This window comes from Kosakonia sacchari SP1 (genome assembly GCF_000300455.3).
Taxonomy (GTDB): Bacteria; Pseudomonadota; Gammaproteobacteria; order Enterobacterales; family Enterobacteriaceae; genus Kosakonia; species Kosakonia sacchari.
The window spans coordinates 3,793,922-3,849,726 of the sequence record NZ_CP007215.2 but is presented as its reverse complement, the minus strand read 5'-3'; the positions used below and the strand labels follow the sequence as shown (position 1 = coordinate 3,849,726).

Annotated in this window: 58 protein-coding genes, 1 tRNA gene and 1 riboswitch (2 of these 60 running past the window's edge); of the genes, 36 read left to right on the top strand and 23 right to left on the bottom strand. The window is 54.3% G+C overall.

Going from position 1 to position 55,805, the window contains the following annotated elements; all coding sequences use genetic code 11:
* A protein-coding gene (gene fadE / locus C813_RS41260) for an acyl-CoA dehydrogenase FadE (protein ID WP_017458773.1) crosses the window boundary here: on the bottom strand, positions 1 to 2,248 show its 5' portion. 200 nt of this gene lie to the left of the window's left edge; only the first 2,248 of its 2,448 coding nucleotides appear in the window; the start codon lies at positions 2,246 to 2,248; its stop codon lies off the left edge, out of view.
* Between the two features lie 236 nt (positions 2,249 to 2,484).
* On the opposite strand from fadE, the gene lpcA reads away from it, so the two are divergent.
* The gene (lpcA, locus tag C813_RS41255) at positions 2,485 to 3,066 is read left to right on the top strand and encodes a D-sedoheptulose 7-phosphate isomerase (protein WP_017458774.1); all 582 of its coding nucleotides are present in this window, start codon (positions 2,485 to 2,487) and stop codon (positions 3,064 to 3,066) included.
* A gap of 135 nt (positions 3,067 to 3,201) precedes the next feature.
* Positions 3,202 to 3,969, top strand: coding sequence for a class II glutamine amidotransferase (locus C813_RS41250; RefSeq protein WP_017458775.1), 768 nt, complete (start codon positions 3,202 to 3,204; stop codon positions 3,967 to 3,969).
* Here the strand turns inward: C813_RS41250 and dpaA are convergent.
* Positions 3,940 to 4,677, bottom strand: a complete 738-nt coding sequence (gene dpaA, locus C813_RS41245; RefSeq protein WP_017458776.1) for a peptidoglycan meso-diaminopimelic acid protein amidase — start codon at positions 4,675 to 4,677, stop codon at positions 3,940 to 3,942. The genes C813_RS41250 and dpaA overlap by 30 nt on opposite strands.
* Before the next feature lie 349 nt (positions 4,678 to 5,026).
* Between dpaA and dinB the strand changes: the two genes are divergently transcribed.
* The gene (dinB, locus tag C813_RS41240) at positions 5,027 to 6,082 is read left to right on the top strand and encodes a DNA polymerase IV (RefSeq protein WP_017458777.1); all 1,056 of its coding nucleotides are present in this window, start codon (positions 5,027 to 5,029) and stop codon (positions 6,080 to 6,082) included.
* 396 nt (positions 6,083 to 6,478) lie between these two features.
* Here the strand turns inward: dinB and pepD are convergent, their stop codons facing one another.
* Complete coding sequence (gene pepD, locus C813_RS41235; protein WP_017458778.1) at positions 6,479 to 7,936, bottom strand: cytosol nonspecific dipeptidase; 1,458 nt, start codon at positions 7,934 to 7,936, stop codon at positions 6,479 to 6,481.
* Positions 7,937 to 8,197: 261 nt separating this feature from the next.
* On the opposite strand from pepD, the gene gpt reads away from it, so the two are divergent.
* The 3 genes from gpt to crl all read left to right on the top strand — a co-directional run bounded on the left by gpt (position 8,198) and on the right by crl (position 10,465).
* On the top strand, positions 8,198 to 8,656 hold the full coding sequence (gpt, locus tag C813_RS41230; protein ID WP_010427903.1) for a xanthine phosphoribosyltransferase: 459 nt from the start codon (positions 8,198 to 8,200) through the stop codon (positions 8,654 to 8,656).
* 108 nt (positions 8,657 to 8,764) lie between these two features.
* Positions 8,765 to 10,009: an esterase FrsA gene (frsA, locus tag C813_RS41225; RefSeq protein ID WP_017458779.1), complete on the top strand. Its 1,245-nt coding sequence runs from the start codon at positions 8,765 to 8,767 to the stop codon at positions 10,007 to 10,009.
* Between the two features lie 57 nt (positions 10,010 to 10,066).
* Positions 10,067 to 10,465: a sigma factor-binding protein Crl gene (crl, locus tag C813_RS41220; RefSeq protein WP_017458780.1), complete on the top strand. Its 399-nt coding sequence runs from the start codon at positions 10,067 to 10,069 to the stop codon at positions 10,463 to 10,465.
* Positions 10,466 to 10,605: 140 nt separating this feature from the next.
* On the opposite strand, the gene phoE is transcribed toward crl, so the two are convergent.
* On the bottom strand, positions 10,606 to 11,706 hold the full coding sequence (gene phoE / locus C813_RS41215) for a phosphoporin PhoE (RefSeq protein ID WP_017458781.1): 1,101 nt from the start codon (positions 11,704 to 11,706) through the stop codon (positions 10,606 to 10,608).
* A gap of 296 nt (positions 11,707 to 12,002) precedes the next feature.
* On the opposite strand from phoE, the gene proB reads away from it, so the two are divergent.
* The 4 genes from proB to C813_RS41195 all read left to right on the top strand — a co-directional run bounded on the left by proB (position 12,003) and on the right by C813_RS41195 (position 15,629).
* On the top strand, positions 12,003 to 13,106 hold the full coding sequence (gene proB / locus C813_RS41210; protein WP_017458782.1) for a glutamate 5-kinase: 1,104 nt from the start codon (positions 12,003 to 12,005) through the stop codon (positions 13,104 to 13,106).
* Between the two features lie 11 nt (positions 13,107 to 13,117).
* Complete coding sequence (proA, locus tag C813_RS41205; protein ID WP_017458783.1) at positions 13,118 to 14,371, top strand: glutamate-5-semialdehyde dehydrogenase; 1,254 nt, start codon at positions 13,118 to 13,120, stop codon at positions 14,369 to 14,371.
* Positions 14,372 to 14,482: 111 nt separating this feature from the next.
* Positions 14,483 to 14,558 (top strand) — tRNA-Thr (locus tag C813_RS41200).
* A 303-nt stretch (positions 14,559 to 14,861) separates the two neighbouring features.
* Positions 14,862 to 15,629: a hypothetical protein gene (locus tag C813_RS41195; RefSeq protein WP_017458784.1), complete on the top strand. Its 768-nt coding sequence runs from the start codon at positions 14,862 to 14,864 to the stop codon at positions 15,627 to 15,629.
* Between the two features lie 185 nt (positions 15,630 to 15,814).
* On the opposite strand, the gene C813_RS41190 is transcribed toward C813_RS41195, so the two are convergent.
* Both C813_RS41190 and bhsA read right to left on the bottom strand, forming a co-directional pair.
* A complete protein-coding gene (locus C813_RS41190) occupies positions 15,815 to 16,024 on the bottom strand; it encodes a YdgH/BhsA/McbA family protein (protein ID WP_017458785.1) in 210 nt (69 codons plus the stop codon).
* An 88-nt stretch (positions 16,025 to 16,112) separates the two neighbouring features.
* Positions 16,113 to 16,370: a multiple stress resistance protein BhsA gene (gene bhsA / locus C813_RS41185; RefSeq protein WP_017458786.1), complete on the bottom strand. Its 258-nt coding sequence runs from the start codon at positions 16,368 to 16,370 to the stop codon at positions 16,113 to 16,115.
* Between the two features lie 250 nt (positions 16,371 to 16,620).
* Here bhsA and C813_RS41180 point away from each other — a divergent pair, with 250 nt between their 5' ends.
* Complete coding sequence (locus tag C813_RS41180) at positions 16,621 to 17,262, top strand: TetR/AcrR family transcriptional regulator (RefSeq protein ID WP_017458787.1); 642 nt, start codon at positions 16,621 to 16,623, stop codon at positions 17,260 to 17,262.
* An 84-nt stretch (positions 17,263 to 17,346) separates the two neighbouring features.
* On the opposite strand, the gene zinT is transcribed toward C813_RS41180, so the two are convergent.
* Entirely contained in the window at positions 17,347 to 17,991 is a 645-nt protein-coding gene (zinT, locus tag C813_RS41175; protein ID WP_017458788.1) for a metal-binding protein ZinT, read from the bottom strand.
* Positions 17,992 to 18,249: 258 nt separating this feature from the next.
* On the opposite strand from zinT, the gene mntP reads away from it, so the two are divergent.
* Both mntP and crcB read left to right on the top strand, forming a co-directional pair.
* A complete protein-coding gene (gene mntP, locus C813_RS41170; protein WP_017458789.1) occupies positions 18,250 to 18,819 on the top strand; it encodes a manganese efflux pump MntP in 570 nt (189 codons plus the stop codon).
* Positions 18,820 to 18,849: 30 nt separating this feature from the next.
* Positions 18,850 to 18,919, top strand: a riboswitch (Fluoride riboswitch).
* 73 nt (positions 18,920 to 18,992) lie between these two features.
* A complete protein-coding gene (gene crcB / locus C813_RS41165) occupies positions 18,993 to 19,370 on the top strand; it encodes a fluoride efflux transporter CrcB (RefSeq protein WP_017458790.1) in 378 nt (125 codons plus the stop codon).
* A 47-nt stretch (positions 19,371 to 19,417) separates the two neighbouring features.
* Here crcB and C813_RS46555 read toward each other — a convergent pair whose 3' ends face one another.
* The gene (locus C813_RS46555) at positions 19,418 to 19,744 is read right to left on the bottom strand and encodes a four-helix bundle copper-binding protein (protein ID WP_071908181.1); all 327 of its coding nucleotides are present in this window, start codon (positions 19,742 to 19,744) and stop codon (positions 19,418 to 19,420) included.
* 324 nt (positions 19,745 to 20,068) lie between these two features.
* On the opposite strand from C813_RS46555, the gene C813_RS41160 reads away from it, so the two are divergent.
* Both C813_RS41160 and C813_RS47220 read left to right on the top strand, forming a co-directional pair.
* Entirely contained in the window at positions 20,069 to 20,242 is a 174-nt protein-coding gene (locus C813_RS41160; RefSeq protein WP_017458791.1) for a con-10 family general stress protein, read from the top strand.
* A 100-nt stretch (positions 20,243 to 20,342) separates the two neighbouring features.
* Positions 20,343 to 20,600, top strand: a complete 258-nt coding sequence (locus C813_RS47220) for a hypothetical protein (protein WP_148661080.1) — start codon at positions 20,343 to 20,345, stop codon at positions 20,598 to 20,600.
* A gap of 736 nt (positions 20,601 to 21,336) precedes the next feature.
* On the opposite strand, the gene C813_RS41155 is transcribed toward C813_RS47220, so the two are convergent.
* Complete coding sequence (locus C813_RS41155) at positions 21,337 to 21,621, bottom strand: SelT/SelW/SelH family protein (protein ID WP_017458792.1); 285 nt, start codon at positions 21,619 to 21,621, stop codon at positions 21,337 to 21,339.
* Positions 21,622 to 21,846: 225 nt separating this feature from the next.
* On the opposite strand from C813_RS41155, the gene C813_RS41145 reads away from it, so the two are divergent.
* The 6 genes from C813_RS41145 (at position 21,847) to C813_RS41120 (ending at position 28,668) form a co-directional block, all read left to right on the top strand.
* Positions 21,847 to 24,219, top strand: a complete 2,373-nt coding sequence (locus C813_RS41145; RefSeq protein WP_017458794.1) for a TonB-dependent receptor domain-containing protein — start codon at positions 21,847 to 21,849, stop codon at positions 24,217 to 24,219.
* Between the two features lie 144 nt (positions 24,220 to 24,363).
* A complete protein-coding gene (locus C813_RS41140; protein ID WP_017458795.1) occupies positions 24,364 to 25,416 on the top strand; it encodes a hemin-degrading factor in 1,053 nt (350 codons plus the stop codon).
* Positions 25,413 to 26,231 (top strand): heme/hemin ABC transporter substrate-binding protein, encoded by an 819-nt coding sequence (locus C813_RS41135; RefSeq protein ID WP_017458796.1) that lies wholly within the window; start codon positions 25,413 to 25,415, stop codon positions 26,229 to 26,231. Before C813_RS41140 ends, C813_RS41135 begins: the two co-directional genes overlap by 4 nt.
* Positions 26,231 to 27,223 (top strand): FecCD family ABC transporter permease, encoded by a 993-nt coding sequence (locus C813_RS41130; protein ID WP_017458797.1) that lies wholly within the window; start codon positions 26,231 to 26,233, stop codon positions 27,221 to 27,223. Before C813_RS41135 ends, C813_RS41130 begins: the two co-directional genes overlap by 1 nt.
* Complete coding sequence (locus C813_RS41125; RefSeq protein ID WP_017458798.1) at positions 27,220 to 27,999, top strand: heme ABC transporter ATP-binding protein; 780 nt, start codon at positions 27,220 to 27,222, stop codon at positions 27,997 to 27,999. Before C813_RS41130 ends, C813_RS41125 begins: the two co-directional genes overlap by 4 nt.
* A 75-nt stretch (positions 28,000 to 28,074) precedes the next feature.
* Positions 28,075 to 28,668 (top strand): LysR family transcriptional regulator, encoded by a 594-nt coding sequence (locus C813_RS41120; RefSeq protein ID WP_017458799.1) that lies wholly within the window; start codon positions 28,075 to 28,077, stop codon positions 28,666 to 28,668.
* Positions 28,669 to 28,720: 52 nt separating this feature from the next.
* On the opposite strand, the gene C813_RS41115 is transcribed toward C813_RS41120, so the two are convergent.
* From C813_RS41115 to eat, 8 genes are all read right to left on the bottom strand, one after another.
* Complete coding sequence (locus C813_RS41115; protein ID WP_017458800.1) at positions 28,721 to 29,548, bottom strand: glycosyltransferase family 8 protein; 828 nt, start codon at positions 29,546 to 29,548, stop codon at positions 28,721 to 28,723.
* A complete protein-coding gene (locus tag C813_RS41110) occupies positions 29,545 to 30,927 on the bottom strand; it encodes a D-arabinono-1,4-lactone oxidase (protein WP_017458801.1) in 1,383 nt (460 codons plus the stop codon). The genes C813_RS41115 and C813_RS41110 overlap by 4 nt, the downstream gene beginning before the upstream one ends.
* A gap of 295 nt (positions 30,928 to 31,222) precedes the next feature.
* Positions 31,223 to 31,753 carry a 2-oxo-tetronate isomerase gene (locus C813_RS41105; RefSeq protein ID WP_017458802.1) on the bottom strand — a complete coding sequence of 177 codons (531 nt, stop codon included), beginning with the start codon at positions 31,751 to 31,753 and terminating at the stop codon, positions 31,223 to 31,225.
* A 58-nt stretch (positions 31,754 to 31,811) separates the two neighbouring features.
* Entirely contained in the window at positions 31,812 to 32,261 is a 450-nt protein-coding gene (locus tag C813_RS41100; RefSeq protein ID WP_017458803.1) for a DUF421 domain-containing protein, read from the bottom strand.
* 10 nt (positions 32,262 to 32,271) lie between these two features.
* Positions 32,272 to 32,787 (bottom strand): hypothetical protein, encoded by a 516-nt coding sequence (locus tag C813_RS41095; protein ID WP_017458804.1) that lies wholly within the window; start codon positions 32,785 to 32,787, stop codon positions 32,272 to 32,274.
* Between the two features lie 92 nt (positions 32,788 to 32,879).
* Positions 32,880 to 33,653: an ethanolamine ammonia-lyase subunit EutC gene (eutC, locus tag C813_RS41090; protein WP_017458805.1), complete on the bottom strand. Its 774-nt coding sequence runs from the start codon at positions 33,651 to 33,653 to the stop codon at positions 32,880 to 32,882.
* Positions 33,650 to 35,038 carry an ethanolamine ammonia-lyase subunit EutB gene (locus C813_RS41085; RefSeq protein WP_017458806.1) on the bottom strand — a complete coding sequence of 463 codons (1,389 nt, stop codon included), beginning with the start codon at positions 35,036 to 35,038 and terminating at the stop codon, positions 33,650 to 33,652. Before C813_RS41085 ends, eutC begins: the two co-directional genes overlap by 4 nt.
* 9 nt (positions 35,039 to 35,047) lie before the next feature.
* A complete protein-coding gene (eat, locus tag C813_RS41080; protein WP_017458807.1) occupies positions 35,048 to 36,424 on the bottom strand; it encodes an ethanolamine permease in 1,377 nt (458 codons plus the stop codon).
* 37 nt (positions 36,425 to 36,461) lie between these two features.
* On the opposite strand from eat, the gene C813_RS47215 reads away from it, so the two are divergent.
* Entirely contained in the window at positions 36,462 to 36,740 is a 279-nt protein-coding gene (locus tag C813_RS47215) for a hypothetical protein (protein WP_040016493.1), read from the top strand.
* Between the two features lie 382 nt (positions 36,741 to 37,122).
* Here the strand turns inward: C813_RS47215 and C813_RS41075 are convergent, their stop codons facing one another.
* The 3 genes from C813_RS41075 to ampH all read right to left on the bottom strand — a co-directional run bounded on the left by C813_RS41075 (position 37,123) and on the right by ampH (position 41,239).
* Positions 37,123 to 38,847, bottom strand: a complete 1,725-nt coding sequence (locus C813_RS41075; RefSeq protein ID WP_017458809.1) for a lysophospholipid acyltransferase family protein — start codon at positions 38,845 to 38,847, stop codon at positions 37,123 to 37,125.
* A gap of 142 nt (positions 38,848 to 38,989) precedes the next feature.
* Complete coding sequence (gene hemB / locus C813_RS41070; protein ID WP_017458810.1) at positions 38,990 to 39,961, bottom strand: porphobilinogen synthase; 972 nt, start codon at positions 39,959 to 39,961, stop codon at positions 38,990 to 38,992.
* Between the two features lie 120 nt (positions 39,962 to 40,081).
* Positions 40,082 to 41,239, bottom strand: coding sequence for a D-alanyl-D-alanine-carboxypeptidase/endopeptidase AmpH (ampH, locus tag C813_RS41065; RefSeq protein ID WP_017458811.1), 1,158 nt, complete (start codon positions 41,237 to 41,239; stop codon positions 40,082 to 40,084).
* A gap of 192 nt (positions 41,240 to 41,431) precedes the next feature.
* Here ampH and C813_RS41060 point away from each other — a divergent pair, with 192 nt between their 5' ends.
* The 3 genes from C813_RS41060 (at position 41,432) to C813_RS41050 (ending at position 44,464) form a co-directional block, all read left to right on the top strand.
* The gene (locus C813_RS41060) at positions 41,432 to 41,965 is read left to right on the top strand and encodes an isochorismatase family protein (protein ID WP_017458812.1); all 534 of its coding nucleotides are present in this window, start codon (positions 41,432 to 41,434) and stop codon (positions 41,963 to 41,965) included.
* A 137-nt stretch (positions 41,966 to 42,102) separates the two neighbouring features.
* Positions 42,103 to 43,323 carry a peptide antibiotic transporter SbmA gene (sbmA, locus tag C813_RS41055; RefSeq protein WP_017458813.1) on the top strand — a complete coding sequence of 407 codons (1,221 nt, stop codon included), beginning with the start codon at positions 42,103 to 42,105 and terminating at the stop codon, positions 43,321 to 43,323.
* Positions 43,324 to 43,336: 13 nt separating this feature from the next.
* Positions 43,337 to 44,464, top strand: coding sequence for a DUF1615 domain-containing protein (locus C813_RS41050; protein WP_017458814.1), 1,128 nt, complete (start codon positions 43,337 to 43,339; stop codon positions 44,462 to 44,464).
* Here C813_RS41050 and C813_RS41045 read toward each other — a convergent pair.
* Entirely contained in the window at positions 44,461 to 44,769 is a 309-nt protein-coding gene (locus C813_RS41045; RefSeq protein WP_017458815.1) for a DUF2755 family protein, read from the bottom strand. The two genes, C813_RS41050 and C813_RS41045, sit on opposite strands and share 4 nt — an antisense overlap.
* Before the next feature lie 266 nt (positions 44,770 to 45,035).
* On the opposite strand from C813_RS41045, the gene C813_RS41040 reads away from it, so the two are divergent.
* Complete coding sequence (locus tag C813_RS41040) at positions 45,036 to 45,257, top strand: DUF2754 domain-containing protein (RefSeq protein ID WP_017458816.1); 222 nt, start codon at positions 45,036 to 45,038, stop codon at positions 45,255 to 45,257.
* Here the strand turns inward: C813_RS41040 and ddlA are convergent, their stop codons facing one another.
* Complete coding sequence (gene ddlA / locus C813_RS41035; RefSeq protein ID WP_017458817.1) at positions 45,258 to 46,358, bottom strand: D-alanine--D-alanine ligase; 1,101 nt, start codon at positions 46,356 to 46,358, stop codon at positions 45,258 to 45,260. It lies immediately after the preceding gene.
* Positions 46,359 to 46,466: 108 nt separating this feature from the next.
* Here ddlA and C813_RS41030 point away from each other — a divergent pair, with 108 nt between their 5' ends.
* The 6 genes from C813_RS41030 (at position 46,467) to C813_RS41005 (ending at position 52,665) form a co-directional block, all read left to right on the top strand.
* Positions 46,467 to 47,150, top strand: a complete 684-nt coding sequence (locus C813_RS41030; protein WP_017458818.1) for an extensin-like domain-containing protein — start codon at positions 46,467 to 46,469, stop codon at positions 47,148 to 47,150.
* A gap of 169 nt (positions 47,151 to 47,319) precedes the next feature.
* Complete coding sequence (locus C813_RS41025; protein WP_017458819.1) at positions 47,320 to 48,510, top strand: multidrug efflux MFS transporter; 1,191 nt, start codon at positions 47,320 to 47,322, stop codon at positions 48,508 to 48,510.
* Between the two features lie 261 nt (positions 48,511 to 48,771).
* Positions 48,772 to 49,032 carry an anti-adapter protein IraP gene (gene iraP, locus C813_RS41020; RefSeq protein WP_017458820.1) on the top strand — a complete coding sequence of 87 codons (261 nt, stop codon included), beginning with the start codon at positions 48,772 to 48,774 and terminating at the stop codon, positions 49,030 to 49,032.
* 87 nt (positions 49,033 to 49,119) lie between these two features.
* Positions 49,120 to 50,550 carry an alkaline phosphatase gene (gene phoA, locus C813_RS41015; protein ID WP_017458821.1) on the top strand — a complete coding sequence of 477 codons (1,431 nt, stop codon included), beginning with the start codon at positions 49,120 to 49,122 and terminating at the stop codon, positions 50,548 to 50,550.
* Positions 50,551 to 50,640: 90 nt separating this feature from the next.
* A complete protein-coding gene (gene psiF / locus C813_RS41010; protein ID WP_017458822.1) occupies positions 50,641 to 50,961 on the top strand; it encodes a phosphate starvation-inducible protein PsiF in 321 nt (106 codons plus the stop codon).
* Between the two features lie 180 nt (positions 50,962 to 51,141).
* Complete coding sequence (locus C813_RS41005) at positions 51,142 to 52,665, top strand: FAD-dependent oxidoreductase (RefSeq protein WP_017458823.1); 1,524 nt, start codon at positions 51,142 to 51,144, stop codon at positions 52,663 to 52,665.
* Positions 52,666 to 52,701: 36 nt separating this feature from the next.
* Here the strand turns inward: C813_RS41005 and proC are convergent, their stop codons facing one another.
* Positions 52,702 to 53,508, bottom strand: coding sequence for a pyrroline-5-carboxylate reductase (proC, locus tag C813_RS41000; protein WP_017458824.1), 807 nt, complete (start codon positions 53,506 to 53,508; stop codon positions 52,702 to 52,704).
* Between the two features lie 133 nt (positions 53,509 to 53,641).
* Here proC and C813_RS40995 point away from each other — a divergent pair, with 133 nt between their 5' ends.
* The 4 genes from C813_RS40995 to C813_RS40980 all read left to right on the top strand — a co-directional run.
* A complete protein-coding gene (locus C813_RS40995) occupies positions 53,642 to 54,103 on the top strand; it encodes a YaiI/YqxD family protein (RefSeq protein WP_017458825.1) in 462 nt (153 codons plus the stop codon).
* A 271-nt stretch (positions 54,104 to 54,374) separates the two neighbouring features.
* On the top strand, positions 54,375 to 54,899 hold the full coding sequence (gene aroL / locus C813_RS40990) for a shikimate kinase AroL (RefSeq protein WP_017458826.1): 525 nt from the start codon (positions 54,375 to 54,377) through the stop codon (positions 54,897 to 54,899).
* 50 nt (positions 54,900 to 54,949) lie between these two features.
* Positions 54,950 to 55,141 carry a protein YaiA gene (gene yaiA / locus C813_RS40985; RefSeq protein WP_017458827.1) on the top strand — a complete coding sequence of 64 codons (192 nt, stop codon included), beginning with the start codon at positions 54,950 to 54,952 and terminating at the stop codon, positions 55,139 to 55,141.
* 216 nt (positions 55,142 to 55,357) lie between these two features.
* A protein-coding gene (locus C813_RS40980; protein WP_017458828.1) for an AroM family protein crosses the window boundary here: on the top strand, positions 55,358 to 55,805 show its 5' portion. The gene runs 230 nt beyond the window's last position; the window shows 448 of its 678 coding nt (coding positions 1-448); the start codon lies at positions 55,358 to 55,360; its stop codon lies off the right edge, out of view.

Here is a 55,805-nt window from a genome sequence, read left to right as displayed (position 1 = left end):
GGTTTTTGCCTAACTCTTTGCAGATGCGCTGATGAATCGGATCCGCTGCCATCACATCAACCAGCGCCTCTTCCAGCAGACCGACCGGATTATGCTCGCTCGGCGTCAGGTACTGACCGCGACCAATACGTGAACGGGTAGCGCTCGGGGTTTGCAGGATCTTCGCGACTTTGTGATCCAGTTTGTCGGACGGGGCGCGGTAGTGACGACCGGTCGGGAAAATCACCAGGCTCAGGGCGCCCGCCACAAAGCGGTTCGGGAAGTTCTCCAGTAAATCATGCATTGCCTGTTCTGCCTGGTAGAGCGCATCCTGCACGCCCCAGTGTACCAGCGGCAGATCCGCTTCCTGACGGCCTTCGTCGTCATAGCGTTTCAGCACCGCCGAGGCGAGATAGAGCTGGCTTAACACATCGCCGAGACGTGCCGAGATGCGTTCGCGGCGTTTCAGGCTGCCGCCAAGTACCGCCATGGACACATCCGAGAGCAGCGCCAGGTTGGCACTCACACGGTTCAGATGCTGGTAGTAACGTTTCGTGGCATCACGGGTCGGCGTGGCGCTGGTTAAACCGCGTGTCAGGCCGAGCCAGAGGCTGCGCATTTTATTGCTGCCGACGTGGCCGATATGTTTGAAAAGCAGTTTGTCGAAGGCGTCCACGTCGTTATTCTGCGCAGCGGCCATCTCTTCCAGCACATACGGATGACAGCGGATAGCGCCCTGGCCGAAGATCATCATGGTACGGGTGAGGATATTCGCGCCTTCTACGGTAATAGCGATCGGCGCTCCCTGATAACTACGCGCCAGGAAGTTGCCCTCGCCGAGCATGATGCCTTTACCGCCGGCAATATCCATTGCATCAATGATTGACTGCTGACCACGGTGGGTACAGTGATACTTAACGATTGCCGAAAGCACCGCCGGTTTTTCACCGAGCATAATGCCGTAGGTCACCAGCGATGCGGCTGCATCCATGGCGTAGGCGTTACCGCCAATGCGCGCCAGCGGCTCTTCGATGCCTTCCATTTTACCAATCGACACTTTGAACTGGCGGCGGATATGAGCGTACGCACCAATCCCCATCGCGACGGATTTGACGCCGCCAGTGGAGTTGGACGGCAGCGTAATACCGCGACCAACCGACAGACATTCCACCAGCATACGCCAGCCCTGACCGGCCATTTTCGGCCCGCCAATAATGTAATCGATCGGCACAAAGATATCGTCGCCGCGGGTCGGGCCGTTCTGGAACGGCACGTTCAGCGGGAAGTGACGGCGGCCAATTTCCACGCCCGGTGTAGAGGTGGGGATCAGCGCACAGGTAATGCCTAATTCTTCGTCGCCACCCAGCAGCTTATCGGGGTCAGAGAGTTTGAACGCCAGGCCCAGCACCGTCGCGATTGGCGCGAGCGTAATGTAGCGTTTGTTCCAGGTCAGGCGCATACCGAGCACCTGCTCGCCCTGCCAGTCCCCCATGCAGACGATGCCGGTGTCCGGAATGGCACCTGCATCGGAGCCCGCTTCCGGGCTGGTCAGCGCGAAGCAGGGGATTTCCACCCCACGCGCCAGGCGTGGCAGGTAGTGATCTTTTTGTTCCTGGGTGCCGTAGTGTTGCAGCAGTTCGCCAGGGCCTAAAGAGTTTGGTACGCCGACGGTGATCGCCAGAATACCGGAGACACCCGCGAGTTTTTGCAGCACGCGGGATTGGGCATAAGCCGAGAATTCCAGCCCGCCGTACTCTTTTTTGATGATCATCGCAAAGAAGCGGTGCTCTTTTAAGAACGCCCACAGTTCCGGCGGCAGATCGGCCATTTCATGGGTGATCTGGAAGTCATTCGCCATGCGACAGGCTTCTTCCACCGGGCCGTCGAGGAACGCCTGCTCTTCGGCAGTCAGACGCGGCTGCGGATAGTTGTGCAGTTTTTTCCAGTCCGGGTTACCGCGAAACAGATCGCCTTCCCACCAGGTTGTCCCGGCGTCGATGGCCTCTTTTTCGGTACGCGACATCGGCGGCATCACTTTACGGAAACCACGGAAGGCTGGTGCGGAAATCAACGCTTTACGCATCGGCGGCAGGTTAAACGGCACCAGAATAATCGCGAGCGGCACCAGCAGCCAGATAGACCACAGGCCCGCAACGCCCAGCGCGGCGGTCCACGCCAGCAGGATCACGCTGCTGAGCAGCAGGTTAACGCGGTGGTAAAACAGCGCGCCGAGCAGAACAACCGTTGCGATAATGCTCAAAATCATCATAAAGAAAAGCTCCCTTGCTTGTAGGAGGTCTGACCACTTGTGATGTATTGGTTGTAGTGGATGTGATTTCTTTTAGCAATGTGTTTACAAAATAATTACAACCTGGTTCACATTGTTGAGGGCTTTTTACGCACGGAAAATGAAAACGACGGGGCGCTACGGCTTTAACTTCTCGCCTGGAATAGTATCCGGTACACTGCGCAGTGTTATTTACATTTATGCTGAAGGATATCCTCATGTACCAGGATCTTATTCGTAACGAACTGAACGAAGCGGCCGAAACGCTGGCGAACTTCTTGAAAGATGATGCCAATATTCACGCTATTCAGCGCGCGGCGGTATTGCTGGCCGACAGCTTTAAAGCCGGCGGCAAAGTGTTGTCCTGTGGTAACGGCGGCTCGCATTGTGATGCGATGCATTTCGCAGAAGAGTTAACCGGGCGCTACCGTGAAAACCGTCCGGGTTACCCGGCGATTGCCATCTCTGACGTGAGCCATCTCTCCTGCGTCAGCAACGACTTCGGTTACGACTATGTTTTCTCCCGTTATGTGGAAGCCGTTGGCCGCGAAGGCGACGTGCTGCTGGGGATCTCCACTTCCGGTAACTCCGGCAACGTGATCAAAGCGGTTGCGGCAGCGCGTGAGAAGGGGATGAAAGTGATCACCCTGACCGGTAAAGACGGCGGCAAGATGGCGGGCAGCGCAGACGTTGAAATTCGCGTGCCGCATTTTGGTTATGCTGACCGTATTCAGGAAATTCACATTAAGGTGATTCATATCCTGATTCAGTTGATTGAAAAAGAGATGGTTAAGGCTTAAGGAAGGCTTTTTGCCTTTTTGACTCCGGCAGTGCGCGAAATTCTGTTTAGGTACAGTTAATCGACGCACTGTCCGTATGCCAACTGGCTGCACCAATTACGCCTTCTCTGATAAGGGCGCTGTGTGGGGGTGTGTATGTGCGAACTGCTCGGTATGAGCGCAAATGTGCCAACCGATATCTGCTTTAGTTTTACCGGTCTCGTCCAGCGTGGCGGCGGAACCGGGCCGCATAAAGATGGCTGGGGCATTACCTTTTACGAGGGCAAGGGCTGTCGCACGTTCAAAGATCCGCAACCGAGTTTTAATTCCCCTATTGCGAAATTAGTGCAGGACTACCCGATTAAATCCCGTTCAGTGATTGCCCATATTCGCCAGGCGAACCGTGGCGAAGTGGCGCTGGAAAATACCCATCCGTTTACCCGCGAACTATGGGGGCGCAACTGGACCTATGCGCACAACGGGCAGCTTACGGGTTATAAATCGCTGGAGACCGGTAATTTCCGCCCGATTGGCGAAACCGATAGCGAAAAAGGTTTTTGCTGGTTGCTGCACAAGCTGACCGAACGCTACCCGCGCACACCGGGCAATATGGCGGCGGTGTTTAAATACATTGCGGCATTGGCCACGGAGCTGCGCGAGAAGGGCGTTTTTAATATGCTGCTGTCGGACGGGCGTTATGTGATGGCGTTTTGTTCGACCAATCTGTTCTGGATCACCCGTCGTGCGCCGTTTGGCGTGGCGAAGTTGCTGGATCAGGATGTGGAAATTGATTTTCAGCGGGAAACCACACCAAATGATGTGGTTACCGTGATTGCCACCCAGCCGTTAACCGGCAATGAAACCTGGCAAAAGATTATGCCAGGTGAGTGGGCATTATTTTGCCTGGGGGAGCGTGTAGTTTGACGCCAGCTGCGGCTGAACAGCGGTGTTCAGCGGCTTGCTAACCACATAGCGACCATCCACGACCGAGACAACCGGCGGCTGGTGGGTGGTGGCGAAGTAGTCATAACCCGGCTTCAATTGCTTCCAGAAATCCGCATAGGTTGAGTATTTATGGCGCTGCATATTGGCGTCGGTCATGCGGAACGGATAGATACTTACCTGCACGTTCGGCTGCCCGAAGATCAGCGCGGCGGTAACAAACTGGAAGATCTCATCAATACCGGAATCCGTCATCGCGTAGCAGCCAATAGATACGCAAGCGCCGTGGATCATCAGGTATTTGCCTTCATAGCCGTGGGCGCGATCGTAGTTATTCGGAAACCCAATATTAATGGCTTTATAGAAGCGGCTATCCGGCTTCAACTGGCTGCGCTGCACGGAGTAGAAACCCTCCGGGCTTTTAAAATCACCCTGGCGCTGCTTGGGGCCCAACCCGCCGGAGTAATTACAAATCTTGTAGCTGTCGAGCAACTGATATTGCTCGCCCATCTTGACGTAAAGATCAAGGGTGCGCTCTTCTTTGAAGATCTGGATATAAACCGGCGACCCCATCAACTGCTGCTTATATTCTTTGCTGACCGGCGTTACTGAACCGTTGCTGCTCACCAGGCCAGCAAAAGAGACGCACGGAAGCAGAAGCATCGCAATAAATAATGCGATTTTGCGCATACTACTTGTTTCCTTGATAAAGCTAATACCACATTGCCAGGACGGCAAAAGAAGCCCAAAATTCAGACTATTCTGTTTTGGAGCGCCCACATTAGCATTACGGCATTTTTTCGCAAGCCCCAATCTACATCGTCTTTCACGCTGCCTTTTCATTGGCTTCGCTTTTGTCTCGCGCAAAGAAGATTGAGGATTACGTATCAAACGCTTGGCCGAAAGCTGGCGACTATTATGCGAGTAAAAAGCCTGAATTGCCGCTTATATTCCCCTCTTTTCGCCGAATTTACATGCTGGCTTCTCAATTGCTGTAAATGTGCTGTATGCTTATCCAGTGTTCTGTGAGGGCGTACGCATGCGCAAAATCATACATGTTGATATGGACTGCTTTTTCGCGGCGGTAGAGATGCGCGATAACCCAGCCCTGCGCGATATTCCCATCGCTATCGGCGGTAGCCGGGTACAACGCGGCGTGATCAGCACGGCGAACTATCCGGCGCGCAAGTTTGGCGTACGCAGCGCGATGCCAACAGCGATGGCGCTTAAACTTTGTCCGCACCTTACGTTGTTGTCCGGCCGTTTTGACGCTTATAAAGAAGCATCTAACCAGATCCGCGATATCTTCTCCCGCTACACCTCGCTTATTGAACCGCTCTCGCTGGATGAAGCCTACCTTGATGTTACCGATAGCCCGCACTGCCACGGTTCGGCGACGCTGATGGCGCAGGAAATTCGCCAGACCATTTTTAATGAAACGCAACTGACTGCGTCGGCGGGCGTTGCGCCGGTGAAGTTTCTCGCCAAAATTGCCTCCGATCTCAACAAACCCAACGGGCAATATGTGATTACTCCTGCTGATGTCCCGGCGTTTCTGCGCACGTTACCGCTCGGCAAAATCCCCGGTGTGGGGAAGGTGTCAGCGGCAAAGCTGGAAACGCTCGGGCTGCGGACCTGTGAAGATGTGCAAAAGAGCGACCTGGCCATGTTGCTTAAACGCTTTGGTAAATTTGGCCGTATTTTATGGGAGCGCAGCCAGGGCATTGACGAGCGGGAAATTAACAGCGAACGGCTGCGTAAATCCGTGGGCGTGGAGCGGACGCTGGCGGAAGATATTCACAGCTGGGAAGAGTGCGAAGCGATTATTGAACATTTGTACCCTGAGCTTGAGCGGCGGTTAGCAAAAGTGAAACCGGATCTGTTAATTGCTCGCCAGGGAGTAAAACTGAAATTTAATGATTTCCAGCTTACGACTCAGGAGCATGTCTGGCCGCGCTTAAATAAAGAGGATTTACTGGCGACGGCGCAAAAAACCTGGAATGACCGCCGTAGCGGGCGCGGTGTCCGGCTGGTCGGGTTGCATGTCACGCTGCTCGATCCGCAACTGGAACGGCAACTGGTGTTGGGGCTATAAAATTACGCTACGGATCTATTACACGCTTCTTTGTTGTCCCCGACATTTATTCCACGTTACTGCAAAAGCATTTCTCCAGGCTCTGATATTTCTCATATAGCCCCGGATTTCGTCTGCCGATCTCTTTTATTTGCTCACATATTAAAGGAGATACGGACAATTCTCTTTGCCATCTCGCTTCAGAAAATCTTTCTAATAAACGGCTGGCAACCTTACTGATTGCTCATCATCTGGAACAAATAAAGGACGCTGACGCGCGAGGCTGAAATCGGAACGTCGATTGTTTCACCAGCAGATTGAACGGGGAGAAACCCGCTGCGCGCGTTTAAAGGGATGGCATTTAAGGCAGTGTAAAGTTGAGGAAAATGTCCGCGCCGGGCGGCGCGGACAACAGGCTTATTTCGCCGGAATGGCTTTCAGCAGCTCGGTCAGCAGGGTCCAGTAATGGCCTACGCTTTCGATATGCACTTGCTCATCCGGTGAGTGCGGGCCGGTAATGGTCGGCCCAATCGATACCATGTCCATGTCCGGGTACGGTTTTTTGAACAGACCGCACTCCAGACCCGCGTGGATCACCTGAATGTTCGGGGTTTTATTGAACAGACGCTGATAAGTTTCGCGTACCAGCGCCATCACCGGTGAACGCGCGTCCGGCTGCCAGCCAGGGTAGCCGCCTTTCGGCGCGGTTTTCGCGCCTGCCAGCGCACCCAGTGATTCCAGCATACTCACCACATAATCTTTCCCGCTATCTACCAGCGAGCGGATCAGGCAGATGATCTCGGCGTTGTCGTCTTGCAGCGTTACCACGCCCACGTTCAGCGAGGTTTCTACCACGCCTTTGGCGACGTCAGAGTTGCGAATAACCCCGTTCGGCGTCGCGTTCAGCAGGCGCACAAACATATCGCGCGAGGCGGTGGTCAGCGCCGCTTTATCGCTGCTTGCGCTGTCCAGCAGTACCACCAGATTCTTCTCTTTGGCTTCCAGCTCGTTTTTCAGGATTGCCTGATATTCGCTGGCCAGCGTTTTCAGCTGCGCGGCTTTGTCTGCCGGAATGGCGAAAACAGCAATTGCTTCGCGTGGAATCGCGTTACGCAACGTACCGCCAGTGAAATCCAGCAGGCGCAGATCCAGCTCCGCCGCGTGGCCGGCCAGGAAGCGCGCCAGCAGTTTGTTGGCGTTACCTAAACCGACATGAATTTCGGCACCAGAGTGGCCGCCTTTCAGCCCTTTCAGCGTCAACTTAAAGGTTTCATACCCGCCCGGTACGGCTTCGCGGGTGAGTGGCAGGGTGGTGATAAAATCGATACCGCCTGCGCACCCCATGTAGATTTCACCCTCTTCTTCAGAGTCGGTGTTGATCAGGATATCCGCTTGTAACCAGTTAGGTTGCAGACCAAACGCGCCATCCATGCCCGCTTCTTCGGTCATGGTCAGCAGCACTTCCAGCGGACCGTGTTCAACGCTGTCATCTGCCAGCACCGCCAGCGCGGAAGCCATGCCGATGCCGTTATCCGCGCCGAGCGTGGTGCCGCGCGCTTTAACCCATTCCCCGTCGACATACGGGCGAATCGGATCGGTAGTGAAATCGTGTACTGTGTCGTTATTTTTCTGCGGCACCATATCAAGGTGTGCTTGCAGAACTACCGGCTTGCGGTTTTCCATGCCCGCGGTGGCTGGTTTACGGATCAGAATGTTGCCAACCTGGTCGCGCTCCGCATGCAACCCCTTTTCTTTCGCCCAGCCCATAATGTGTTCGGCGAGTTGTTCTTCATGGTAGGACGGGTGCGGAATAGAACAAATTTTGGCAAAAATATCCCACAGCGGCTGTGGCGATAGGTGAGACAGTTCAGACACGATGAGTCTCCTTACGAAGAGCCTGCGCAACATACCTTGCAGGTCACAGGGTTAAATAAACGAACATCGCAAGCGATTAGCTTGCGAGATGGCGTTGAGAATACCACTTTATTGCCGCGCTGCGAGCACCAGTGCGCGGAAAAAGCGCCGGTAATGCCGGGTAATACTGGTTTTTAGCGCTTCAGATCTCTATAATCTCGCGCAACCTATTTCCCCCTCGAATAATTTTTAAGCCGTAAAACACAGGCTGGGACACTTCACATGAGCGAAAAATACGTCGTCACCTGGGACATGTTGCAGATTCACGCACGCAAACTGGCCGCCCGATTGATGCCTTCAGAACAATGGAAAGGCATTATTGCCGTAAGCCGTGGTGGTCTGGTGCCAGGCGCACTGCTGGCGCGTGAGCTGGGCATTCGTCATGTTGATACCGTATGTATCTCCAGCTACGACCACGACAACCAACGTGAGCTGACCGTGCTGAAACGCGCAGAAGGTGACGGTGAAGGTTTTATCGTGATCGACGATCTGGTGGACACCGGCGGTACCGCTGTCGCGATTCGTGAAATGTATCCCAAAGCGCATTTCGTCACTATTTTCGCCAAACCGGCAGGTCGCCCGCTGGTGGACGATTACGTGATTGATATCCCGCAGGACACCTGGATTGAGCAGCCGTGGGATATGGGCGTGGTATTTGTGCCGCCAATCAGCGGCCGTTAATTTTGCTTTGAAACATTTGCTCACGCCCGGTTTTGCCGGGCGTTGTTCTTTTTAGCGCGCAACAGGTTACAATAACCGCCGGTGATAGATACATGGAGCCTGCGCGCAATGTCACAGCCCAATCTTAGCGAAACGTTATTCAAACCCCGCTTCAAGCACCCGGAAACTTCCACGCTGGTACGCCGGTTTAATCGTGGCGCGCAATCGCCGATACAGTCGACACTCGATGGCAAAAATGTGCCGCACTGGTATCGCATGCTCAACCGGCTGATGTGGGTTTGGCGCGGCGTGGATCCGCGAGAGATCCTCGAAGTGCAGGCGCGCATTGTGATGAGCCAGGCTGAACGTACCGACCCGGAGCTGTACGACACGGTGGTGGGTTACCGTAATGGCAACTGGATCTATGAATGGTCCGTGCAGGCCATGTTGTGGCAGCAAAAAGCGATGCAGGAACCCGCACCAGAGATCAGTGGCAAACACTGGCTGCATGCGTCCAGTTTGTTCAGCATTGCCGCTTATCCTCATATTAAAGGTGATTCGCTGGCGGAGCAGGCACAAGCGCTGGCGAATCGCGCGTATGAAGAGGCGGTGCAGCGTCTGCCGGGGGAGATCAAAGAGCTGCAGTTCGCCATTCCCGGCGGCACGCCGGTCACCGGATTTCTGCACATGCCGTCTGGCAATGGCCCGTTCCCGACGGTATTAATGTGCGGCGGGCTGGATAGCCTGCAAAGCGACTATTACACCCTGTTTGAACGCTATTTCGCGCCGCAAGGCATCGCAATGCTGACGCTGGATATGCCGTCGGTTGGCTTCTCTTCGAAGTGGAAATTGACTCAGGACTCCAGCCTGCTGCACCAGCATGCGCTGCAGGCGCTGCCGAACATTCCTTGGGTCGATCACACGCGGGTGGCGGCGTTTGGCTTTCGCTTTGGCGCGAATGTGGCGGTGCGCCTGGCATACCTTGAATCTTCGCGCCTGAAAGCGGTGGCTTGCCTTGGGCCAGTGGTGCATGCATTGCTGAGCGACCCGCAACGCCAGGGACGCGTGCCGGAGATGTATCTGGATGTGCTCGCCAGCCGCCTGGGGATGCACGATGCTTCCGACGAGGCGCTGCGCGTGGAGTTGAATCGCTACTCGCTGAAAACTCAGGGTTTGCTCGGCAGACGTTGCCCCACGCCGATGCTTTCCGGTTACTGGCAAAACGATCCCTTCAGCCCGGAGGAGGAGTCGCGTTTAATCACCTCGTCATCTGGCAACGGCAAACTGCTGGAGATCCCGTTTAACCCGGTTTATCGAAATTTTGATAAGGCGTTGCAACAAATAACCGGATGGATCAACCATCATTTCCGTTAATAGATTGATAAATTCTATCGGTTTGGTAAAACAGTTGCTTCACAAAAGGAGATCGCAATGACGTTACCGAGTGGACATCCGAGAAGCAGGTTGATTAAAAAGTTTACTGCGCTGGGGCCTTATATCCGCGAAGAGCAATGCGAAGAGAACCGTTTTTTCTTTGATTGCCTGGCAGTTTGCGTGAATGTTAAGCCCGCGCCGGAAAAACGAGAGTTCTGGGGCTGGTGGATGGAAATGGAAGCGCAGGAGACGCGTTTTACCTACCGTTATCAGTTCGGCCTTTTTGATAAAGAAGGGCAATGGAAACCCACGGCGATAAAAGATCAGGAAGTTACCGATCGATTAGAGCACACGCTGCGCGATTTTCACGAACGTGCGAAAACCCTGCTGGCCTCACTTGAACTGAAGCTTGAACCTGCCGAAAACTTCAAAGAACAATTGAAGCTCACCGCGTAACTCCCCGCATAAAAAATGCCCGATAGCTTGCGCTTATCGGGCCTGGCCGCAGTTTCCCGGCCTTTTACCTGAGTCAGGTTAAATAAATGCCCTCTTGCGAGGGCATTCGATATAACGAGGGGTATTACAATTACTGCAACTTAGAACTGGTAAGTCACGCCAACGGCAACAACGTCGTCGTTCGCCAGACCCAGTTTGTTGTCGTCTTTCAGCTGGTTGATTTTGTAGTCAACCATCGCAGAGAAGTTCTTGTTGAAGTAGTAAGTTGCGCCAACGTCGATGTAGTTAACCAGATCTTCGTCGCCAACGCCTTTTTCCAGGTCTTTGCCTTTGGTCAGGACATAGCCCAGAGACGGGCGCAGACCGAAGTCGAACTGGTACTGGACAACCGCTTCAAAGTTCTCGGTTTTGTTAGCAAAGCCTGAACCCAGCCCGGTGCTCGCTGCGGCAGATACAGGTGTCATGTTGTAAGCGACGCCGTACATGGTGGCGATGTACAGGTTGTTAGCGTCGTATTTCGCGCCGGTTGCCCAGGCTTCGGCTTTCTCGCCGCGACCAAACGCTGCAGTGTTCTGCGCGGTGGTACGGTCAGAGTTCGCATACGCGCCAATCAGGCTGAACGCGCTACCGCCGAAGTTATAGGAGAGTGAAGTACCCCAGCCGTCGCCGTTCTGTTTGCTAACCGCACGGTTGCTTTCGTTTTTACCCTGGTACTGCAGGGTCATATTCAGTCCGTCGATCATGCCAAAGAAGTCGGTGTTGCGGTAAGTTGCAACACCAGAGGTACGCTTGGTCATGAAGTTGTCGGTACGGGCCAGGCCGTCACCACCGAATTCCGGGAACATATCCGTTACGGAAGCCACGTCGTACAGCACACCCAGGTTACGACCGTAGTCGATAGAACCAAAATCTTTGATTTTCAAACCAGCAAACGCCAGACGGGTTTTCTGACTGGTCGCTGAGTTGTTGTTGTTGGTTTCGTCGTTGTTACCAGCAAATTCAGCTTCCCAACGGCCGAACCCGGTCAGCTGATCGTTAATCTGTGTTTCGCCTTTGAAGCCGAAACGCACGTAAGTTTTGTCACCGTCGTTGGTGGTATCGTCACTGAAGTAGTGCATGGCTTTCACTTTGCCGTACACATCCAGTTTGTTGCCGTTCTTGTTATAAACTTCCGCTGCGTGAACAGAAGAAGCAGAAGCGACAACGCTCATCACCATTAATGCCAGAGTGCTCTTTTTCATTTTGATTCCTGATTTGACTAACGCGCTAATATTCGCTGGGCATACGCCCCGTGAAAAACAGGAAGGGTTTTAACGCTGCGAAATTAAAGATTTATGACAAATTAAGAATATTTTTAAAAAGTTGTGTTTTTTTGTTTTTGCCATAAAAGTGTCAAATCCTGCCGCTACGCTTGCTGATCCCGCGCAACAAAAAAGTAGGCTGACAGCTCTGGCAGTTGGCAATCGCTCTGACTCCTGTTACAACGTCTGACGACGATTTACTTTCCTTATATTTCCTTAAAAAACGGCAGAGAATCATGAGTGACAGCCAGACGCTGGTGGTAAAACTCGGTACCAGTGTTTTAACGGGCGGTTCCCGTCGCCTGAACCGCGCCCATATTGTTGAACTGGTGCGCCAGTGCGCGCAGCAACATGCCGCCGGGCACCGAATTGTAATTGTGACGTCTGGCGCGATTGCCGCCGGGCGCGAGCATCTGGGCTACCCGGAACTGCCCGCGACTATCGCGTCGAAACAGCTACTGGCGGCGGTAGGGCAGAGCCGTTTGATTCAACTGTGGGAACAACTGTTTTCCATTTACGGGATTCATATTGGGCAGATGCTGCTGACGCGCGCCGATATGGAAGATCGTGAGCGTTTCCTCAATGCGCGCGATACGCTGCGTGCGCTGCTCGATAACAATATCGTGCCAGTAATTAACGAAAACGACGCCGTTGCCACCACGGAAATCAAAGTCGGCGATAACGATAATCTCTCTGCGCTGGCGGCGATCCTTGCAGGTGCTGACAAATTGCTGCTGCTGACCGATCAGCAAGGCCTGTTTACCGCCGATCCGCGTAGCAACCCGGATGCGGAACTGATTAAAGACGTTTACGGCATTGACGATGCGCTGCGCGCGATTGCCGGGGACAGCGTTTCTGGCCTCGGTACGGGCGGGATGGGCACCAAGCTGCAAGCGGCTGACGTTGCCTGCCGCGCGGGGATCGACACCATTATCGCTGCGGGCAGTAAGCCTGGCGTGATTGGCGATGTTGTCGAAGGGATTTCCGTCGGCACGCGCTTTCACGCCCAGGAGTCGCCGCTGGAGAGCCGTAAACGCTGGATCTTTGGCGCGCCGCCTGCCGGTGAAATCACCGTTGATGAAGGCGCAACTGCTGCCATTCTGGAACGCGGCAGTTCCTTGTTGCCCAAAGGGATTAAAAGCGTGACAGGCAACTTTTCCCGTGGTGAAGTGATCCGCATTCGTAATCTGCAAGGCCGCGATATCGCCCACGGTGTAAGCCGTTATAACAGCGATGCGCTGCGTCGCATTGCCGGGCAACATTCACAGCAGATTGACGCCATTCTGGGCTACGAATATGGCCCTGTCGCGGTGCACCGCGACGACATGATTACCCGTTAAGGAGCAGAAGTATGCTGGAACAAATGGGCATCGCTGCGAAAGCAGCGTCATACAAGCTGGCATTGCTCTCCAGTCGTGAGAAGAACCGCGTGCTGGAAAAAATCGCTGATTATCTCGAAGCGCAGGCGGATGAGATCCTGCTCGCAAATGAACAGGATCTGCTGGAAGCTTGCCGCAATGGGCTGAGCGAGGCAATGCTTGACCGTCTGGCGCTCAACCCGGCGCGCTTAACCGCGATCGCCAACGATGTGCGCCAGGTGTGCAAACTGGCGGATCCGGTAGGCCAGGTGATTGACGGCGGTCTGCTGGACAGTGGCCTGCGCATTGAGCGCCGTCGCGTGCCGCTGGGCGTAATTGGTGTGATTTATGAAGCGCGTCCAAACGTCACGGTGGATGTCGCCTCTTTGTGCCTGAAAACTGGTAACGCCGCGATCCTGCGTGGTGGCAAAGAGACCTGGCGCACCAATGCCGCCACGGTAAAAGTTATTCAGCAGGCGTTGGAAGAGTGCGGCTTACCAGCCGGTGCGGTGCAGGCTATCGAAAGCCCGGATCGCGCGCTGGTGAATGAAATGCTGCGCATGGATAAATACATCGACATGCTGATCCCGCGCGGTGGCGCTGGTTTACATAAGCTGTGCCGCGAGCAGTCGACCATCCCGGTGATCACGGGTGGTATCGGCGTGTGCCACATTCTGGTTGATGACTCTGCGGAAATTGATCCGGCGTTAAAGATCATCGTTAACGCGAAAACCCAACGCCCCAGTACCTGCAACACGGTGGAAACACTGCTGGTGCATCAGGGGATCGCGCAGCAATTCCTGCCCGCGCTGAGTAAGCAGATGGCGGAAAGTGGCGTGACGCTGCATGCGGATGAGCAGGCGATAGCGCTGCTGCAAAACGGCCCGGCGAAAGTGGAGGCGGTAAAAGCGGAGCAGTATGACGACGAGTTTTTATCGCTGGATCTGAATGTGAAAATCGTGGCGGGGCTGGATGATGCCATCGATCATATTCGCCAGCATGGCACTCAGCACTCTGATGCCATCCTGACGCGTACGCTGCGCAATGCAGACCGCTTTATCAACGAAGTGGATTCCTCTGCGGTGTATGTGAATGCATCTACGCGTTTTACCGACGGTGGACAGTTTGGCCTGGGGGCGGAAGTCGCTGTTAGCACGCAGAAGCTGCACGCGCGTGGTCCGATGGGGCTGGAAGCGTTGACGACTTATAAGTGGATTGGTTTCGGCGACGACACGATTCGTGCTTAATTGAAAAAGGGTGATGCAAAAGTAGCCGTTTGATTCCCAAGGGCATTGACGCATCACCCGCTTAGTTTTAACCTTCTACTCCGTGATTCACGCTCGTGAACACATCGCAGGGCCGATATAGCTCAGTTGGTAGAGCAGCGCATTCGTAATGCGAAGGTCGTAGGTTCGACTCCTATTATCGGCACCATCTTTTCTTGTTTAAAATCAATAAATTATACTTAAGTGATCCTGTTTTGAACGACCTGGAATTTTTCCGTGTTGAACATTCAAAGCGTAACGTGGCGTAAGTCATATCATGCCCTTTGCTTTATTGTCGGCGTCCCATTTATGGAATTAACAGCAGGCTGGATTAATTAACCCAGTGCTGTATTCCGTGAAGCTGGCAGAACGTAGATCGGAAATATCTCATCTTTTCCCGATAAATATATATTTTGTATTTAGCAACACTTCAATATGGTACGCGCAAATTAAATACGTGGCGTGTATATTAATGGTCGGTTTCATAACATCATATGTGCATGTTGAATTTATCGCTATTTTATTGATAGGGATGATCGTGATGAGAAAACTTATAGCTCTTTTGTCTATTTCGATTTTAAGTGGATGCGCTCAACAACCACTTGTAACGGTAAATGCGCTATCCTCAGGCCAGAGTGTAGGGAAGCGCTTCATTATCCTGCCAGCCAGTCAAGCGATGTATGACGCTAACCAGATTGAATACAATCAAATCGCCGCCGTCGTTTCTGCATCGCTGACACGTCAGGGGTATGTACAAGTTAACGAACCGGAAAAAGCCGATCAGGGAATTTTATTAGGATTTGCAAGAAGTGGGGCGGTGACCAGCACTCGTAATGTTACTGTTCCAGTCTATGGCCAGACCGGTATTAGTTCAGCTACGACATACGGCAATGCCAATACGACATATAACTATCTCGGTGGTGGTAACTTAACGTCGAACACGACAGGCAGTGCAACGACGGTCTACACACCAACCTATGGAATTACCGGGGCATATGACACAACAGTCACTAATACATCATATGGAACAGCGGTAGCACTTAACGCATACGACGCTAAGGTATATCTGAAAAATAAGCGCGTAAATCTCCTGTGGAAGTCAAGTGCGGCACTCGTATCTTCCAGAGCTGACAGTATTGCTGATTACAAAGGCCTGGCATTAATTGCGGCTAATTACGCCAATATGAACACTAACGGTGATACACATTTGAGAATCGATCCACGTAATCCCGTTCAGTAATTTAACCGGGGTGTGATAAATGCTATGGAAATTAACACCCCGTTCAAACCAAAAAATTATACCGCTAGTGAGCTGCATTGACCTCTCAACATTTCCTTCCTGATATTCACGCTACGCAACATACCGTTTTAGCTATAAAAAAAGCGCCCGCAGGCGCTTAGAGAGCAGTGTTCCACCAGGCATACTTATTTGGTCAGCTCAGCCGTCATATGAACATTATTATTGGTGTTGGCTTCAATGATTTTATATGAAGCACCAGCCTGCTGTGCTTTGGCGGCAATTAAGGATTCTGCTTCGTCAAGCGTAGAAGCAGTGGCGGTTACGCTCTGAGCGAAAGCACCAAATGACAGGACGGAAAGCACGGTAGCGACAGCAAGTGAATTGATGGTTTTCATAATGGTATTCCTTAAATTTTAATTTGTGCTGGGCGAGAGAACGCCCGATTCAACATCTGTTGTGAATGCCGGTTTTATGCGGCAGAGCTTATTTGTAAATCACCGCGGTGCCGTGCAGGGTGTTCGGGCCGGTCACGGAAGTAATGCGGAATGATTTTGCACCCATTTCATCGGCTTTCTGCGCCAGTTCGCTTTGCAAAGAGGAGAGATTGGTGCCGGCATTGGCAGAAATCACGCCCACTTTTTGTTGGTCAGCCGGAGTGGACTGCACTTCTACGGCGGCTACGCTTGCGAAAGAGAGGGAACTAAGTACAGCGACTGCGATCAGGGATTTGATGGTTTTCATAATTTTTACCTTCTGAATCTGGATTTGTATGAGGTCGTAAGTATTAACTTAACGATCGATAGGTAAATAATAAGTGTGATCTGTGTCACTCGTCAATGCTATTTTTATAATGATCATTTAAATAATTAAAAATATCTTTTTATTCATATGGATAAGTCGCGTATTTTTTAGAAAAATTTCTGCTGGTCAGCCGCTTTGCAATGTTTTTATAATGATTATTAACTAAATTGATGTGAACGAGGGAGGAACAATGGCAACCGACGTCACATGCTGTACGCGAAAAGGTCGCGGACGGCCAAAAGTTTTTGACCGCGACGCAATGCTGGATAAAGCGATGATGCTGTTCTGGCAACATGGTTATGAAGCCACATCGCTGGCAGACCTGGTTGAAGCCACCGGTGCAAAAGCGCCGACGCTGTATGCGGAATTTAATAGTAAAGAAGGGTTATTCAGAGCCGCGCTGGATCGCTATATGGCACGGTTTTCCGCCAAGCATCGGGCAGCGCTTTTCTGTGAGGAGAAAACGGTTGAGCAGGCGCTGCGCGATTATCTGCAAGCCTTAGCCAGTTGTTTTGCCGGTAGCGATACCCCGGCAGGCTGCTTTTTGATCAATACGTCTTCCACGGTTTCTGCGGCGTCGGAGCCGATAGCCGACACCATCCGGGAACGGCAAACGGCGCAGGAGCAAACGCTGCTGGCCTTTTTACTGCAGCGCCAGTTGCGTGGTGAGCTCCCGGCGCAAACCGATGTGCAAACCACCGCGCTTTTTTTAAGTTGCATTATCCATGGAATGTCGGTCAGCGCGCGAGAAGGCGCCAGTTTGGATAAACTGCAGCAGATTATCGACACGACGCTACAGTTGTGGCCGGTGTTAATCAGCCAGGGCGAATAGATTGACGGTTAAGAGAACGGCATAAAAATGCACGTGATGATTGTTACCCGCGGGCGAGAGGCTAGTTCGCCCGCGGTGAAACCATCAGTGATGCAGCATTTCGTCGACAATCTGCGCTTTGGTCATATTGTACGGGTAATATGTCGGCCAGTTATCCATCTCTTTTAGCAGCGCTTCTTGCGATTCGTTGCCCATAAAAATATGGAAATGTTGCGACTGGCGCGGGCCGATAATATGGTCGCTGAACTGCACATATTTCGGCGCTTTTGATTGCGCGTCTTTGCATTCGAACAGATAACGCACGCCTTTTTTCCCGGAGGCGTAGGTCAGGATTTTATAGCCCGCATAATCATAACGGCAGGAATTGACCGTTTTGCCAACGTGAAACTCCATCATATTGTTTTCTATGCCAATCATCTCTACATCGGTGGCGTAACCTTTTTGGTAATAGGCGCGGTATTCTTCAACGCTTTTACCGCTTTGTTTTGCTTTTTTCTCCAGCACCGGATCAAGCGCACCGCTGAGCAGATACGGGTTCACGGATTGCCAGATCCCGTCCCAATCGGACAATGCCCGGTCTTTTACGTCCTTATCATCAAAAATGCCTTCGCTGGCTTTACGCTCCACTTCTGTAAGCGGTTTGCCGTGGTGGTGGTCATGCGCCAACGTCGGCGCGCTCATTAGCAGCACTCCCATGCCAAGTACAAAGGCCGATTTCTTCATGATCATATTGCGCTCCCTGGTTATCATTTGTTATGAAATGAAATGTTATAATATAACAAAAACAAATGCCACATTGCCTTCAATTCACCAGCCAAATGAGAGGATCGCCGTCTGACATAGCCAGCGCTATAAAACATAGCAATACCTATATATTTATGATTAATAAGCAATTTTTTGCGTTTTTGGTTTAGCTGTGGCATCCTTGCCGCTCTTTTCGCAGCGTCTGCGTTTTTGCCCTTGTCTGAGGGCATTTAAGGGTCAGCAATGAGTTTTTACGCAATTACTATTCTTGCCTTCGGTATGTCGATGGATTCTTTTGCCGCTGCTATCGGTAAAGGGGCGATGTTAAAACGCCCTCCGATGAGCGAAGCGCTACGCACCGGATTAATTTTTGGCGTTGTTGAAGCCATTACCCCGATTATCGGCTGGGCCGCAGGTTTAGCCGCCAGCCAGTACATCATGCAGTGGGATCACTGGATAGCCTTTGTACTGCTGTTTGCGCTTGGCGTGCGCATGATGAAAGAAGGTCTGAGTAAAACCACGGATGCAGAGGCAGAAGCACCGCGTCGCCATGGTTTCTGGTTGCTGGTTACCACCGCTATCGCTACCAGCCTTGATGCGATGGCCATCGGTGTCGGTCTGGCGTTTCTCAATGTGAACATTGTGACAACGGCGCTGATGATTGGCCTTGCGACCACCATCATGGCCACCACCGGTATGCTGCTGGGGCGCTTCCTTGGCACGGCGATCGGTAAATGGGCGGAAGTGCTCGGCGGTGTTGTGCTTATCTCTATCGGCAGCTCGATTCTGGTTGAACACTTAGGCTTACTGTAACTTGCCCGAACGTGAGAAATCGTCAACAATGCGTGCTCAGGTGATGGCGTTCCACCTGACCCAACCGCTTCACTGAGAAGCTGATGACGCCTGGTATGTCTCTGTCATGAGGCATGTCGGGCGTTTTTCTTTTGTTCCCTGCATGCCTCGCACTTTTGTTGATGAGGAAAAACATGCTGAAATCTTTATTTGCCGTAATTATTGGTGGTTCTGCAGGCTGCGTGATCCGCTGGCTACTCGCGATTCGTTTAAATACGCTGTTTCCCAATCTGCCACCCGGCACGCTGCTGGTAAATTTACTCGGTGGGCTGATTATTGGCGGCGCGCTGGCATTTTTTACCCGCCAGCCGCATCTTGATCCTACCTGGCGACTGCTGATCACCACCGGTTTATGCGGCGGTATGACCACCTTTTCCACTTTCTCTCTGGAGATTTTTGCCCAGTTGCAAACAGGCAACTACGTTTGGGCGCTTGCTTCCGTGCTGGTGCATGTAACGGGATCGATTTTAATGACTGCGCTGGGGTTTGCGCTGATAAACGCCTGGTATTGATAAAACCGGAAGGGGGAGCAATGCTGCTCCCCTTTTCGCAGGTTACTTCACGCCGCCATTTGCAGACAGGCTTGTGCGCAAGCCCGGCAACGTTTAGCGCACTGCTGGCAGTGTTGATGTTGATGCCTGCTGCACTCTTCCGCGCAGGCTTTGCACACATCGACGCAAATCCGGCAGAGCGAGGGTAAATGCACACTTTCCAGCGCCATAAATTGACCGGCAAGCCGACACAGGGCGGCACATTGTACGTCCAGCTTGATGCATTCACGCATCATGTCGATATTCTCTTCCTGCAGGCAAGAAAGCGCACAGTGTTCACAAGCCGCAGCACATTGATAACAGGCTTCGGCGCATCGTTGGTGTTCTGTATGCATGATTTATCTCCACAATATTTGTGTGTCATAAGATAAGTGTGCACAAAATATTTATCCCTACCATTTTATTTACACATTTCATCACATCATTAATTTTATGAGATGAGTAAAGCTTTAGTAACCCGCTTATAATTATAAAGATTTATTTTTGAATGCAACATATGTGTTTAAATATTTCTATCAGGGTTTTTATTTTTAGATTGATATATTTTGCGGCGATCAATTGACTAATTGGTATAAATAGCCAGACTTAAGGTTTCAACGCGATCGATATGGATTATTAACCGTATCGATTATATCTAAAACGAGATGTGGAGATATAACATGGCCGAACATAGAGGCGGTTCCGGTAATTTCGCAGAAGATCGCGAGAAAGCTTCCGAAGCGGGGCGTAAAGGTGGCCAGCACAGCGGCGGCAATTTTAAAAATGACCCCGAACGTGCATCCGAAGCCGGTAAAAAAGGTGGTAAAAATAGCCACGGTGGCGCTCAGAAATAGCCGTTTCGCTAGTTGTTTTTATTATCTGTAAAGTTCGGAACGGCAGCGGGCCGGAAACGGCTGGTTTATTTTTTTTACGGATAAATTTAATGAGGTATGAATGAATAAAAATGATGACGAGGAAGGTGAGAGAATTACCACCAGACCTGAACACCTGGCGCGAAGTTTGCCTGCTAATTTACTTGAATATTTTCATCATCCCTGCGAAATAATCACTATTAATTTTACCGAAGCAGTTGGTTTACATCTTCCCCCTTATAAGAAACGTCTCGTGCACAAAATGGCCAATCGCAAACAACCCCAAAAGAAAATAATCAGTAAACCCTTTTCACTTCTCTATCGGCGTTGTGCTTCTTAAACGGAGTGAACTATCCGTTTAATGTTGTTCCGCTAAAAGCAGCGTGGAGCCTTCAGCCATTCGTCATTACGAACACGAGCAGAACACTCTTCAGCGCATTGAAAATGCATAAAAAACAACCTTCAGGCCCAGCAAACTCGCGTTGCGCCTGAAGGCGTGCAATTGCATCTTTGTTACTAACAATAAGCGTGCTAATTATTAACGAATTTCAACAAGAAAAGCGCTATAAAACAGCGAGTTATGATGAAATAAACCGATCTTTTCGAATGAATTTTTTTATCGTTAACACATTGATGTTATTGATGATTTGTCTAAATTTCATCCATCCCAGGAGTTTCAACAAAACAGTATCGTAGCGGCAACCGCGCTTGATGGGCTGTTTTTTCGCCTGCCGCTTGGCCTCTATGGCGGCGGAGGATCTATAGTGAGTGAACTGAAGGCGACAAGAGGAGGTTTTGTGCTCTGTATTGAAAAAGATGATCCTCGTGAAGCGCCGGAATCGGGTGATAAAAAACCCCAGCCGGTGAAGAAATAAATAAAAAGGTCGCTACGGCGGCCTTTTTATCGATTATTCAGTCCGTTAACAGAAAAACCAGTAAGCAACTCGCGTGTATCTTCGCGGCCAGGTTGCTTTATCGAACGCAAATTGACGCCTGCTGGTTGGTTTTACTGCTTATCAATGCCGCTGAAGCGCGCATCTGTCGTTACGCACCGCAAGCCATGCGGGCGCAGAGAGTTACTCAGCTTTCTTTTCCACATGCCCGAGCGGTTTTTCCGGAAAGCAGTAGTCGCGCACGCGGCGCTTTAACTCTGCCGCATCAGGGAAACCGCCATCCAGCTTGCGATCCCAAATCACGTTGCCATCAACATCGATGACAAAAATCCCGCCAGTGCCCGGTATCAGCGTGACGGAACCGAGATCCGCACTAAACGTGTGCAACAATTCTTGCGCCATCCAGGTGGCGCGCAACATCCAGTTGCATTGTGAGCAGTAGTGCAAAGTGATGGTCGGTTTATTCATTGTTACTGTCTCCTGGCGCGAATGATAAAGGGAGCATAAAACTCATACCGCTGAAAATTGGACGGTAAAACAAATTTATTGCAAATGATAACTGTTATCATTATCTTCGGTGTCGATAACATAACAATAACCTGCAACTCTTTTGCGCTGACTGCAATCTTCCGCGGTCTCCTGGAAGTCATACGTGAGCCTGATACTAATAAATTCTAAGGCTTACAAGACAATATGTGTAAATCGCACCTTTCCCTGCAGCGCTTTAACAAGCGTGTGCTGGTCACTTCATTACTCGCAGCGTTGTATCAACCCTCCGCATTTGCGGTGGATAACGACACCTCATCGACAGCTTCCAGTGGCGCTCAGCAAGATAACGCTGAGGAGATGCTCGTCACCGCACCAGCACCGACATTAAAAGTCGGCAGTTCGCATTCCCTCAGTGCTCAGGATCTGCAAAACAAAGGCGCGAAAGATTTTGGCTCCATTATGCGTTATGAACCGCTCATCAGCGCCACGGGCGCAAGCGGCGGTTCCGGAAACGGCAAAAGCGGCTTCGATCGCGGCGGGTACACTGGCTACAACATTCGCGGCCTGGAAAGTAACCGCGTCGGCATCGATGTTGACGGCATTCCGCAGCCGGACGCCACCGGGCGCAGCTACGTAAGCCGTGCAGGCCTTAACACCTTTGGCATTGGCCGCGATTATATCGATCCGTATATGTACGGCAGCGTTGATATCCAGTCCGGCGCGACCCGTACCGAGCAAGCTAACACCTCCATTGGTGGCAAGGTCTCTTTCCGCCCGAAATCGGCGGATGATTACCTGCGCCCTGGCAAAGAGACCTACTTTGGTTACCAGAGCGATTATGACTCCGCCGATCGCAGCTGGCACAACGGCGTGACGGGAGCCGCAGGGGACGAAACCCTGCGCGGCATCATGGTCTATAGCCGTCGCGATGGTCAGCAAACCCGCAATAACAGCGGTACGGTTGACACCTATCCAGCGAACTGGCACTCAGATGCGATGATGGCTTCCGGCATCTGGCAACCGAATGACGCGCATAAATTCACCGGTACGCTGGATTACTACCACAAAACCAACCACACCCACTACGATGCGTGGAACAACGCCGGCAGCGCCATCCTTGGCGACGCACAGCAAACCAGCCAGACGCGCCGCTGGGGCGTGAGTCTGAAAGATGACTGGACGCCGATTAACGACTGGCTGGACAGCATGTCCAGCAAAGTCTATTACCAGCACACCGAAGCGCATGACCGCACTTATATGCCGGACAGTGTCACGGCGACCATGGAAACGGTCTACTCCAATTACGACACCGATACCTGGGGCATTCAGAATGCGCTGGCGAAAACATTCGGACGTCACGATCTGAGCGCCGGTTTTAACGCCAGCACCAGTAAAACCGAGCGTCCGTTTAACCAGTCACCGGTCCCGAGCGACTTTAGCGAGATCATGCAGCCGGAAGCCGATAGCCGCAGCTACACGTTAGGCGCATTTCTGCAGGATCAGCTTAATTTCACTGCCGATGGCCACCACTTCGCCATCATTCCCGGCGTGCGCGTGGTTCATCAGTCGACAAAACCGGAAAACCTCTCCAGCCTGACCGCCAATAGCAGCGTGCTGGACGAAGCCGATGTGTCCTCCCTGTACGGTAAAAATTCCGACACACAACTGCTGCCATCGCTGACCTTCCAGTACGACTTCACGCCGCGTCTGATGACATACCTGCAATACAAACGCGGCGCGCAGTTCCCCAACGCCAGCCAGTTGTATGGCTCCTGGAACCTGGGTTCCAGCTATGCAGGGCGCGGGCAATATGCGCTTATCGGGAATACGGATTTGGATACCGAAACCAGCGATAACCTTGAGTGGGGCATGAAAGGCGAGGTGACCGAGGGCGTAACGCTGCGCACGGCGCTGTTCTACAACAGTTATAAAAACTTTATCGCCTATACCCGTTACACCCGCTCCGGTAACCCGGATAAATTCACCAACGTGCCATCTAACATCTACACCACCTATCAGGCGGAAAACCGCGATAAAGCTTTTATCTATGGCGGCGAAATTAGCGCGAAATTTAACTTTGGCACCTGGTTTGAACAGGTCGATGGTCTGAGCGCCACGCTGGCATATGGCTACAGCGAAGGGAAAGCGAAATCGCGCTATCTGGGCGACAAATACATCGATCTTGATAGCGTCGCGCCAATGAAAGCGATTGTCGGCGTTGCCTGGGATGACCCGGCGAAACGCTACGGTACGGCGCTGACTGCCACCTTCGTCAAAGGTAAGCAAGCCACTGCTACCAACCGTCAAACCTACAGTAATACTGGCGGGGCACTGGGCGAATCCGGCACGGAATATATGCGGGTGCCGGGCTATGGATTGCTCGACTGGACGGCGTACTGGCAAGTGGCGAAAAACATCAAAATTAACGGCGGCGTTTACAACATCACCGATCGTAAATATTGGGATTACCTGAACAGCCGTAACCAGGAAGAGACCACCAACCAGAATGCGTATGACAAAGCGCTGGCGGTAATGCCGGGGCGGACATGGCAACTGGGCGTCAATGTTGATTTCTAAGGTGATTCCATTTCACGTTGCTCGTTTGCCGGCGCTACAGCGTTGCCGCCGCGATGCAACGCGAATGATTTCTTTGCACATCAGTAGGTAATTTCCATCCCCGGTATCGCTGCCGGGGATTAAACAGTTAAGGAAGTGAACAATATGCCTGCAACATCACGTGATTTCACCGCCATCTGGCAGCAGTATCAGGCCATTAAAGCGCAACAGCCCACAAAATACGCCCGCGACATCGCGACCGAAATGGCGATAAGCGAAGCCGAATTAACCTGCGCCCGTGTCGGCCATGACGCCGTGCGTCTGCAAGGGGAAATGCGCAACATCCTCGCCGCGCTGGAGGCGGTCGGTGACACGAAATGCATTTGTCGCAACGACTACGCGGTGCATGAGCAGATTGGCCGCTTCACTAACCTGCATATCAGCGAACGCGCCGGGCTGGTGCTTAACCCGCGCGCGCTCGATCTGCGTTTGTTTATCAGCCAGTGGGCCAGCGCCTTTCATTTGCATGAACAGAGCCCGCGCGGCGAGCGTCAGAGCATTCAATTTTTCGATCGGCAAGGCGTTGCGATATTGAAGGTCTACCTGACGGAACACACCGATATTGCCGAATGGAACGGTGTTATCGCCCGATTTACCGCGCCGGAGAACCCACCGTTAACGCTCACTGAAGCTAATGGCGAAAAATACGCAGAACACGCAGACGGCGCCGCGCTGGACAGCGAATGGCGCGCCATGACGGATGTGCATCAATTCTTTGGCTTGCTGAAAAAGTACAACCTCTCGCGCCAGCAAGCATTCCGGCTGGTGGGCGACGATCTTGCCTGCCTGGTCAGCAATGACGCGCTGCCAAACTTGCTGGAAACGGTGCAACAGCAGGGGAACGAAATCATGATTTTCGTCGGCAACCGTGGTTGCGTGCAGATCTTTACCGGCGTGCTGGAAAAACTGACGCCGCTGAAAGGCTGGACCAACATCTTCAACGAGAACTTCACCCTGCATCTGCGTGATACAGAGATTGCCGAAAGCTGGGTCACGCGCAAACCTACCGCTGACGGCCATGTCACCAGCCTTGAGTTGTTCGCCAAAGACGGTACGCAAATCGCTCAGCTTTACGGGCAGCGTAGTGAAGGCCAGCCGGAGCAGAGCCACTGGCGTGCGCAGATTGATGCATTAACCAATCCGGGAAAAGCCGCATGAAAAAACTGCTGATCCTGCTGGCGGCGCTGCCGCTGGTAGCAAGTGCCGCCGGGCAAAAAATTGTCTCCTTAGGCGGCGATGTCACCGAAATTGTCTATGGATTACATGCGCAGGCGCAGCTGGTCGGGCGCGACAGCACCAGTACCTGGCCTGCCAGCGCACAAAAACTGCCGGATGTCGGTTATGTCCGTCAACTCAACACCGAAGGCATTCTCTCTCTGCGCCCGACGCTGGTGCTGGCCAGCGACCAGGCGCAACCTTCGCAGGTATTGCAAAAAGTGCAGGACAACCACGTCAGGGTAATTGCGGTGCCGGGCGGTTACACGCTGGCGGCAATTGATAAAAAAATCGCGGTCATTGCGGACGCCATCGGCAAAACAGACGCAGGCGCGCAGCTGCGTAAAACGCTGGCGAACGATATTGCCGCACTACCGAAACAGCCGCTGAACAAGCGCGTGCTGTTTATCCTCAGCCACGGCGGGATGGGAACAATGGTGGCCGGGCAGAAAACCGCTGCCGATGGCGCGTTGCGTGAAGCGGGGTTACAAAATGCGATGCAGGGCTTTGAACATTACCGTTCGATGTCGCAAGAAGGGGTGATCGCCAGCCAGCCGGATCTGGTGGTGATTTCCGCCGACGGCGTAAAAGCGATGGGCGGCGAACAGAACCTGTGGAAATTGCCTGGTCTGGCGCAGACGCCCGCCGGGCGCAATAAACAGGTGTTGCTGGTCGATGATGTGGCGCTGCTCGGTTTTGGTTTGCGCACGCCGCAGGCGCTGCTGGCGCTGCGTCATAAAGCGGAGCAACTGCCCTGATGAACCGCCACGCTTCCCGCACGCTCTGGGGGCTTACGTTGCTGCTGCTTGGGTTGACGGGGCTGGCAAGCACGCAGGGCGCGATGCAACTGCCGCTCGCCAGCTTGTGGCAGGCCGGTGACGAGGCGCTGCGCCAAATCTGGCTGACGGTGCGTTTGCCGCGCGTGGTGTTGGCATTGCTGGTTGGCGCGGCGCTGGCGCTTTCCGGCTGCGTGATGCAGGGGCTGTTTCGCAACCCGCTTGCCGACCCCGGTTTGCTGGGCATCAGCGGCGGTGCGTCGTTAACGGTCGCCTGCTGGCTGGTGCTGCCGATTACCGTTTCACCGCTGGTGGCGCTGTATGCACCGATGCTGACGGCGTTTATCGGTAGCCTGGCGGTAATGATGGTGATTTATCTGCTCAGTAAAGCGGGAGAGGTAGGTTTATCCCGGTTGCTGCTGGTGGGGATCGCCATTAATGCGCTTTGTGGTGCGGGCGTTGGCGTCCTTTCGTGGATCAGCAACGACGCGCAATTGCGCCAGCTTTCACAGTGGGGAATGGGCAGCCTTGGGCAGATTGAATGGTCGACGTTAATGGTCGCCGCCAGCCTGATCCTGCCCGCATCGCTGGTGATTTGGCGCGTCGCCAGCGCGCTTAATCTGCTGCAACTGGGCGATGAAGAGGCGCACTATCTGGGCGTCAATGTGCCGCGGCTGCAGCGCATATTGTTGGTGTGCAGTGCGCTGCTGGTGGCAACGGCGGTCGCGGTGAGCGGCATTATCAGCTTTGTTGGCCTGGTGGTGCCGCATTTGATGCGCATGTGGCTGGGCCCGGATCACCGTGCGCTGGTGCCCGGCGCGTTGCTGGTGGGAGCAATGTTACTGTTGGCCGCCGATACCGTGGCGCGCACCGTTGTCGCGCCCGCCGAAATGCCGGTTGGCCTGCTGACCAGCATGGCTGGCGCACCGTGGTTTCTATGGCTGATTTTTCGCCGGTCGAAGAGGGTGACATGAACAGACTTTTAACTGCCGCGCATTTGCGGCTCAACGCCGATTCACGGCGGCTGATTGACGATGTTTCCCTGACGCTGACCGGCGGCGAAAGGGTGGCGCTGATTGGCCCGAACGGCGCGGGGAAATCGACGTTACTGCGTCTGTTAACTGGTTTTCTGCCCGCGGCGGCAGGGGAGTGCCATCTGGAAGGCAAACCGCTACAGGCGTGGACGGCGCAAGCGCTTTCACGCCGCCGGGCGGTAATGTTGCAACAGACCTCGCTGGGCTTTGACTGGCCGGTGGAGGCCATTATCGCCATGGGGCGTGCGCCCTGGGGACCACAACACGAACGCAAAATTGTGCAGCAGGTGGTGGCGCTGACCGGCTGTGACATGTTGGTTGGGCGGCGCTACGCCACCTTATCCGGCGGTGAACAGCAGCGGGTACAACTGGCGCGCTGCCTCGCACAGCTGTGGCATCATGACGGCCCGGAAGGCTGGCTGTTTCTGGATGAACCGACTTCGGCGCTCGATCTTTACCATCAGCAGCAAGTGCTGCGCCTGCTGAAGCGGCTGACGCTGGGCGGCAAACTGCATGTCTGTTCGGTGCTTCACGATCTCAACCTTGCTGCGCGGTGGGCGGACAGGATCTTGCTGTTACACCAGGGAAAACTGGTAACACAAGGTACGCCGGAACAGGTGATTCAGGTGCCGCTTATCGCGCAGTGGTACGGTGCCGACGTCGAGGTGAGCCAGCATCCGGGTGGGAATACGCCGCAGGTTTTTCTCTCGGTCTGATAAACGCCACGGTTGGCTGATGAAGCCGTATTTTTGCTAAAGTTTAGTGTGACTTAACTGATGCGGAGATCGGCAATGACCTTACCGCCTTTGCAGGCGCTCATCTGTTTTCATGCTGTCGCACAACACGGCAGTATGAAAGCGGCGGCAGCGGCGTTATCTATCAGCGCCAGCGCAGTGAGCCAGCAGATTGCCAAACTGGAAGCCTGGGTGAATGTGCGGCTGTTTATGCGTGGTTCGCGCGTGCTCACGCTGACGCCAGAAGGGAAAATTTACCTGCGGGCCATTCAGCCTGCCTTTCATCAGATTTCACAAGCCACACACCGGTTAATTGACGCGGCGGCACACCACCGTGTGAGTGTCAGTTGTTCAACGGAGTTTGCCATGCACTGGTTGCTGCCAAGGCTTGGCGGCTTTGAACGTTATTACCCGCATGCCGAGGTGCTTATCACTACCGCTACGCGGGACGTTGATTTGAAAACGGAAGGGATCGATTTTGCTTTTCGCCGCGCGGTGCAGGCCGGGAGTGAATATATCCTGCACCCGCTGGAGAACAGCGGCGGGATGCTGCTGATCTATGATAAGTCGGCGCTGTTAGAACCGCTTTGCCACGCCTTTCGCGACTGGCTGCTGGCTGTCGCGCAGGAACATTATTGGCCGGAACGGTAAATGCAAAAGTGGCGGCATATTCGCGCTCCGGCAACTGTATATTTACCGACGTTTACGCATATTGCCACCACAATCGATGCAGTTCATATCCATTATCACCAGGTCCGGGCCGAGTTTCCCACGGTTTATCGATAATGAAGTGCAGGTTTTTCACCTGCGCCAAATCCCACATTTGCGGATGCTGAAGCGGCAATGTTTTTAAGGCGTTATAGCCGTAATGCAGCGGTAGCCAACGGTCGCGGAACACCTCGTTAAGAAAATCCTGCTCGGCAAAAACATAGTCCGAAATGTCGGCTTTCTCCGCCAGCGTCGCTATCATCTGCTGATAAAAGGCGTTATCCGGCGTGAGCAGCAGAAAACCACCGTTCAGGTAGTTGTCCAGCGACGCTGGTGGGTTGGCGTGCATTTGCGCGTCTGTACACCAGCTGTAATAGCAGTTTTCCGGCCGCCAGCTCGCCGGGTAGCTTTCGATATGGTTAGGGTTACAGCGACAGGCATGGCAGGCGGCAATGGTGCCTGCGGCCAGCGGCAGTTCAAAGAGATGATCCATATTTTGCAGCACCAGCATATCGGCATCGAGAAACGCCACCCGTTGGTATTCCTCAAGCGTCCACACCGCCAGTTTGCTCCACACGTCGGCAAAACGGGCATTCGCATAGCGGCTTTCAAGTGTGGGATCGGGGCCGATAACCGGCACTTCCCGCACCTTGCAGCCCTGCGCGCTCAGGTGCTGGCGCGTGCTGTCGTCAATGGCGTCGGTCACCATCACCACCAGCGGCCACGGCGAACCGCTGGCGCGCAGCGAACGGTGCAGCGTTACTACGCCCGGCAGGTAGTCTGGCTGTGTCAGGAGGGTTACCCAGGCGAATGCGGCGCTCATGACAACAGCTCCGCCATAAACGTGTTGAGAAATTTGCCCTGCGGATCAAAATGCTGGCGTACGGCCTGAAACGCCGTCCATTGCGGGTAGAGCGCTGGCCAGTCGTATAACGTCGGGTCGAAGTATTTCCCCCAGTGCGGCTTCCCGCCTTCTTCTGCCAGCAACTGTTCGGCGGCGCGCAGAAACGCCAGCCCCTCTTCAGAGAGCGAGCCGTCTTCAGCGTAATAAACCACAAAGCCAAAAAAACAGGTCGGTTGCTGCCAGGCCGGGCTTAGCCACGCCCCGGAAGGCCCGGTGCAGCGCAAAATTATCGGATAGTGCATATGCGGGTGCGATTGCTGATGCCACGCTTTAATGCGTGCAATCACCGCCGGGGCGCGCGCCAGCGGAATACCAATTTCAATATTGATTTGCGGCGTGGCGATACCCCGGCAGAACACCTGGTAGATATCACCAATCACATCTGAAAAGTCTTTAAAGCGCGTTACGGTGCGAAACGGTTTGCCGTTTTCATCAACAATATTGGTGTCGTCATGCATTTGCTCCAGCGTTTTTTCCACCGTGTCGTTCATCTGCGTGTCGGTCTCTTCCCGTTCCACCAGATCACCATGGTTATCGCGCCATAGCACCATTTCATCGGCGGTGGATTCACGCGCATTCCAGGTGTGAACTTTGTTTTCATCCGGGAACCACCATGTTTTGCTGAAGGCCCACTGCTGGTTCCAGCTAAGCAGGTCTTGCGCAAGATTGTCGGCGTTGCTGGCGTTTTTAAAGCAGGTATACAGCGTTGCCGGGCGCGTGCGCAGGGTGACGGCGGTGATTGCCCCCAGTGTGCCGAGCGCCAGTTGCGCGGCGGCAAACGCCGGTTGCTGGCGGTCAATCTCGTGGATCTGCCCGGCGGCATCCACCAGCCGGATGCGCAGTGCTTCATCCGCCAGCGAGCTTTGCTGCATGCCCTGGCCGTGGGTCCCTGTTGAAATGGCGCCTGCCAGCGTTTGCGAGTCGATCACGCCCGGCGACGCGTACAGCATGCGGTTCATGCCGGTGAGGAGTTCAAACACTTCGTGCAACGGCGTCCCGGCGCCAAACGTCACGCTGTCGTCATCCACCGCCAGCACACCACGCAGCGCAGAGATATCAATCAGCGTATCGCCCGGCTGGCTCAGTTTCAGCATGCGCCCAGGTGACATGCGACTGCCCATCACCCGCACGCGCCCGGTAGCGGCGGCAATAACCTGCTGCAACTGCGCTTCACTTTCCACGCGGATAACGGCGTTTTTGCAGGCCAGCACCGCGTTTTTCGCCCAGTTGAACAGGTGCGGATCTTGCGGGCCTGGGTGCGGCTGACGGCGTGGAAAAAGGGTGTGCATGTCGGTCATGGGCGGCTCCTCGCTCAGATTTTTATTTATTAACCAAGCGTAGCGCATCACAGAAACTGTGAGTGTTGGCGCGGTTTTTCAAGGCGCTTCGGCGTGGCGCAACAGAGAGTGGCTGACTGTTAGCCTGGCGTAACACCAGGCAGGTGGAATACCAAATTAAGCTCCCTGCTTGCCACGGTATCGCGGACGTAACGCTGATAATCAGGCCATTTGCGGCCTGATTAATGAGGGCTTACAGCGTGATGGTCGTGAAATGGGTCAGCGCGGCATAACGACGCGCGGCGGAGTGAAAAGGTTAGCGGTTTAATAACGTTATTAACGTTGCCAGCGCATATTTCACCGACTGCTCAATCACGCTTTCGCAATCTCCGGCAAAATGGCGCAGAGCCGTGATCGGCGCTTGCCCCGGTAGCGCCCAGGCAAACCACACGGTTCCGGCGGGCGTACCATCTTCGCCGCCGTCCGGGCCGGCATAACCAGTGACGGCAATCCCGACCGGTTCATGACTGACCGCGCAAGCGCCTTGCACCATCTCGCTGGCTGTCTGCTCGCTCACCGCCGTCCAGCGTGCCAAGGTTTCGCGCTTAACATGCAGCAGGGTACTTTTCGCTTCATCGGTAAACGAGACAAACCCACAACCAAAGAAAGCGGGCGTATCGCCTGCGGCGCACAGCGCGGTGGCGATTTGCCCGCCAGTGCAGGATTCCGCCGTGGTGACGCGTAGCTGTTTTTGGGTAAGCAGCTCGCCCAGTTGCATTGCCAACATTGGAATGGGCAGGCAGAGCAGCGCATTCATATTGTTTGTTAAGGTAATGTCTTCATTCATAGGGTATTTTTCGCTAATTCGATGGTGACTCGGTAAGCAAAGTATAGTGAGCGAAAAGTCATGATGAGTTTTTAGGAATAATCGAGATATGACCGTTGCGCTCAAGAATAGCGAATTTAATCTCCGCCAGATCGGCAATGCCCTGGTTGTTTCGCGCTGACACCATAATGTCGTCGCGCGTGATATCGGCTTCACGCATTTTGTTTTCCAGCATTTGCCCGTTCTCCACTAACACCACCGGCGTGCCGTCGATCAGGTTTTCCGCCCCTTTAACGTACTTCTTCAGCGTACCGAATAAGATATCCACCACCACCAGCGTGATAATGGTCAGCGCCGCGCCGGTCACGGAGAAATCATTGCCGAGCAGCGCCTGTTGCGTGGCTTCACTGATGATCAGCAGCAAAATCAAATCAAAAGAGGTCATCTGTAGCAGCGCCCGGCGGCCGGCGATTTTGAACACCACCATCAACACCAGATAGATAGCTATCGCGCGTAATACCATGTCCATCGCGTTCTCCTCAGGGCCAGATAAACTGCGTCAGGGTGACCGGGGTTGCGTTGTTCACTGCAATCCGCTGCGTGCTGTTACCGACGCCGAGCGGTGTTAGCCCCAGCCACACGGTCAACGGTTTATCGGTGGCAGGACGGGCATATTCCAGCACCAGTTCGCCGCTGCGGCTGTACATGTTTAGCGGTTGTGGTTGCAGGGTGCGGATCTCAAAATCGTGCATGAAATCGCCGCCCAGGGTGAAGGTGATGCGGTTATCGGTCGTGGCATTGGCGGTTATCTGCATGTCCAGATCGCTTTGTAGCCGACCAAAGCGGTCGTACTCGACGGAGAGACGTTGGTCGGCGCTGGTCACCGTTTTTTTGCTTAGTAAACCCTGGGAAAAGAGCCCGCACAGCCCGGCAATCACAATGGCGATAAGCACTATTGCCCCCCATTTTTGCACCTGCATTTCCACATGCAGCCAGAAAGGGTTGTCTTCCACGGGCCATGTACGTTCTGCGTCAGTGCTGTTTTTTTTCTCCATACGCCCTCCACGGGTTCGCCGTAAATAACGTAAAGAGTGTAGATGACGGGGGGAGAAAGAGCGCTTCGTCACGCCAGCGCTCTGTGCTGAGATCAGATCGTAATGCGGGGTGTCACGCGCCCGTGCAGTGCGGGGTTATCACTTTCATCTTTCAGTTTGACGCCGGTGAGACGGCGCTGAAATGCCTGTTCCAGCAGCCAGGCGAGCTTAAACGCGGCGGCCTCGTAATTCAGCCCTTCCGGGCGAATGTTGGAGATGCAGTTGCGCTCGGATTCAATGCGCTGGCGCTCTGGCTTCCAGGTGAGGTAGACACCGAGGCTATCGGGCGAGGATAACCCCGGACGCTCACCAATCAGTATTGCCACCGCTTTACTGCCCAGCGTTTCGCCAATGTCATCGCCAAGCGCCACGCGCGACTGGTGCGCCAGCACGATGGGGCCCAGGGAGATACCCAGCGTGTCCAGATAGGGCAGCAGGGCGGTGATAAGCCCGACTGACTGGCGGTGTACGGCGTGGGAAGAGAGCCCGTCGCCAATTACCAGCAGCAGATCATGCGCGGGCGGGCGATGAGCAGCAAGCGTTTCGCGGCTCTCATCACTGAGCCTGCGCCCGAGATCCGGGCGGTTCAGGTAGATATGCCGGTCGGCAGCGGCACTGTGCGCCTCCAGCGTTTTTAAGCCAAGCGCATGGAGCTGCTGTGCCAGGCTTTCACTGTCAAAGGGCTGGTGAATGGCATCACGCGCCTGGGCGTGCGCGAGGCCAAAGTTGAGCACCTCCCGTGTCGGCAGGCTGGCGCCGCTGCGCCCCAGCGCAATGCGGGCATCGGTAAACTCGCGCAGCAGTGTCCAGGCATCGGGTCCATTCATGCGTGTGCTCCTTGTGGCATCACGGTCAGCAACGGGTGGTTTGCACCGGTCAGGCGCAACTGACCATGAGTGTCGATAATCTGCATTTTGGTTAACCACTCGGCGAACTCCGGCGCGTGTTTCAGCCCCAGCAGGCGGCGGGCGTAGAGCGCATCGTGAAACGAGGTACTCTGGTAATTGAGCATGATGTCATCCGCGCCCGGTACGCCAATCAGGAAAGTCAGCCCGGCGGTGCACAGCAGCGTCAGCAGCGTGTCCATATCGTCCTGATCCGCTTCCGCGTGGTTGGTGTAGCAGACGTCGCAGCCAATCGGCAGCCCCATCAGTTTGCCGCAGAAGTGATCTTCCAGCCCGGCGCGAATGATCTGCTTGCCGTCGTAGAGGTATTCCGGGCCGATAAAACCGACCACGGTGTTGACCAACAGCGGGTTAAAATGTCGTGCCACCGCGTAAGCGCGCGCTTCGCAGGTTTGCTGATCGACGCCGTGGTGCGCGTTAGCAGAGAGGCAACTGCCCTGACCGGTTTCGAAATACATCACGTTTGTGCCGAGCGTGCCGCGCTTCAGGCTCAGCGCCGCTTCATGCGCCTCCTGTAATAGCGCCAGGTTGATGCCAAAACCGCTGTTAGCGGCTTCCGTCCCCGCAACCGACTGGAAAACCAGATCAACCGGTGCGCCGCGTTCAATGAGTTGAATGGTATTGGTGACATGCGTCAGTACGCAGGACTGGGTAGGAATGGCAAAGCGCTCAATGATGTCTGCCATCATGTGGTTGAGCTTTTGTAGCACCGGCAGGCTGTCGCTGGCCGGGTTGATGCCTACCACCGCGTCGCCCGCGCCATACAGCAGGCCATCGAGCATACTGGCGGCAATGCCTTTCAGATCGTCAGTCGGGTGATTGGGCTGCAAACGCACACTGAGATGGCCGGGCAGGCCAATGGTATTGCGAAAGCGGGTGATCACGCTGCATTTGCTGGCGGCGAGGATCAAATCCTGGTTACGCATCAGCTTACTGACGGCGGCGGCCATTTCCGGGGTGATCGCCGGTGCAACATGGCTAAGCGTGGCGGTGTCGGTGCTGTCTGCCAGCAGCCAGTCGCGGAATTCGCCCACCGTCAGATGGGCAATCAGGGCAAACGCGCGGCTATCGTGGGTATCAATGATTAACCGCGTCACTTCATCTTCTTCATACGGGATGAGCGGAGAGGCGAGGATCTCGCGCAGCGGCACATCCGCAAGGGCGATTTTCGCCGCCATCCGCTCTTCTGCCGACTGCGCCGCCACCCCGGCCAGTACATCCCCGGATCGCGCCGGGGAGGCTTTCGCCATCAACGTTTTCAGGCTGTCGAACTGATAAGTACGGTGAGCCAGCGTGGTTTTATACATTCCGTCTCCTCAGGAGAGCGCCCGCAGTTGCGGATCCATCTCGGCACGTTCACGCGCGTGCGCCGTTTTACGAAACCACATATAGCCGCCCAGCATCATCAGCGCGAAGATCAGAGCCAGCAGCGTGTTGTACCAGACCATCGCCACCAGGCAGAGTACCGCCATACCCAGCGCAAACGCGGGTGCGTACGGGAACAGTGGCGCTTTAAACGGGCGCTCAAGTTCCGGTTCGCTGCGGCGCAGCTTAAACAGCGCGGCCATTGAGGTGATATACATAACGATAGCCCCGAAAACGGACATCGTCACAATACAGGCGGTGAGCGGCATGCCGCTGATGGTGACCAGCGAGTCGGAGAAAATCGCCGCAATCCCGACCACGCCCCCGGCGAGGATCGCCAGATGCGGCGTGCGGGTTTTGCGGTTGAGGTTTGCCAGGCTTGCCGGCAGATAACCCGCGCGCGCCAGCGAATAGATCTGGCGAGAGTAACCCATAATGATGCCGTGGAACGATGCCACCAGACCAAACAAACCGAGCCACACCAGCATATGCAGCCAGCCACTGCTGTTGCCGACCACCATTTTCATCGCCTGCGGCAGCGGGTCGTTAATGTTCGACAGCGTGCGCCAGTCGCCGACGCCACCGGCAAAAATCATCACGCCAACTGCCAGCACGGTGAGAGTCAGAATACCGCCGCCGAGCGCACGCGGAATGGTGCGTTTCGGATCTTTGGCTTCTTCCGCTGCCATAGAAGCACCTTCAATGGCGAGGAAGAACCAGATGGCGAAGGGGATCGCCGCAAACATGCCCGGCAGCGCCAGGCTGCTGAAGCTCTCTGCGCCTGCCCAGCCGTTGGCGGTAAAGTTGCCCCACGAGAAACCCGGTGCCACCACGCCCATAAACACCAGCAACTCGAAAATGGCCAGCAGAGTGACAATCAGCTCAAACGTGGCGGCAATGCCGACACCGAGAATGTTCAGCGCCATAAAGATGAGGTACGCGCCGCAGGCCACCCATTTCGCATCCAGCGACGGGAACTGCACGTTCAGGTATGCGCCAATCGCCATCGCGATAGCCGGAGGCGCGAAAACGAACTCGATTAAGGTGGCAAAACCGGCAATAAACCCGCCCGTTGGCCCAAATGCGCGGTACGCGTAAGCAAAAGGGCCACCGGCATGAGGGATCGCGGTGGTCAGTTCGGTAAAACTAAAGATAAAGGCGCAGTACATCGCGGCAATTAACAGCGCGACAATCAAAAAGCCGAGCGTACCAGCCTGCGACCAGCCATAGCTCCAGCCAAAATACTCTCCTGAAATCACCAGCCCGACGGCAATGCCCCACAGACGGAAGCTGCCCAGTGTTCTTTTTAATGTTGTTTGTGTGCTCATGCTTTACTGCCTCGCCATTGAATACAGTTAGCAGTGAATGTGCAAAGGCGATGCCAGGAGATATATTCCTTGGTTAATTAAACAGTTAGATGATTATGGTTTTGAAATGCTGCATGGTTTGCACCGTGGCAGATCGGATTCTGGTGCAGGTTGCCCTGCAATGGTGAAACTGGCGAAAATGCTGCTTAAGGTGAAATTAATTGCCGATGGGTTAATAAAAAAAGGCGATAGCCTGATTTCTGGAAATGTTATAGGGAATAACTGGAAATTTAAATCCGACTATTCTTACCCCTTTTTTTGTCATATCGGGCTTTAATTAAAGTGACGGTGTGTTATTTAAATGGCGTAATTCACAATAACTTAACATGTTGATTTTACAGCGTGATTTATTTTGTTTTTTGTGAGGCGCAACACATATCATTATCGTAATAACCTGATGTTAAATCTAATCCGGAATAATGGGTTGACCTGAATTGTCTGGCACTTTAGTTTGACACAATCATTTTCAGCCAAACCCAGGATGATATTTAACAAAGGAGGATGTCATGGCCTGGCGACCCATTTTATATGTCATTTTTACCGACAACCCTCGTTTAAATAGCCGACGAGCACAGTTGCGGCTGGTGCATGGCTGACAGGATCCGTTAAAAAGCCGTCACGCATAACGCGACGGCTTTTGTATTTTGTACAGGCATACTTTATGCCGTTTCTGTTTCCGGCTGGGACAGATGCACAGCAATATAACGCTCGTAGCGGTTCGCTTTCAGGTGCGTTAAATCCACCAGCACCAGGCCATCCACGCAATTATTAAAATCCGGGTCGCAGCCGAAATCGATAAATTGCACGCCGCCAGGCTCACACAGTTCGGAATATTGTTTATATAGCGGCGGAATGCCGCAGCCCAGGTTTCCCAGCAGCGATTTCAGCCGTGTCAGATCTTCGGTGTAGTCATCGCCGGTAAACTGCGCCAGCACTTCCGGCATGCTGGCAGGCCACGGGCGGCGCGATGACGCCAGCGGCCAGGTTGCCGGGAACCACAGGCGATAGAACGCCACCAGCAGATCGCGCGCCGCAGGCGGCATCCCGCCGGAAATAGAGACTGGGCCAAACAGGTAGCGATACTGCGGATAACGCGCCAGATAGGCACCGATACCCGACCACAGATAATCCAGCCCGCGACGTCCCCAGTAGCGCGGCTGAATAAAGCTGCGCCCCAGTTCAATGCCGTGGCGCAGCACATCTGCCATGCGATCGTCGTAATGGAACAGGCTGTGGCTGTATAACCCTTCGACGCCGCGCGCCGCCATTTGCTGAGCGGTGGGCATAAAACGGTAAGCGCCGACAATTTCCAGATCGGCCTCATCCCACAAAATCAGATGCAGGTAATCGTCGTCATATTTATCCGTATCACGACGTTTACCGCTGCCTTCGCCCACGGCACGGAAGGCGATTTCACGCAGTCGCCCAAGCTCGCGCAGCAGCGGTGCATCTTCCTGCCCTTTACGCTGCCACAGATAGATGACCTTGCCATCAGCGGTGCGACCGAGGCACTCGGCGTTGTTAAGCTCCCGGCGCAGCGTAATGCGCGCTTCCGGACGTGCGATGGCACACTCAGTTTTGAAGGGGCCGGGCAATCCCTTGCCAAGACGCAGGACATGTTGGCGACACTTATCGGCCAGCTCGCGTGGTGCGAGCTGCGGCGTGTGCCAGCTGTCCCAGGGAATACGTTCACCGATTTTGATCGGCAGTGCGCTGTCGCGCCGGCGAAACATCTGCTGCATCAGCAGTATAAAGGGAAGCGTTTCAGAGACCATCGCGCTGGCGTAGAACAGGGCGCTGTTGCGTGCGTCAATCCACACCGGCAGTAACGGCGTGCGGAATTTACTGGCCAGCTTGATAAACCCGGCGTGCCAGCTTTTATCGCGAATGCCTTTGCGCGTCATGCGCGACACTTCCCCGGCCGGGAAGAAGATCAACACGCCGCCGCTTTGCAACTGGTTTTCCATTTGCTGCAATGAGGATTTACGCGTGCGACCGCCCATGTTATCCACCGGAATAAACAGGGAACTGAGCGGCTCAAGGTGCGTCAGCATGCGGTTGGTGACCACTTTCACATCGCGGCGTACGCGGGAAACGGCGTACAACAGCGCCAGCCCGTCGAGCGTGCCTGTCGGATGGTTGGAAATGATGACCAGCGGGCCATGTTCAGGGATTTGTTCGAGGCAGTGAGCGGGAACGGTGCAGCGGATTTGTAGATGTTCGAGTACTTGTTCCACCATATCCAGCCCCTTCAGGTGGGGGTGGAGCGCGGCGAACTGCTGAAACTCTTGCTCATAGAGCAGGCGTCTGAGCAGATTTTTTTGCCAGGGTGCTGGCCTGGCCTGTGGCCAGAGATCCTCAAGTACATTGTCGAGACTAAACATGGTGATTTCTCCTCCCGTCTTGCCGATGACAGTAAAGGGCGAAGATGACGCTTACATTTCATTACAATGAAGAAATGACAATTTAAAGACGGCAGGAGAATCAGAAGGAAAGGCAAAAAAAAGCGGGCCAGGCCCGCTTCGTTCAGAGGATGCCGCGTTCGGCGAGATCGAGGGCGAAATAGCTGAAAATCAAATCCGCGCCGGCGCGTTTAATCGCACCCAGGCTTTCCAGCACTACTTTGTCTTCATCAATTGCGCCTGCCTGAGCGGCAAACTTGATCATCGCGTATTCACCGCTCACCTGATAAGCGCCCAGCGGCAGTTCGGTGCGCTCGCGAATATCACGCAGGATATCGAGATAAGCGCCTGCCGGTTTCACCATCAGGCAGTCTGCGCCTTCAGCCTCATCAATAAGCGACTCGCGAATCGCTTCGCGGCGGTTCATCGGGTGCATCTGATAGGTTTTACGATCGCCTTTCAGCGCCGTGCCCGCGGCTTCGCGGAACGGACCGTAGAAGGATGAGGCGAATTTAGTCGAATAGGACATGATCGCGGTATCGGTAAAGCCCGCCGCATCCAGCGCACGGCGGATCGCCTGCACCTGACCATCCATCGCCGCCGATGGCGCGATGAAATCGGCGCCTGCCGCGGCGGCAATCACCGCTTGTTTACCGAGATTAATCAGCGTGGCGTCGTTATCCACGCCGTGATCGCACAGCACACCGCAGTGGCCGTGCGAGGTGTATTCGCAAAAACAGGTGTCGGACATCACCACCATTTCCGGCACTGTCTCTTTGCAAATGCGTGACATCCGCGCCACCAGGCCGTTTTCTTGCCAGGTATCGCTGCCAGTCTCATCGGTGTGATGCGAAATGCCAAAGGTCATCACTGAGCGGATCCCGGCGTTGGCGATGCGTTCGATCTCGCGCGCCAGATACTTTTCCGGAATGCGCATCACGCCCGGCATGGCGGCGATGGCTTTGTAATCGCCGAGCTCTTCTTCAACAAAGATCGGCAACACCAGGTCGTTTTTGCTCAGTGTTGTCTCTTCAAACATGGCGCGCAGCGCAGGCGATTTGCGCAGGCGGCGGGGACGAGTAATTAAATCGGTCATGGTATGCCTGATGTTTGTGGAACAGATGGCGGCATTGTAGCCGAAAAGGTGGCGGGCTGTTTTACCAAAATCGCTGTTAAAAGGGGAAGGCAGGCGGCAAACCGTCTGCCTTTTGCCGCATCAGGAGGCCGGAACCACCAGCGGTTTGTTGTTGCTCAGCTCGCTGACAAGGTCATTCGCGCCGTCGCTCATGCTGGTAAAGCGCGTCAGCGGGGAACGGGTCATCACCACAAAGACGCCGACGTTATGCTGCGGCACCATCGCTATATAGGTGATGAAACCGCCGCCGCCGCCAGTTTTCTGGATGATACCCGGGTGACCGTCTTTCGGAGCCATATAGACCCAGCCGAGGCCGAGTGCGTCGGCTTTGCCGGGGACATCCATGCCGATCACCTTAGTAAGCTGATTACGCGGGTAGATCAGCGTTTGCATACGGTCGGCCTGGCTGTTGCGGGTATAGAAATCGGACGAGAGGAACTGCTGCATCCAGCGCATCATATCGCCTGGCGTGGAGTAAACGCCGCCGCTGCCAATCGCTGCCAGTGTGTTGTCGCACGGGCTGGCCCCTTTTTCCGCCACCATCAGACGTTTGCACTGATCTGGCGACGGCGTAAAGGTGGTGTCTTTCATCCCCAGCGGGCGGGTTATCTGCTCTTCAAATAGCTGCGGATAGGGTTTTCCGGCCGCCTGAGAAAGCGCATCGGCCAGCAGGTCAAAGGCCAGGTTGGAGTAAGAGGCCTGCGCGCCCGGCGCGGTTTTTAACTTCGCGGTGGAAAGCCAGCTCCAGCGCTGCTCGCGCGTTGGCCAGACAAATACCGAGCGGTGCGCCGCGCCGCCAGGCTGCTCACGCGGCAGGGCGCTGGTGTGGGTCGCGAGGTTAACCAGCTTGATCGGCGTGCCTTCGAAGGTCGGTACGCGCGCGCCAGGTGGCGCATATTTGCTTAATGGATCGTCAAGACGCACCCGGCCCTGATCGAGCAGTTTCACCAGCATTTCGCTGGTCATCAGCTTGGAGAGCGACGCAATACGGATAACCGAATCCAGCTGCGGGCGAACATTGTTGCCTGGACGGGTTTCACCAAAGCTTCTGAACACGCGCTGGTTACCGTCGATGACCACCATTGCCATCCCGGTCGCACCGCTACCGTAATAGATGTGGTTGGCGTAACGATCGACAATGTCAGAGGCAAATACCGGATCGGGAGATTGTTGCGCCGCACGGGCGCTGGTCATACTCAGCGTGCAGAGCAACGCGGAGAAAAGCAGACAACGTTTCAACGAAGGGGATCCATATAAGAATGGGAACGATAGAGGATATTTATACTACCCGGCGATTCGATGCAAAGCACCAATAAGCGTGTTATTTCGCCCTAATACGTAACGATGGGTAAATATGAAATTTTTTGCCTATGACTTTGGAGTAAGGCGGCTGTGATAACCTCTTCCTTTCCCACACTCAGGAGTCAGGTAATGGCAAGTCAACGGGTAGTGATGGTGGTGGATATGCAAAACGGCGTGTTTGCCACAGAGCGTATTCAGCGTGAGCAATGCGTGGCGCGCATTAACCAACTAACCGCGGCAGCGGACACGGTGATTTTTATTCAACACGCCGAAGCGGGCGGGCTGGAAGAGGGGAGCGACGGGTTTGCTCTTTTGCCGGAACTGACGCAGCCGGCGAACGCCCTATATGTTACCAAAACCGCCTGTGATGCGTTTTATCACACCACGCTCGAAAGCGTGCTGCGTGAGCATGACATTCGCGCTTTTGTGATGTGCGGGTGCGCCACCGATTACTGCGTGGATACTACGCTTAAGAACGGCGCCAGCCGTGGTTACGCTATCACCGTCGCGCAAGATGCGCACACCACGGCGAATCGCCCGGCGGCGCAGGCCACGGTGTTAATCGATCACTATAACGAGGTGTGGCGCACGTTAACGGTGCCGGGCAACCCGGTGTTAGTGAAACCCGTCGAAACAATTCTTCACGAATGGCAAACGAACTAAGGCGTTAACCTCAGGTCAGATTTAACCAGACGGCGCCGCATTTCGCGGCGCTTTTTTTGTCGCGGCCCGTTCAGGGGCTTACCCACAGTGATGCACAGCATTTGTCGTAAATAATAAGAAGTGAGCAGGAGAGCATTATGTTTAAGTCCTTCTTTCCGAAACCGGCGTTGTTCTTTTTGTCGGTGTTCATCTGGACCGCGATTACCGTGGTTTTCTGGCAGGCCGGTGGTGAAGCGTGGTTGATGCGCCTCACCGGCGCGTCTGCGGATGTGCCGATTAGCGCCGCGCGTTTCTGGAGCCCAGGCTATCTTTTGTTTTATGCCTACTATCTGCTTTGTGTCGGCGTTTTTGCGCTGTTCTGGTTTACCCTCTCGCCACATCGCTGGCAGCGCTGGTCGATTCTCGGCACCGCGTTAATTATCTTCGTGACCTGGTTTTTGGTGGAAGTGAACGTCGCCATTAACGCCTGGTATCAGCCGTTTTACGATCTTATTCAGACCGCGCTCAGTGCGCCGAATAAAGTCAGCATAAGCCAGCTGTATAGCGAGATTGGCGTGTTTTTGTGGATCGCGCTGATTGCCGTAACGGTGGCGGTGCTCAATAACTTTTTCGTCAGCCACTATGTGTTCCGCTGGCGCACGGCGATGAACGAATACTATATGGCGCGCTGGGATCGTTTGCGCCATATCGAAGGCGCAGCGCAGCGCGTGCAGGAAGATACCATGCGTTTCGCCTCGACGCTTGAAGATATGGGCACCAGTTTTATTAACGCCATCATGACGTTGATCGCTTTTTTGCCGGTGCTGGTGGCCTTGTCGCCGCATGTGCAGGAGATACCGGTGGTCGGGCACATCCCTTATGGGCTGGTGATTGCCGCCGTAAGCTGGGCACTGCTCGGCACCGTGCTGCTGGCGTTTGTGGGCATCAAACTGCCAGGTCTGGCGTTTAAAAACCAGCGCGTGGAAGCGGCTTACCGTAAAGAGCTGGTCTACGGCGAAGATGATGCCGAGCGCGCCAGACCGCATACCGTTGCGGAGCTGTTCGCCGCCGTGCGCCGTAACTATTTCCGGCTCTATTTTCACTATATGTATTTCAATATCGCCCGTATCCTGTACATGCAGGTTGATGTGGTGGTTGGCCTGATTGTGCTGTTCCCGACGATTGCTGCCGGGGCTATCACTTTCGGTCTGATGCGCCAGATAACTAACGTGTTTGAGCAGGTGCGCAGTTCGTTCCAGTATTTGATCTCTTCCTGGACGACGCTGGTGGAGCTGATGTCTATCTATAAACGTTTACGCAGTTTTGAGCGTGAACTGGATGGGCAGGAGATCCAGCCTGTGCCCCATACTTTTGGTTAACACAAGGAACGTTATGGTTTACGTCCCCCGTTTTGGCTGGTTGCTGGCGACGTTGATTCTCGCCGGATGTAGTACGCAGGGCACGCTTTCGCAAAAAGAAGCCGAAGCTGAAAAAGAAAAAGCGCTGGAACAGCAGCAGAACAAGCCGATGGATGTCGCAAGCGTGGTGCGGCGAACCATCCCCGCCAGCATAAAAGATCGCGATGGCTGGGCGCAGGATCTGGCGACAACCTTTAGCAGCCAGAAGCTGTCGCCGACGCTGGAGAACATCTGCTCGGTACTGGCTGTAGCGCAGCAGGAATCCAATTATCAGTCTGATCCGGTGGTGCCGGGGCTGAATAAAATCGCCTGGAAAGAGATCGATAAGCGCGCCGAGCGGATGCATATCCCAACGATGCTGGTACATACCGCGCTGAAAATCCCATCGCCGAATGGTAAAAGCTACAGCGAACGGTTAGACAAAGTGCGCACGGAAAAAGAGCTTAGCGCTATTTTTGATGACTTCATTGGCATGGTGCCGATGGGGCAAAAACTGTTTGGTTCGCTTAACCCGGTGCGCACTGGCGGACCGATGCAGATTAGCGTCGCCTTTGCCGAGCAGCATACGGACGGTTATCCGTGGAAAATGGCAGGCACCGTGCGCCAGGAGGTCTTTAGCCGCCGCGGTGGATTATGGTTTGGCACTTATCATCTGCTCAATTATCCGGTCAATTACACCGCACCCATTTACCGTTTCGCCGATTTTAATGCCGGATTGTATGCCAGCCGCAACGCGGCATTTCAGAACGCCATCAGCAAAGCGACCGGCATGAAACTGGCGCTCGACGGCGATCTGATTTTGTACGGCAGCAGCGATGCCGGTACGACGGAATTAGCCGCGCGCAAACTGGGCGCTTCGCTTGGCATGAGCGATCGTGATATCCGTCGGCAGCTGGAACGCGGAGACAGCAACAAGCTGGAAGAGACCAAACTGTATCGCGAAGTGTATCGGCTGGCCGAGAAGAAAAGCGGCAAAACATTGCCGAGAGAGATACTGCCGGGGATCAAGCTGGAAAGCCCGAAGATCACGCGCAACCTGACAACAGCATGGTTTGCGAAGCGCGTCGACGATCGTCGGGCCGCCTGTATGGCGCAGAACTAGCGTGAATGGTGATGTCGCCAGCGTAAAATAAGGAAGATAACACCAAGCAGGGCGCTTCCCGCGAGGAAAGGCACAAGACCGAAAATCGTGCCGACGCCCATTCCCATTTCTACATGCGGGCGGGTGGTGTCCTGCACTTGCATCAGATGCTCGAACACGCCCGGTGCATGCACCAGCAGGTTCAGCAACTGCGCACCCGCCCAGAAGCAGAGTAGTACGAATACGGCGTAAGCAATATTACCCGGTCTGGAGGTGTCACGTTGTTTTGCGCCCTTAAAGGGTTTTGACATAGTAAAGTCAGCCATAAGACCTCCGGTACTCTTTACTTTTTAACGCTCGATTTAGTTGGCGCGTGGCCTCAACTGACGGTAATTTTGGCAGTTGTACCGCTTTGTCAACATCAGAATGGTGATAATTTCGCCCCGGGAATGATTCCAGTTGGATGATTTTTGCCGATGCTCACATTTCTGTAACGTTTTAATTACTTTGGTAACATTTCAGAATTTCCGCATACGCCACAGACGGTAAGCGGCGGTTGTGCGATGATGCCGTTTTGACTGCCGGAGTTGTCATGAAGCTGCCTGTAAAAATCCGCCGTGACTGGCACTATTACGCGTTTGCGATTGGGTTGATATTTATTCTGAATGGCGTGGTCGGGCTGCTGGGGTTTGAAGCCAAAGGCTGGCAAACCTATGCGGTGGGGCTGGTGACCTGGGTGATTGGTTTCTGGCTGGCCGGGTTAATTATCCGCCGCCGTCCGGAAGACGAGGAGACGGCGGATAAACCGCAGTGATTAATTGTTAACGGTAATTTTCAGCGCGCTGTTGACCTGATGGCGCGCAATGGCCAGCTCAATCAGGCGCGTGATTAACTCGCTATAACCAATGCCGCTCGCCTGCCACAGTTTCGGGTACATGCTGATATTGGTGAACCCTGGCAGCGTGTTGATCTCGTTGATGATCACCTCGTTTTCCGGCGTCAGGAACACATCTACGCGCGCCATGCCTTCACAACCCAGCGCCTGATAAGCCTGCACGGCAATGGTGCGGATTTTATCGTTGATTGCCGGATCAATGTCGGCGGGCACAACCACCTGAGCCCCGTTGTCATCGATGTATTTGGTGTCGTAGGCGTAAAACTCGCTGTTAAGCACGATTTCGCCACAGGTACTGGCTTGCGGCTCGTCATTGCCCAACACCGCGCATTCGATCTCACGGCCTTTGATGCCGGTTTCAACAACCACTTTTTTATCGAACTCAAACGCCAGGTTGACCGCAGCGTGGTACTGCGCTTCATTGGTCACCTTGCTGACCCCCACAGAGGACCCCTGGTTGGCGGGTTTAACAAACAGCGGCAAACCGAGTTGGGCTTGCACATTGCTGAAGCTAATCCGCTCACGATTGGCGCGTGTGAGCGTGATAAACGGGGCGATGGAAAGCCCGGCGTCGCGTAACAGGCGCTTGGTGACATCTTTATCCATGCAGGCCGCAGAGGCGAGTACGTCGGAACCGACAAACGGCAAGTTCGCCAGACGCAGCATGCCCTGCAATGAACCATCTTCGCCCAGCGTGCCATGAACAATCGGGAAGATCACATCGACATTTGGAAGCGGCGTGCTGTTTTCTGCCTGGATCAGTTGCTGCTGCTGGATCCCCGGCACCAGCGCCACGCTATTTTCCGAGGGGTTTAAGGCGATACGCGCCGGATCGCTGGCGTTTAGCAGGTAATTATTCGCATCGCTGACATGCCACTGCCCCTGTTTATCGATCCCCAGTAGCACCACGTCAAAGCGTGATTTATCCATGGCGTCGACGATATTTTTCGCCGACTGTAACGACACTTCATGTTCCGCTGATTTGCCGCCAAAGACGACCCCTACCCGCAGTTTTGCCATTTCTCCGATCACTCATACTGAATTCACAAAGCACATACCATAGCACGTCAAAACGCACGATTCGCGGCCTTCTGCCATAATGTTTTCTGGAAACCAGAAGGAGGCGACGTGAGCGGGAAAGGGCTGATTGTTTTGTGCATTCTTCTGGCGGTGATTTGGGTTGGCTACCGCGCGTTGCCGTCTTACTACAACCCGTTTGCGCCGTTGCAGCTTAGCGACCCACCCGGGCGCATTACGCAGTTCAAACTGCGCCGTTTGCCACCGCAAGCCTGTGCAGAATTATTGTCGCAGGCGAATCAGCAGCGGTTAATCTCCTCCGTCGCGGTTGCCGACAGCGCCGGAGATTGCCCATTAACTAATATCGTGCGGGTACGCGACTTTGGGGCGGTTAAACTGAGCAGCAGTTTTCTCGCCAGTTGCCCACTGGCGCTCAGTTCCGCGCTGTTTGTTGAGCAACAGGCGCGGCCACTCACCGAGCGCTTTATGGGCAGCCAGCTTACGCGTATCGATCATCTTGGCAGCTATGCGTGTCGCAATATCTACAATCGCGCCGATGCCAGGCGTAGCGAGCATGCCAGCGCAGAAGCGCTGGATCTCAGCGGTTTTCGGCTGGCGAATGGTCAGTCCGTGACGGTGCTCAAGGGCTGGCGGCAGGCGCGAACACAGCCGTGGCTGCGGGCAATGTTAAGCGCCAGTTGCGGCTATTACGGTAACGGCCTTGGGCCGGAGTACAACGCCGCTCACGCCAACCATTTTCATCTTGGCATGCGCGGCTTTGGCCTCTGTCGCTAAGCACAATCCACTGTGAATAATGGGGTTTTTCTTCCCGGTGGCGGCGTGAAACGCAAGCTGACAGATAAAATATCGAAATCGTCGTAACCGCATCTCTGGTGACTCATCGCTGGCGCATTCTTGTTAACCTGTGCGCTGTTTGTCGAAACCTCAATAATTACGCGTACTTATGGAATCCTGGAAGGTCAATCTCATTTCGGTCTGGTTCGGTTGCTTTTTCACCGGTCTCGCCATCAGCCAAATTCTGCCGTTCTTGCCGTTATATGTTGCGCAACTGGGCGTGACATCCCATGAAGCGCTGTCGATGTGGTCAGGCTTAACGTTCAGTATTACCTTTCTGGTTTCGGCGATTGTTTCGCCCATGTGGGGCAGTCTGGCGGATCGGAAAGGGCGCAAACTGATGCTGTTGCGCGCCTCGTTAGGGATGGCGATCGCGATCCTGTTACAGGCGTTTGCCACCAACGTGTGGCAACTGTTGATTCTGCGCGGTGTGATGGGGCTGACGTCTGGTTATATTCCGAATGCGATGGCGCTGGTGGCCTCGCAGGTGCCGCGCGAGCGCAGTGGCTGGGCGCTAAGTACGCTCTCCACGGCGCAGATAAGCGGCGTAATTGGCGGGCCGCTGATGGGCGGTTTTCTCGCTGATCATGTGGGGCTGCGCATGGTGTTCCTCATTACGGCGATATTGCTGATTGTGAGTTTCCTCGTCACGCTGTTTTTAATTAAAGAGGGCGTCAGGCCGACGGTGAAAAAGGGCGATCGTCTGAGCGGCAAAGCGGTGTTCTCTACCTTGCCGTACCCGGCGCTGGTCATCAGTTTGTTTATCACCACCATGGTGATTCAGTTGTGCAACGCCTCTATTGGCCCGATTCTGGCGCTGTTCATTCAATCGTTGTCACCGCACACCACCAACATTGCTTTTCTCAGCGGGCTTATCGCCGCTGTGCCCGGTGTCTCGGCGCTGATTTCCGCGCCGCGCCTCGGTAAACTGGGCGATCGCATTGGTACATCGCGCATTTTAATGGCAACCATGGCGGTGGCCGTGGTGCTATTTTTCGCCATGTCGTTTGTCACGTCGCCGCTCCAGCTTGGGATCTTGCGCTTTATGTTGGGCTTCGCGGATGGCGCGATGCTGCCCGCCGTGCAGACGCTGTTGCTGAAATATTCCAGCGATCAGGTCACCGGGCGTATTTTCGGTTACAACCAATCGTTTATGTATCTGGGTAATGTTGCCGGGCCGCTGATGGGAGCCACCGTATCCGCAATGGCGGGTTTCCGTTGGGTATTTGCCGCCACGGCTGTGGTGGTGTTTATTAATCTCTGGCAATTACTGTTGGCGTTTCGCCGGGTAAAACGCTAACGCAACAGGGCCGAAATAATATAACTCTGCTTCGGCCTTACTATCGTTTTTTCTTATGGAAATAAGCCAGGCGCTTGTTTTTATTTATCGCTAAGCCACTCAAAAAATTTGCCGTCGAAGCGGGAGAAACGTTTCGTTAACCCATTTTTTTAAATGGCTATTAAGCGTTGTGAGAAAATCCGCAAAAATAATACATGTATCTACTTTGCAACATCAAAACTCAATGCTAACGTCTTTGAAATCTCGTAAGGAAATAGCGCTATGAAAAATCTCATTGCAGAGTTATTGGTCAAGCTGGCAGAAAAAGAAGAAGAGTCGAAAGAGCTGGTCGCTCAGGTTGAAGCGCTGGAAATCGTGGTGACCGCGCTGCTGCGCCAGATGGCGACGACGGAACAACAGGCGTTAATTCAGAGTATCGAAGGCGCGCTGGAAGAAGCCCGGCCGGGAACGCACGTTACCCATCAGGACGCGGAGTTGCTGCAACAGTACGTAAAAAAGCTTTTAAGGCACCCGCGCAGTTAAACCTCTGACGCGCTGCCTGCACTGTCATATCACTGTCATCTGCGCTACCTATAGTCGCTCTGTTTTATTTTCTTTAAGTATTTGTACATGGAGAATATTAAAGTGAAACAGAGCGCATTATTTCTTGCATTATTACCTCTGATGTTTACCCCTGCTATTTATGCCGAAACGACCTCGGCACCGGTTCTTGATAATCGTGCCGCTCAGGGCGATATTTCCACGCCTGGCGGAGCCCGCCGTTTAAGTGGTGATCAAACCGCTGCGTTGCGTGATTCCCTCATTGATAAGCCCGCCAAAAATATTATTTTGCTGATTGGCGATGGCATGGGAGATTCCGAAATTACCGCCGCGCGAAATTATGCCGAAGGGGCTGGTGGATTCTTTAAAGGTATTGACGCATTGCCGCTGACCGGCCAGTACACGCACTATTCGCTGGACAAAAAAACCGGTAAACCGGATTACGTCACCGACTCCGCCGCGTCTGCCACGGCCTGGAGCACTGGCGTGAAAACCTATAACGGCGCACTCGGCGTCGACATTCACGATAAAGATCACACCACCATTCTGGAGATGGCCAAAGCCGCCGGTCTGGCAACGGGTAACGTTTCTACTGCGGAACTGCAAGATGCTACGCCCGCCGCGCTGGTTTCTCACGTTATCTCACGCCGCTGCTATGGCCCGATGGTGACCAGTGAGAAGTGTGCGCTCAACGCGCTGGAAAAAGGCGGTAAAGGTTCGATTACCGAACAACTGCTTAACGCCCGCGCGGATGTCACGCTGGGCGGTGGCGCGAAAACCTTTAGCGAAACCGCCACCGCCGGTGAGTGGAAAGGTAAAACGCTGCGCGAACAGGCGCAGGCGCGCGGTTACCAACTGGTTGGTGATGCCTCTACGCTTGCGGCGATCACCGAAGCGAACCAGGATAAACCGCTGCTGGGGCTGTTCTCCGACGGCAACATGCCGGTGCGCTGGGAAGGGCCAAAAGCCTCACTGCACGGCAATATTGATAAACCTGCCGTGACCTGTACGCCCAACGCGAAACGCACCGACAGCGTACCAACACTGGCTGCGATGACGGAAAAAGCCATTGATTTGCTCAGCAAAAATGAGAAGGGCTTCTTCCTGCAGGTAGAAGGCGCATCAATCGATAAACAGGATCACGCGGCGAACCCGTGCGGTCAGATCGGCGAAACGGTCGATCTCGACGAAGCCGTGCAGAAAGCTCTGGAATTTGCCAAAAAAGATGGCAATACGCTGGTGATCGTGACGGCGGATCATGCCCATGCCAGCCAGATCATTCCGGCAGATACCAAAGCGCCAGGCTTAAGCCAGGCACTGAATACCAAAGACGGCGCGGTAATGGCCATCACTTACGGCAACTCGGAAGAGGAGTCGATGGAACATACCGGAACGCAGGTTCGCATCGCGGCTTACGGCCCGCATGCGGGCAACGTGGTGGGGCTGACGGATCAGACCGATCTGTTCTACACCATGAAAGCAGCGCTGAATCTGAAGTAACAGCCTCCCGGCGGTAAATCTTTGCTGCCGGGTGGTTTTTTCACCAATTAGTACCATCCTTAAAAGGCACATTAAGAGAAGGATGGTGCTATGAAAATAACATTACTGGTTACCCTCGTTTTCGGTCTGCTGTTTGTCACGGCGCTGAGCGCCGCCGAAAAAACGCTGACTCCGCAACAACAACGTATGACCCTCTGCAATCAACAGGCGACGGCGCAAACCCTGGCGGGAGACGCCCGTAAGAAATACATGAGTGACTGCCTGAAAAACACCAAAACTGAGCCCGGACAAAAAAGCCTGACGCCGCAGCAGCAGCGCATGCGTGAATGTAACGCCCAGGCGACGCAACAATCCCTGAAAGGCGAAGATCGCAGTAAATTTATGAGCGGTTGCCTGAAAAAAACGCAATAACGCAGCGGGTGAGCATTGCGTTTGCTCACCCTCTTTTCGGAATTTTCCCCGTCTTTTTGCCCGCCCGTTAATCTCTGCCAGGCTTACTTTGTGAGCTTCGTTTTCTTTTTCCTTTTCCTTGTGGTTGTGCGCTGTCTGGCGTTACGCCCGTTTTCGCAACACTGACACGGGAGCAAAGTGATGAACTATCAATATGTTACTGAACTGAATGCCTTGCCGGAAAGCCAACCGGTTAAAGTGGATGTCGCGGGCACCTCAATGATCCTTATCCGCACCGGAGCAAAAGTCCGTGCTTTTCAGAGTAAATGCCCGCACGCAGGCGGGCCGCTGGAGAAAGGGGCCGTATGCGATGGCAAACTGGTCTGCCCATGGCATAAAGCCGCGTTTGATATCACCAATGGCAAATGGCGCGAACCGCTGGCGCTGCAAAACCTCAAGCAGTATCCGGTGATGCTTGAGCAAAACCGTGTGTTGGTTAACCCGCGCCCACTTTCTCCTGCCAGCCACTCGCTTATCCGTGGTGAGCACCCGCAAACCGCCGTGATCCTTGGGACTGGCGCGGCAGGTAGCGCGGCGGCGATAACACTGCGTGATGCCGGATTTAACGGCCACCTGGTGTTGATCGATAAAGAAGATGATGCGCCTTACGATCGCACCGCGCTGAGCAAATTCGTTCCGGCGGGGAAAATGAAAATCAGCGACGTTCCCCACCTGCTGGACAGTGCCTTTTACAGCCAGCCCGGCGTCGAAAGCTTGCGCGAAGAGGTGGCGAATATTGATTGCCAGGCTCACCTGCTTACGCTTGCCGGCGGCCGGCAGATCACCTTCGACAAACTACTGCTGGCCACCGGTGGCCAGCCAGTGTGGCCGGATATTCCCGGTAACCACCTGGCGGGTGTGCATGTGCTGCGTGGTATCCACCAGGCCGAGCGTTTGCTAAATGAAGTGGAACAGGAACAGCAACTGGTCGTGATCGGTAATAGTTTTATCGCCATGGAGCTGGCGGCGGCGCTGCGTAATCAGGATATCGACGTGACGGTGCTGTCGCGCCATGCGCTGCCATTTGTACCGCAGTTTGGTGAAGAGGTGGGGCGGCATTTTATGAATCTGCATAAACAGAATGGCGTGAAGTTTGTTACCGGCGAACCGGCTGCGCTGGAAGGGAACGGCCATGTGCAGAGCGTCACGTTAAAAGATGGTCGTTCAGTGCCAGCTCATGTGGTGGTGTTTGCCACGGGCGTCAAGCCGGTGACCGACATGGCGCACGACCTGCCTCATGAAAAAGATGGCAGCCTGACGGTGGATGAAACGTTGAGTGCCGCGCCGGATGTCTGGGCGGTCGGTGATATCGCCAGTTACCCAGCCCCGGAAGGGCGTCGGCGTATTGAACACTGGCGTGTGGCGCAGCAGCAGGGGCGGCTCGCCGCACTGAATATGCTGGGTGAACAGCACACTTTTGATCGCGTCCCCTTTTTCTGGACGACTCACTTCGGTAACCGCTTTGAATATCTCGGTTATACCCGTGAGTGGGACAGTATGAAAATGCTGGGATCGTTTGATAATAAACGTTTTGCCGTGCTCTATGGCGAAGCAGGCATACTGAAAGCGGTGCTGAGCTGCGGCGAGTACAGTGAAACGGCAGGTCTACTGCTGAAGATGCAGCAACCGATTAGCTTGCATGCCGCCAGCGAAATGCTGGCCTGAGAAATCGCGCCACGCGACATCGCGTGGCGCATTGCGTTAGCTACTCATTTTGTCAGACTTCGCCATACACGCGGCAATCGCTTCGATCACCGCCGAGCGGAAACCTTTCTCTTCCAGCACTTTTACCGCTTCAATGGTGGTGCCACCAGGCGAACAGACCATATCTTTAAGCTCGCCCGGATGCTTGCCACTTTCCAGTACCATTTTTGCCGAGCCCATCACCGCCTGTGCGGCAAATTTATAGGCCTGCGCGCGCGGCATCCCGCCCAGCACAGCAGCATCGGCCATCGCTTCGATAAACATAAACACATATGCCGGTGCAGAGCCGCTGACACCAACTACCGGGTGGATCATCGGTTCGGCAATCACTTCCGCTTCACCAAAGCAGCGGAAGATATTCAGCACATCGGCGGTATCTTCCGGCGTGACCAGCGCGTTAGGCGTCACAGAGGTCATGCCCGCGTTCACCAGCGACGGGGTGTTAGGCATGGCGCGGACGATTTTGCGGTCGTGGCCGAGTGCGCGAGCTAACTGATCAAGCGTAACGCCGGCGGCGATGGAGACCACCAGCGTCTCTTTGTTCAAGCTGGAGGCGATATCGTTAAGCACTTTCACCATAATGTTCGGTTTGACTGCGCCAAAGACGATATCGGCAATCTGCGCCACTTCCTGCGCGCTTTGCGCGGCGTTCACGCCAAACTGGTCATGCAGGGCAGCCACTTTATCCGGCGACGGGGTATACACCCAGATTTGCCCCGGCAGCACCTGGCCGCTGGCAATCAAGCCGCCAACAATCGCTTTTCCCATGTTACCGCAGCCGATAAAACCGATTTTCTTCTCCATCACATCCGTCTCTCTGCTTGTAAATGTTTGTGCGATATAGCTTAACGTGGATTGGCGGCGAGGGCGAAAGGATCTCTCCTTTCCCCGGCAGGAAATTAAAGCGACAATGCGGCGCAAACAGAAAGGAGTAACAATGGCGATTTGGGTTGATGCGGACGCCTGTCCGAACGTAATCAAAGAGATTTTATTCCGCGCGGCCGAGCGCACACAGACGCCGTTAACGCTGGTGGCGAACCAAAACCTGCGCGTGCCGCTGTCGCGGGTGATCCGTTCCATCAGAGTGCCTGCGGGTTTTGACGTTGCCGACAATGAAATTGTCCGGCTGTGCGAAGCCGGTGATTTGGTGATCACGGCAGACATTCCGCTGGCAGCGGAAGTGCTGGCAAAAGGCGCGGCGGCACTGAACCCGCGCGGTGAACGCTATAGCGAGGCCACCATTCGCGAAAAACTGACGATGCGCGATTTCATGGATACCCTGCGCAGCAGTGGTATTCAAACCGGTGGCCCGGACAGCCTGTCACAACGGGATCGCCAGCAATTTGCCGCCGAACTGGATAAATGGCTGCTGGCCGACAAACGCCGCCAGAGCGAGTAAATTCTGCGCATCCCCGCATGATGTGTTACTGTTTGCCGCCTTGCGGGCTTGCCAGCCTGTGTTACATTCAGTAAGGTTGCCGCGACACGTGCTGCCATAGAATCTTTACAGAGGAAACCCAGATTTAACTTGGTTTCTCATGAGATTTTTACTGACGCAGACATAAAAGTGTAACGTTAATTTTACGATGAGTTTCGTACTAGTCTGGTGATATTATCGCTGTCTTATTTTCCGTCCTGCACTGTGCAGGACCCGGAGGGAACACCTGCTCATGACGCTCCCCATTTTTCTTATCGGCGCACGTGGTTGCGGTAAAACAACGGTTGGTCGGACGCTGGCGCTGGCGCAGGGATGCCAGTTTATCGATACCGATTACTGGTTGCAGGAAAATGCCCAACAGACCATCGCTGCGATTGTTGAACAAGAAGGGTGGGATGGTTTTCGTGCGCGGGAAACCGCCGCGCTGGAAGCGGTTAGCTCGCCATCACGCGTGGTGGCGACCGGCGGCGGGATTATCCTTCGCGAATACAACCGCCGTTTTATGCGTGAACACGGGGTGGTGATTTATCTCTGCGCGCCGGTCGAGGTGCTGGCGGAGCGGCTGGAGGCTTTTCCCGAGGAGGGGCAACGCCCGACGCTAACCGGTAAGCCCATCAGCGAAGAGGTCAGTGAAGTGCTGGCGCAGCGCGATGCGTTGTACCGTGAAGCTGCGCATTACGTAGTGGATGCAGCGCAGTCACCGGATAAGGTGGTGTCTGATATTGAAGCGGCATTGCAACTGGCGCGCGCCAGTTAGCGAAACGTTTGTCTATACTTATTGCTCGACCCGCAAAATGAGGAAGAGCTATGCCGACTAAACCGCCATATCCGCGTGAAGCCCGTGTTGTCGCTGTTGAAAAAGGTGCGAACGGTCCGACGGTGACCTGGTATGAACTGCGCGCCGACCATCCGAAACCGGATACCTTAATTAGTGAACACCCCACCGAGCAGGAAGCTCTTGACGCTAAACGGCGTTATGAAGATCCGGACAAAAGTTAAGCCGCATTTTGAAGGCTGGATGATTTCCTGAACATTACAAAAAAGGATCTACATCACGTTTTTAAACTGGCTAAATAATAGTCAGTGGTTACTCTTTTATGGTTACTGGAATTTATATGAACACGAGAGTGGCATGTTCTTTTTACACAACAGCCGTCATAACGGCATGATTGAGAGCGAATAAGAACAAGCAGTGATGAAAGGCGGAAAGTAAAAATGAGTGCGTCCCTGGCGATCCTCACCATTGGTGTGGTTCCGGTAAAAGAGATTTTTCCGCTCCTTGCGGAGCATGTTTCAGAAGAGCAGATCACCCATCTTAGCCTGCTGGGAAAAATGGATCCGGAAGAGGTGCGCCGTGAATACGCCGTAGACGCCGGGGAGCACGCCATTCCCACACGATTAAGCGATGACAGCCTCGGGATGGTTTCCCGTGAGAAAGTGGAACGCGATCTCCAGGGCGTTATCGAAGTGCTGGATAACCAGGGTTACGATGTCATTTTGTTGATGAGCACCGCGGATATTCGTGGTTTCGTTGCACGTAACGCGATTTTGGTTGAGCCGCAGCGCATTATTCCGCCGCTGGTCGCTTCCATTGTCGACGGGCATCAGGTAGGCGTGATTGTGCCCATTCCCGAACTCATGGCGCAGCAAAAGAAAAAATGGC

Excerpts from the sequence above, each read along its gene's own strand:
- C813_RS41250 (WP_017458775.1), top strand. The coding sequence starts at position 3,202 with ATGTGCGAACTGCTCGGTATGAGCGCAAATGTGCCAACCGATATCTGC.
- phoE (WP_017458781.1), bottom strand. The coding sequence starts at position 11,706 with ATGAAAAAGAGCACTCTGGCATTAATGGTGATGAGCGTTGTCGCTTCT.
- eutC (WP_017458805.1), bottom strand. The coding sequence starts at position 33,653 with ATGAATGGACCCGATGCCTGGACACTGCTGCGCGAGTTTACCGATGCC.
- C813_RS41050 (WP_017458814.1), top strand. The coding sequence starts at position 43,337 with ATGGTTTACGTCCCCCGTTTTGGCTGGTTGCTGGCGACGTTGATTCTC.
- C813_RS41060 (WP_017458812.1), top strand. The coding sequence starts at position 41,432 with ATGGCAAGTCAACGGGTAGTGATGGTGGTGGATATGCAAAACGGCGTG.
- frsA (WP_017458779.1), top strand. The coding sequence starts at position 8,765 with ATGTCACAGCCCAATCTTAGCGAAACGTTATTCAAACCCCGCTTCAAG.
- C813_RS41140 (WP_017458795.1), top strand. The coding sequence starts at position 24,364 with ATGCCTGCAACATCACGTGATTTCACCGCCATCTGGCAGCAGTATCAG.
- C813_RS41095 (WP_017458804.1), bottom strand. The coding sequence starts at position 32,787 with ATGGAGAAAAAAAACAGCACTGACGCAGAACGTACATGGCCCGTGGAA.
- C813_RS47215 (WP_040016493.1), top strand. The coding sequence starts at position 36,462 with ATGTGCAAAGGCGATGCCAGGAGATATATTCCTTGGTTAATTAAACAG.
- C813_RS41155 (WP_017458792.1), bottom strand. The coding sequence starts at position 21,621 with ATGAATAAACCGACCATCACTTTGCACTACTGCTCACAATGCAACTGG.
- aroL (WP_017458826.1), top strand. The coding sequence starts at position 54,375 with ATGACGCTCCCCATTTTTCTTATCGGCGCACGTGGTTGCGGTAAAACA.
- yaiA (WP_017458827.1), top strand. The coding sequence starts at position 54,950 with ATGCCGACTAAACCGCCATATCCGCGTGAAGCCCGTGTTGTCGCTGTT.
- zinT (WP_017458788.1), bottom strand. The coding sequence starts at position 17,991 with ATGATCATGAAGAAATCGGCCTTTGTACTTGGCATGGGAGTGCTGCTA.
- C813_RS47220 (WP_148661080.1), top strand. The coding sequence starts at position 20,343 with ATGAATAAAAATGATGACGAGGAAGGTGAGAGAATTACCACCAGACCT.
- C813_RS41040 (WP_017458816.1), top strand. The coding sequence starts at position 45,036 with ATGAAGCTGCCTGTAAAAATCCGCCGTGACTGGCACTATTACGCGTTT.
- C813_RS41160 (WP_017458791.1), top strand. The coding sequence starts at position 20,069 with ATGGCCGAACATAGAGGCGGTTCCGGTAATTTCGCAGAAGATCGCGAG.
- C813_RS41180 (WP_017458787.1), top strand. The coding sequence starts at position 16,621 with ATGGCAACCGACGTCACATGCTGTACGCGAAAAGGTCGCGGACGGCCA.
- C813_RS41075 (WP_017458809.1), bottom strand. The coding sequence starts at position 38,847 with ATGTTTAGTCTCGACAATGTACTTGAGGATCTCTGGCCACAGGCCAGG.
- phoA (WP_017458821.1), top strand. The coding sequence starts at position 49,120 with ATGGAGAATATTAAAGTGAAACAGAGCGCATTATTTCTTGCATTATTA.
- C813_RS40995 (WP_017458825.1), top strand. The coding sequence starts at position 53,642 with ATGGCGATTTGGGTTGATGCGGACGCCTGTCCGAACGTAATCAAAGAG.
- C813_RS41025 (WP_017458819.1), top strand. The coding sequence starts at position 47,320 with ATGGAATCCTGGAAGGTCAATCTCATTTCGGTCTGGTTCGGTTGCTTT.
- C813_RS41105 (WP_017458802.1), bottom strand. The coding sequence starts at position 31,753 with ATGAATGAAGACATTACCTTAACAAACAATATGAATGCGCTGCTCTGC.
- lpcA (WP_017458774.1), top strand. The coding sequence starts at position 2,485 with ATGTACCAGGATCTTATTCGTAACGAACTGAACGAAGCGGCCGAAACG.
- C813_RS41195 (WP_017458784.1), top strand. The coding sequence starts at position 14,862 with ATGGTCGGTTTCATAACATCATATGTGCATGTTGAATTTATCGCTATT.
- C813_RS41135 (WP_017458796.1), top strand. The coding sequence starts at position 25,413 with ATGAAAAAACTGCTGATCCTGCTGGCGGCGCTGCCGCTGGTAGCAAGT.
- ddlA (WP_017458817.1), bottom strand. The coding sequence starts at position 46,358 with ATGGCAAAACTGCGGGTAGGGGTCGTCTTTGGCGGCAAATCAGCGGAA.
- C813_RS41045 (WP_017458815.1), bottom strand. The coding sequence starts at position 44,769 with ATGGCTGACTTTACTATGTCAAAACCCTTTAAGGGCGCAAAACAACGT.
- C813_RS41190 (WP_017458785.1), bottom strand. The coding sequence starts at position 16,024 with ATGAAAACCATCAATTCACTTGCTGTCGCTACCGTGCTTTCCGTCCTG.
- proA (WP_017458783.1), top strand. The coding sequence starts at position 13,118 with ATGCTGGAACAAATGGGCATCGCTGCGAAAGCAGCGTCATACAAGCTG.
- dinB (WP_017458777.1), top strand. The coding sequence starts at position 5,027 with ATGCGCAAAATCATACATGTTGATATGGACTGCTTTTTCGCGGCGGTA.
- proC (WP_017458824.1), bottom strand. The coding sequence starts at position 53,508 with ATGGAGAAGAAAATCGGTTTTATCGGCTGCGGTAACATGGGAAAAGCG.
- crl (WP_017458780.1), top strand. The coding sequence starts at position 10,067 with ATGACGTTACCGAGTGGACATCCGAGAAGCAGGTTGATTAAAAAGTTT.
- eat (WP_017458807.1), bottom strand. The coding sequence starts at position 36,424 with ATGAGCACACAAACAACATTAAAAAGAACACTGGGCAGCTTCCGTCTG.
- C813_RS41005 (WP_017458823.1), top strand. The coding sequence starts at position 51,142 with ATGAACTATCAATATGTTACTGAACTGAATGCCTTGCCGGAAAGCCAA.
- C813_RS41085 (WP_017458806.1), bottom strand. The coding sequence starts at position 35,038 with ATGTATAAAACCACGCTGGCTCACCGTACTTATCAGTTCGACAGCCTG.
- psiF (WP_017458822.1), top strand. The coding sequence starts at position 50,641 with ATGAAAATAACATTACTGGTTACCCTCGTTTTCGGTCTGCTGTTTGTC.
- gpt (WP_010427903.1), top strand. The coding sequence starts at position 8,198 with ATGAGCGAAAAATACGTCGTCACCTGGGACATGTTGCAGATTCACGCA.
- iraP (WP_017458820.1), top strand. The coding sequence starts at position 48,772 with ATGAAAAATCTCATTGCAGAGTTATTGGTCAAGCTGGCAGAAAAAGAA.
- dpaA (WP_017458776.1), bottom strand. The coding sequence starts at position 4,677 with ATGCGCAAAATCGCATTATTTATTGCGATGCTTCTGCTTCCGTGCGTC.
- C813_RS41125 (WP_017458798.1), top strand. The coding sequence starts at position 27,220 with ATGAACAGACTTTTAACTGCCGCGCATTTGCGGCTCAACGCCGATTCA.
- C813_RS41115 (WP_017458800.1), bottom strand. The coding sequence starts at position 29,548 with ATGAGCGCCGCATTCGCCTGGGTAACCCTCCTGACACAGCCAGACTAC.
- C813_RS46555 (WP_071908181.1), bottom strand. The coding sequence starts at position 19,744 with ATGCATACAGAACACCAACGATGCGCCGAAGCCTGTTATCAATGTGCT.
- C813_RS41100 (WP_017458803.1), bottom strand. The coding sequence starts at position 32,261 with ATGGACATGGTATTACGCGCGATAGCTATCTATCTGGTGTTGATGGTG.
- C813_RS41110 (WP_017458801.1), bottom strand. The coding sequence starts at position 30,927 with ATGACCGACATGCACACCCTTTTTCCACGCCGTCAGCCGCACCCAGGC.
- bhsA (WP_017458786.1), bottom strand. The coding sequence starts at position 16,370 with ATGAAAACCATCAAATCCCTGATCGCAGTCGCTGTACTTAGTTCCCTC.
- sbmA (WP_017458813.1), top strand. The coding sequence starts at position 42,103 with ATGTTTAAGTCCTTCTTTCCGAAACCGGCGTTGTTCTTTTTGTCGGTG.
- C813_RS41145 (WP_017458794.1), top strand. The coding sequence starts at position 21,847 with ATGTGTAAATCGCACCTTTCCCTGCAGCGCTTTAACAAGCGTGTGCTG.
- C813_RS41130 (WP_017458797.1), top strand. The coding sequence starts at position 26,231 with ATGAACCGCCACGCTTCCCGCACGCTCTGGGGGCTTACGTTGCTGCTG.
- mntP (WP_017458789.1), top strand. The coding sequence starts at position 18,250 with ATGAGTTTTTACGCAATTACTATTCTTGCCTTCGGTATGTCGATGGAT.
- hemB (WP_017458810.1), bottom strand. The coding sequence starts at position 39,961 with ATGACCGATTTAATTACTCGTCCCCGCCGCCTGCGCAAATCGCCTGCG.
- C813_RS41120 (WP_017458799.1), top strand. The coding sequence starts at position 28,075 with ATGACCTTACCGCCTTTGCAGGCGCTCATCTGTTTTCATGCTGTCGCA.
- proB (WP_017458782.1), top strand. The coding sequence starts at position 12,003 with ATGAGTGACAGCCAGACGCTGGTGGTAAAACTCGGTACCAGTGTTTTA.
- crcB (WP_017458790.1), top strand. The coding sequence starts at position 18,993 with ATGCTGAAATCTTTATTTGCCGTAATTATTGGTGGTTCTGCAGGCTGC.